Origin of the sequence: Arthrobacter sp. 260, assembly GCF_013116745.1 — a bacterium.
Lineage (GTDB): Bacteria > Actinomycetota > Actinomycetes > Actinomycetales > Micrococcaceae > Arthrobacter_D.
The window spans coordinates 114,830-171,179 of the sequence record NZ_JABFOE010000009.1 but is presented as its reverse complement, the minus strand read 5'-3'; the positions used below and the strand labels follow the sequence as shown (position 1 = coordinate 171,179).

Annotated in this window: 54 protein-coding genes, 1 tRNA gene and 1 other RNA gene (2 of these 56 cut by a window edge); 22 read left to right on the top strand and 34 right to left on the bottom strand. The window is 65.4% G+C overall.

Annotated elements, in window-relative coordinates:
- From acs to HMI57_RS11980, 6 genes are all read right to left on the bottom strand, one after another.
- Positions 1-1,568, bottom strand: partial view of an acetate--CoA ligase gene (acs, locus tag HMI57_RS12005; RefSeq protein WP_171586238.1) — the 5' portion only. Its footprint begins 409 nt before the window's first position; only the first 1,568 of its 1,977 coding nucleotides appear in the window; the start codon lies at positions 1,566-1,568; the stop codon falls past the left edge of the window.
- The gene (locus HMI57_RS12000; protein ID WP_171586237.1) at positions 1,559-2,473 is read right to left on the bottom strand and encodes an ABC transporter permease; all 915 of its coding nucleotides are present in this window, start codon (positions 2,471-2,473) and stop codon (positions 1,559-1,561) included. Before HMI57_RS12000 ends, acs begins: the two co-directional genes overlap by 10 nt.
- On the bottom strand, positions 2,470-3,513 hold the full coding sequence (locus tag HMI57_RS11995; RefSeq protein ID WP_171586236.1) for an aliphatic sulfonate ABC transporter substrate-binding protein: 1,044 nt from the start codon (positions 3,511-3,513) through the stop codon (positions 2,470-2,472). Before HMI57_RS11995 ends, HMI57_RS12000 begins: the two co-directional genes overlap by 4 nt.
- Positions 3,514-3,664: 151 nt before the next feature.
- Positions 3,665-4,477 (bottom strand): ABC transporter ATP-binding protein, encoded by an 813-nt coding sequence (locus HMI57_RS11990; protein WP_171586235.1) that lies wholly within the window; start codon positions 4,475-4,477, stop codon positions 3,665-3,667.
- A 210-nt stretch (positions 4,478-4,687) separates the two neighbouring features.
- A complete protein-coding gene (locus HMI57_RS11985; RefSeq protein ID WP_171586234.1) occupies positions 4,688-4,909 on the bottom strand; it encodes a hypothetical protein in 222 nt (73 codons plus the stop codon).
- Positions 4,909-5,088, bottom strand: a complete 180-nt coding sequence (locus HMI57_RS11980) for a hypothetical protein (RefSeq protein WP_171586107.1) — start codon at positions 5,086-5,088, stop codon at positions 4,909-4,911. Before HMI57_RS11980 ends, HMI57_RS11985 begins: the two co-directional genes overlap by 1 nt.
- A gap of 81 nt (positions 5,089-5,169) precedes the next feature.
- Here HMI57_RS11980 and HMI57_RS11975 point away from each other — a divergent pair, with 81 nt between their 5' ends.
- Both HMI57_RS11975 and HMI57_RS11970 read left to right on the top strand, forming a co-directional pair.
- Positions 5,170-6,180, top strand: a complete 1,011-nt coding sequence (locus HMI57_RS11975) for a helix-turn-helix domain-containing protein (RefSeq protein WP_171586233.1) — start codon at positions 5,170-5,172, stop codon at positions 6,178-6,180.
- Positions 6,177-6,593: a CoA-binding protein gene (locus HMI57_RS11970; protein ID WP_171586232.1), complete on the top strand. Its 417-nt coding sequence runs from the start codon at positions 6,177-6,179 to the stop codon at positions 6,591-6,593. The genes HMI57_RS11975 and HMI57_RS11970 overlap by 4 nt, the downstream gene beginning before the upstream one ends.
- A 17-nt stretch (positions 6,594-6,610) precedes the next feature.
- On the opposite strand, the gene HMI57_RS11965 is transcribed toward HMI57_RS11970, so the two are convergent.
- Entirely contained in the window at positions 6,611-7,438 is an 828-nt protein-coding gene (locus tag HMI57_RS11965) for a DUF1206 domain-containing protein (RefSeq protein WP_171586231.1), read from the bottom strand.
- 60 nt (positions 7,439-7,498) lie between these two features.
- On the opposite strand from HMI57_RS11965, the gene HMI57_RS11960 reads away from it, so the two are divergent.
- Positions 7,499-7,894 carry an MmcQ/YjbR family DNA-binding protein gene (locus HMI57_RS11960; RefSeq protein ID WP_171586230.1) on the top strand — a complete coding sequence of 132 codons (396 nt, stop codon included), beginning with the start codon at positions 7,499-7,501 and terminating at the stop codon, positions 7,892-7,894.
- Complete coding sequence (locus HMI57_RS11955; RefSeq protein ID WP_171586229.1) at positions 7,881-8,414, top strand: DUF1990 domain-containing protein; 534 nt, start codon at positions 7,881-7,883, stop codon at positions 8,412-8,414. Before HMI57_RS11960 ends, HMI57_RS11955 begins: the two co-directional genes overlap by 14 nt.
- Positions 8,415-8,552: 138 nt before the next feature.
- Here HMI57_RS11955 and purL read toward each other — a convergent pair whose 3' ends face one another.
- The 5 genes from purL to HMI57_RS11930 all read right to left on the bottom strand — a co-directional run bounded on the left by purL (position 8,553) and on the right by HMI57_RS11930 (position 13,661).
- A complete protein-coding gene (purL, locus tag HMI57_RS11950; protein WP_171586228.1) occupies positions 8,553-10,865 on the bottom strand; it encodes a phosphoribosylformylglycinamidine synthase subunit PurL in 2,313 nt (770 codons plus the stop codon).
- Positions 10,866-11,627, bottom strand: coding sequence for a phosphoribosylformylglycinamidine synthase subunit PurQ (gene purQ / locus HMI57_RS11945; RefSeq protein ID WP_318779094.1), 762 nt, complete (start codon positions 11,625-11,627; stop codon positions 10,866-10,868).
- On the bottom strand, positions 11,624-11,896 hold the full coding sequence (purS, locus tag HMI57_RS11940) for a phosphoribosylformylglycinamidine synthase subunit PurS (protein WP_171586227.1): 273 nt from the start codon (positions 11,894-11,896) through the stop codon (positions 11,624-11,626). The genes purQ and purS overlap by 4 nt, the downstream gene beginning before the upstream one ends.
- A 200-nt stretch (positions 11,897-12,096) precedes the next feature.
- Positions 12,097-12,657 carry a hypothetical protein gene (locus tag HMI57_RS11935; protein ID WP_171586226.1) on the bottom strand — a complete coding sequence of 187 codons (561 nt, stop codon included), beginning with the start codon at positions 12,655-12,657 and terminating at the stop codon, positions 12,097-12,099.
- Between the two features lie 77 nt (positions 12,658-12,734).
- Positions 12,735-13,661 carry a 3-methyladenine DNA glycosylase gene (locus HMI57_RS11930; protein ID WP_171586267.1) on the bottom strand — a complete coding sequence of 309 codons (927 nt, stop codon included), beginning with the start codon at positions 13,659-13,661 and terminating at the stop codon, positions 12,735-12,737.
- 185 nt (positions 13,662-13,846) lie between these two features.
- On the opposite strand from HMI57_RS11930, the gene HMI57_RS11925 reads away from it, so the two are divergent.
- Positions 13,847-14,050 carry a hypothetical protein gene (locus HMI57_RS11925; RefSeq protein ID WP_171586225.1) on the top strand — a complete coding sequence of 68 codons (204 nt, stop codon included), beginning with the start codon at positions 13,847-13,849 and terminating at the stop codon, positions 14,048-14,050.
- Here the strand turns inward: HMI57_RS11925 and HMI57_RS11920 are convergent.
- Positions 14,047-14,691, bottom strand: coding sequence for a maleylpyruvate isomerase family mycothiol-dependent enzyme (locus HMI57_RS11920; RefSeq protein ID WP_171586224.1), 645 nt, complete (start codon positions 14,689-14,691; stop codon positions 14,047-14,049). The genes HMI57_RS11925 and HMI57_RS11920 overlap by 4 nt on opposite strands.
- 216 nt (positions 14,692-14,907) lie before the next feature.
- Between HMI57_RS11920 and HMI57_RS11915 the strand changes: the two genes are divergently transcribed.
- Positions 14,908-15,129, top strand: a complete 222-nt coding sequence (locus tag HMI57_RS11915) for a hypothetical protein (protein ID WP_225667826.1) — start codon at positions 14,908-14,910, stop codon at positions 15,127-15,129.
- Here HMI57_RS11915 and HMI57_RS11910 read toward each other — a convergent pair.
- Positions 15,126-16,418, bottom strand: coding sequence for an aspartate kinase (locus HMI57_RS11910; RefSeq protein WP_171586223.1), 1,293 nt, complete (start codon positions 16,416-16,418; stop codon positions 15,126-15,128). The two genes, HMI57_RS11915 and HMI57_RS11910, sit on opposite strands and share 4 nt — an antisense overlap.
- Positions 16,419-16,580: 162 nt before the next feature.
- Between HMI57_RS11910 and HMI57_RS11905 the strand changes: the two genes are divergently transcribed.
- Both HMI57_RS11905 and HMI57_RS11900 read left to right on the top strand, forming a co-directional pair.
- Entirely contained in the window at positions 16,581-17,513 is a 933-nt protein-coding gene (locus HMI57_RS11905; protein ID WP_171586222.1) for an ABC transporter ATP-binding protein, read from the top strand.
- A complete protein-coding gene (locus HMI57_RS11900) occupies positions 17,510-18,646 on the top strand; it encodes an ABC transporter permease (RefSeq protein WP_171586221.1) in 1,137 nt (378 codons plus the stop codon). Before HMI57_RS11905 ends, HMI57_RS11900 begins: the two co-directional genes overlap by 4 nt.
- Before the next feature lie 121 nt (positions 18,647-18,767).
- Here HMI57_RS11900 and recR read toward each other — a convergent pair whose 3' ends face one another.
- The 5 genes from recR to HMI57_RS11875 all read right to left on the bottom strand — a co-directional run bounded on the left by recR (position 18,768) and on the right by HMI57_RS11875 (position 24,906).
- Positions 18,768-19,364, bottom strand: coding sequence for a recombination mediator RecR (gene recR, locus HMI57_RS11895; RefSeq protein ID WP_171586220.1), 597 nt, complete (start codon positions 19,362-19,364; stop codon positions 18,768-18,770).
- Between the two features lie 39 nt (positions 19,365-19,403).
- On the bottom strand, positions 19,404-22,313 hold the full coding sequence (locus tag HMI57_RS11890) for a DNA polymerase III subunit gamma and tau (RefSeq protein ID WP_171586219.1): 2,910 nt from the start codon (positions 22,311-22,313) through the stop codon (positions 19,404-19,406).
- A 44-nt stretch (positions 22,314-22,357) separates the two neighbouring features.
- Entirely contained in the window at positions 22,358-23,251 is an 894-nt protein-coding gene (gluQRS, locus tag HMI57_RS11885) for a tRNA glutamyl-Q(34) synthetase GluQRS (protein ID WP_171586218.1), read from the bottom strand.
- 24 nt (positions 23,252-23,275) lie between these two features.
- Positions 23,276-23,371: signal recognition particle sRNA small type (ffs, locus tag HMI57_RS11880), an RNA gene on the bottom strand.
- 47 nt (positions 23,372-23,418) lie between these two features.
- Positions 23,419-24,906, bottom strand: a complete 1,488-nt coding sequence (locus HMI57_RS11875; RefSeq protein WP_171586217.1) for a glycosyltransferase family 39 protein — start codon at positions 24,904-24,906, stop codon at positions 23,419-23,421.
- 124 nt (positions 24,907-25,030) lie between these two features.
- Between HMI57_RS11875 and HMI57_RS11870 the strand changes: the two genes are divergently transcribed.
- Together HMI57_RS11870 and HMI57_RS11865 are read left to right on the top strand one after the other, a co-directional pair.
- A tRNA-Ser gene (locus HMI57_RS11870) sits at positions 25,031-25,115 on the top strand.
- 588 nt (positions 25,116-25,703) lie between these two features.
- A complete protein-coding gene (locus tag HMI57_RS11865) occupies positions 25,704-26,126 on the top strand; it encodes a hypothetical protein (protein WP_171586216.1) in 423 nt (140 codons plus the stop codon).
- Between the two features lie 45 nt (positions 26,127-26,171).
- On the opposite strand, the gene HMI57_RS11860 is transcribed toward HMI57_RS11865, so the two are convergent.
- Positions 26,172-27,131 (bottom strand): oxygenase MpaB family protein, encoded by a 960-nt coding sequence (locus HMI57_RS11860; protein ID WP_171586215.1) that lies wholly within the window; start codon positions 27,129-27,131, stop codon positions 26,172-26,174.
- A 74-nt stretch (positions 27,132-27,205) separates the two neighbouring features.
- On the opposite strand from HMI57_RS11860, the gene HMI57_RS11855 reads away from it, so the two are divergent.
- Positions 27,206-27,706: a glutathione peroxidase gene (locus HMI57_RS11855; protein WP_171586214.1), complete on the top strand. Its 501-nt coding sequence runs from the start codon at positions 27,206-27,208 to the stop codon at positions 27,704-27,706.
- On the opposite strand, the gene HMI57_RS11850 is transcribed toward HMI57_RS11855, so the two are convergent.
- A complete protein-coding gene (locus tag HMI57_RS11850) occupies positions 27,703-28,596 on the bottom strand; it encodes a hypothetical protein (protein ID WP_171586213.1) in 894 nt (297 codons plus the stop codon). The genes HMI57_RS11855 and HMI57_RS11850 overlap by 4 nt on opposite strands.
- A gap of 757 nt (positions 28,597-29,353) precedes the next feature.
- On the opposite strand from HMI57_RS11850, the gene HMI57_RS11845 reads away from it, so the two are divergent.
- From HMI57_RS11845 to HMI57_RS11830, 4 genes are all read left to right on the top strand, one after another.
- Positions 29,354-30,799 (top strand): multicopper oxidase domain-containing protein, encoded by a 1,446-nt coding sequence (locus HMI57_RS11845; RefSeq protein ID WP_171586212.1) that lies wholly within the window; start codon positions 29,354-29,356, stop codon positions 30,797-30,799.
- A complete protein-coding gene (locus tag HMI57_RS11840; protein ID WP_346655198.1) occupies positions 30,796-31,905 on the top strand; it encodes a multicopper oxidase domain-containing protein in 1,110 nt (369 codons plus the stop codon). Before HMI57_RS11845 ends, HMI57_RS11840 begins: the two co-directional genes overlap by 4 nt.
- A gap of 85 nt (positions 31,906-31,990) precedes the next feature.
- Positions 31,991-32,290 (top strand): type II toxin-antitoxin system VapB family antitoxin, encoded by a 300-nt coding sequence (locus HMI57_RS11835; RefSeq protein ID WP_171586211.1) that lies wholly within the window; start codon positions 31,991-31,993, stop codon positions 32,288-32,290.
- Complete coding sequence (locus HMI57_RS11830; protein ID WP_171586210.1) at positions 32,283-32,990, top strand: LytR C-terminal domain-containing protein; 708 nt, start codon at positions 32,283-32,285, stop codon at positions 32,988-32,990. Before HMI57_RS11835 ends, HMI57_RS11830 begins: the two co-directional genes overlap by 8 nt.
- On the opposite strand, the gene HMI57_RS11825 is transcribed toward HMI57_RS11830, so the two are convergent.
- The 3 genes from HMI57_RS11825 to aceA form a co-directional block, all read right to left on the bottom strand.
- On the bottom strand, positions 32,987-33,703 hold the full coding sequence (locus HMI57_RS11825; protein WP_171586209.1) for a DsbA family oxidoreductase: 717 nt from the start codon (positions 33,701-33,703) through the stop codon (positions 32,987-32,989). The two genes, HMI57_RS11830 and HMI57_RS11825, sit on opposite strands and share 4 nt — an antisense overlap.
- A 64-nt stretch (positions 33,704-33,767) precedes the next feature.
- Positions 33,768-35,387, bottom strand: a complete 1,620-nt coding sequence (aceB, locus tag HMI57_RS11820) for a malate synthase A (RefSeq protein ID WP_171586208.1) — start codon at positions 35,385-35,387, stop codon at positions 33,768-33,770.
- A 109-nt stretch (positions 35,388-35,496) separates the two neighbouring features.
- Positions 35,497-36,813: an isocitrate lyase gene (gene aceA, locus HMI57_RS11815; protein ID WP_171586207.1), complete on the bottom strand. Its 1,317-nt coding sequence runs from the start codon at positions 36,811-36,813 to the stop codon at positions 35,497-35,499.
- 142 nt (positions 36,814-36,955) lie between these two features.
- Here aceA and HMI57_RS11810 point away from each other — a divergent pair, with 142 nt between their 5' ends.
- Positions 36,956-38,449, top strand: coding sequence for a helix-turn-helix domain-containing protein (locus tag HMI57_RS11810; RefSeq protein WP_171586265.1), 1,494 nt, complete (start codon positions 36,956-36,958; stop codon positions 38,447-38,449).
- Positions 38,450-38,483: 34 nt separating this feature from the next.
- Positions 38,484-38,960, top strand: a complete 477-nt coding sequence (gene rraA / locus HMI57_RS11805) for a ribonuclease E activity regulator RraA (RefSeq protein WP_171586206.1) — start codon at positions 38,484-38,486, stop codon at positions 38,958-38,960.
- Positions 38,961-39,067: 107 nt separating this feature from the next.
- Here rraA and HMI57_RS11800 read toward each other — a convergent pair whose 3' ends face one another.
- The 4 genes from HMI57_RS11800 to thiD form a co-directional block, all read right to left on the bottom strand.
- Positions 39,068-42,886: a S8 family serine peptidase gene (locus HMI57_RS11800; RefSeq protein ID WP_228721078.1), complete on the bottom strand. Its 3,819-nt coding sequence runs from the start codon at positions 42,884-42,886 to the stop codon at positions 39,068-39,070.
- A 374-nt stretch (positions 42,887-43,260) separates the two neighbouring features.
- The gene (locus tag HMI57_RS11795) at positions 43,261-44,250 is read right to left on the bottom strand and encodes a glycosyltransferase family 2 protein (RefSeq protein ID WP_171586204.1); all 990 of its coding nucleotides are present in this window, start codon (positions 44,248-44,250) and stop codon (positions 43,261-43,263) included.
- 9 nt (positions 44,251-44,259) lie between these two features.
- Positions 44,260-45,759 (bottom strand): polysaccharide pyruvyl transferase family protein, encoded by a 1,500-nt coding sequence (locus HMI57_RS11790; RefSeq protein ID WP_171586203.1) that lies wholly within the window; start codon positions 45,757-45,759, stop codon positions 44,260-44,262.
- Positions 45,756-46,580, bottom strand: a complete 825-nt coding sequence (thiD, locus tag HMI57_RS11785) for a bifunctional hydroxymethylpyrimidine kinase/phosphomethylpyrimidine kinase (RefSeq protein ID WP_171586202.1) — start codon at positions 46,578-46,580, stop codon at positions 45,756-45,758. The genes HMI57_RS11790 and thiD overlap by 4 nt, the downstream gene beginning before the upstream one ends.
- Before the next feature lie 147 nt (positions 46,581-46,727).
- Here thiD and HMI57_RS11780 point away from each other — a divergent pair, with 147 nt between their 5' ends.
- Positions 46,728-47,441 carry a queuosine precursor transporter gene (locus tag HMI57_RS11780; RefSeq protein ID WP_171586201.1) on the top strand — a complete coding sequence of 238 codons (714 nt, stop codon included), beginning with the start codon at positions 46,728-46,730 and terminating at the stop codon, positions 47,439-47,441.
- A 79-nt stretch (positions 47,442-47,520) separates the two neighbouring features.
- Here HMI57_RS11780 and HMI57_RS11775 read toward each other — a convergent pair whose 3' ends face one another.
- The 6 genes from HMI57_RS11775 to HMI57_RS11750 form a co-directional block, all read right to left on the bottom strand.
- Positions 47,521-47,892 (bottom strand): hypothetical protein, encoded by a 372-nt coding sequence (locus HMI57_RS11775; protein ID WP_216607416.1) that lies wholly within the window; start codon positions 47,890-47,892, stop codon positions 47,521-47,523.
- Positions 47,893-48,146: 254 nt separating this feature from the next.
- A complete protein-coding gene (gene tgt / locus HMI57_RS11770; RefSeq protein ID WP_171586200.1) occupies positions 48,147-49,385 on the bottom strand; it encodes a tRNA guanosine(34) transglycosylase Tgt in 1,239 nt (412 codons plus the stop codon).
- Between the two features lie 19 nt (positions 49,386-49,404).
- Positions 49,405-50,220 (bottom strand): SRPBCC domain-containing protein, encoded by an 816-nt coding sequence (locus tag HMI57_RS11765; RefSeq protein WP_171586199.1) that lies wholly within the window; start codon positions 50,218-50,220, stop codon positions 49,405-49,407.
- A gap of 48 nt (positions 50,221-50,268) precedes the next feature.
- Positions 50,269-51,120, bottom strand: coding sequence for a DUF6707 family protein (locus HMI57_RS11760; protein ID WP_171586198.1), 852 nt, complete (start codon positions 51,118-51,120; stop codon positions 50,269-50,271).
- Positions 51,121-51,123: 3 nt separating this feature from the next.
- Positions 51,124-51,663: an NUDIX hydrolase family protein gene (locus HMI57_RS11755; RefSeq protein ID WP_171586197.1), complete on the bottom strand. Its 540-nt coding sequence runs from the start codon at positions 51,661-51,663 to the stop codon at positions 51,124-51,126.
- A 202-nt stretch (positions 51,664-51,865) separates the two neighbouring features.
- A complete protein-coding gene (locus HMI57_RS11750) occupies positions 51,866-52,597 on the bottom strand; it encodes a VOC family protein (RefSeq protein ID WP_171586196.1) in 732 nt (243 codons plus the stop codon).
- Between the two features lie 19 nt (positions 52,598-52,616).
- On the opposite strand from HMI57_RS11750, the gene HMI57_RS11745 reads away from it, so the two are divergent.
- The 4 genes from HMI57_RS11745 to HMI57_RS11730 form a co-directional block, all read left to right on the top strand.
- Entirely contained in the window at positions 52,617-53,207 is a 591-nt protein-coding gene (locus HMI57_RS11745) for a YdeI/OmpD-associated family protein (RefSeq protein ID WP_171586195.1), read from the top strand.
- Between the two features lie 114 nt (positions 53,208-53,321).
- Positions 53,322-54,377, top strand: a complete 1,056-nt coding sequence (locus tag HMI57_RS11740) for an iron ABC transporter substrate-binding protein (protein WP_171586194.1) — start codon at positions 53,322-53,324, stop codon at positions 54,375-54,377.
- 34 nt (positions 54,378-54,411) lie between these two features.
- Positions 54,412-55,986, top strand: a complete 1,575-nt coding sequence (locus HMI57_RS11735; RefSeq protein WP_171586193.1) for an iron ABC transporter permease — start codon at positions 54,412-54,414, stop codon at positions 55,984-55,986.
- Positions 55,983-56,350 carry the beginning of an ATP-binding cassette domain-containing protein gene (locus tag HMI57_RS11730; protein ID WP_171586192.1) on the top strand. It continues 703 nt past the right edge of the window, so 368 of the gene's 1,071 nt are visible here — the first part of the coding sequence; its start codon is at positions 55,983-55,985; its stop codon lies beyond the right edge, outside the window. Before HMI57_RS11735 ends, HMI57_RS11730 begins: the two co-directional genes overlap by 4 nt.

Below are 56,350 nucleotides of genomic sequence, written 5' to 3'. Positions count from 1 at the left end.
TCATCCACCCGCCCGAGGATCCAGGTGTCGCCGTCGTCGTCGTACCTCGCGCCGTCTCCGGCGAGGAACCAGCCCTGCGCAGCGAACTTCCGCCAGTAGGAGTCGAGGTAGCGCTGCGGGTCACCCCACACGGTCCGGGCCATCGCCGGGCCGGTGCGGTCCACCACGATCAGGCCCTGCTCACCGACGGGCACGGGGTGGCCGGCGTCGTCGACAATCCTGGTGCTGACTCCAGGGAGGGCGCGAGAGGCGCAACCCGGTTTGAACGAAGCGTCGGTCGGACGCGGGGAGAGGATGGTGGCGCCGGTCTCGGACTGCCACCAGGTGTCCACGACTGGTGCGGTGCCCGCTCCGAGGTGTTCCCTGAACCAGCGCCACGCTTCGGGGTTGGTGGCTTCGCCGACCGTGCCGAGCAACCGGATCGAGGACAGGTCGTAGCTGGCTGGGGCGCCGTCCGGGAACCAGCCCATCAGGGACCGGATCAGTGTGGGTGCCGTGTAGTAGCTGGTCACGCCGTAACGTTCGATGATCTCGAAGTGCCGGCCCGGGTGTGGAGTGTTGGGAGTGCCCTCGAAGATCACCTGGGTGGCGCCGTTGGAGAGTGGTCCGTAAATCTCATAGGTGTGGGCGGTGACCCAGGCCAGGTCGGCGGTGCACCAGTGGACATCACGCTCCCGCAACTCGGGGTCGGGATGGCTGAACAGGTACTCGAAACTCCAGGACGCCTGGGTGAGGTAGCCGCCGGACGTGTGGACCAGGCCCTTGGGCTTTCCTGTGGTCCCGGAGGTGTACATGATGAACAGGGGTGTCTCGGCGTCGAACGCCTCAGGGGTGTGCTCCGGGGAGGCGGAGTCGACCACGTCGTGCCACCACACGTCGCGCCCCTCGGTCCACTCGACGTCGTCGCCGGTGCGGCGGATCACCAGGACATGTTCGATGGTGTCTGATCCGGCCACGGCCTGGTCGGCGTTGGCCTTCACGGGTACAGCAGCCCCGCGACGGTACTGCCCGTCGGTGGTCACCAGGAGCTTGGCGCCGGTGTCCTCGACCCGGAACCGGAGCGCCTCGGCCGAAAAGCCGCCGAACACCAGCGAGTGGACCGCCCCGATCCGGGCGCACGCCAGGGTGATCACCACAGTTTCCACGAGAACCGGAAGATAGATCACCACCCGGTCGCCCTTGCCTATCCCCAGTGCGAGCAACGCGTTGGCGGCCCGCGACACCTCGTCCTGCAGGTCCGCGTAGGTGACGGTGCGCCGGTCGCCGGGTTCGCCCTCGAAGTGCAGGGCCACTTTGGCCCCCAATCCGGCTCTGACCTGCCGGTCCACACAGTTGTGGGCCACATTCAGGCGGCCACCAGCAAACCATTCGATCACCGGAACTGTCAGTTCGACGTCGTCACCGTCATCGTTCCCACCGGCAATACGCCCGGGAACCGGGCGGGCCGGAGCGAAGCTGTGCACGGTCGACCATTCGGTGGCCCAGTCGAGCCGGCGTGCCTGCCGGTCCCAGAAGTTCAGATGCTCTGCCTCGGTGAGCGGGTCGGCGTCCTGCAGGCTTACGCCCATCGTCGTACCGCCCACTTCTCGGCGATCCCCAGCAGGGCGTCGGTGGTCTTGCCGATGATGGCCAACAGGATGATGGCCAGGAAGATTCTGTCCACCCGTCCATTGTTCTGTGAATCGCTGAGCAGATAGCCGAGCCCCAGGGAAGAGGCAATCAGTTCCGCGGCGACCAGAAACAGCCACGCCTGGGCGAGGCCCAGACGCAGGCCCGAGAAGACGGCGGGGATCACGGCCGGGAGCTGCACAGTGGTCAGCAGCTTGAAGCCGCTGAGCCCGAACGCCCGGCCAGCTTCGACCAGGTTCCGGTCCACGTGGCGTAGCGCAATGTAGACGGTGGTGAACACGGGGAAGAAGGCGCCGATGAGGATCAGGGTGATCTTCGAATCTTCACCAATTTTCATCCACAGGATCAGCAGGGGCACCCAGGCCAGCGACGGGACGGCACGCAACGCCCCGATGGTCGGGGCCAACAGGGCATCGGCGATCCGGGACAACCCCACCAGTGAACCAATCACCAGTCCCAGGGCCGCACCGAAGGTGAAGCCCAGCAGTACCCGCTGTGTGGAAATCCCGATGTGCGTCCACAATTCACCACGTTGGATCAGTTCCACGGCGGCGTTGAAGACCGCCGCGGGTGGCGGGACCTGCACGGAGCTGAACAGGCCGGTGACCGAGTTCAGCTGCCAGACGGTGATGATCAGTGATGGCAGGATCAGCCCGAGGAGCAGACGCACCCAGCCACGCCGCAGCGGGCCGGTCTGGGACCATCCATGTGCCGGCCCACCCCGTTCGGGCGGCGGCTGGGTGGCGTCTGCCGTTGTCACGGTGGAGCCTGAGGCCTCTAAACCGGCCTTGCTCACTGCCGTAACACTGTTCCCGGTCACGTACGGGTTCCCCTGATGGGTCATGAGGAGGCCTCAATCGCCGCGGGGTCCGCATTGCGCACCAGGGAGTCATCAAAGAGGGTGTCCAGCGCTTCATCGACCTGTTCCTGGCTGGAGACGTCACCGGATTCGACGAATACCGGCCCGATCTTCTCCAGCACGGCGCGCTGTGCGTCCCCCGGGGCGGGGTCGACGCTCAGGTTGGTGCGGTCGATGATGACGGCGTTGGCGATCTCGACGTCGATCCCCGCCACTTCGGCGAGGATTTCCGCCGTCTCTTCGGGGTTCTCGATAGCCCATTCGCGGGCTTTCTCGTAGGCATTCACTACGGTCTGGGCCAGTTCGGGGGACTCCTCAAGGAACTCCTCCGTGGCGTTGAGGAACCCGTAGGTGTTGAAGTCGATGTCCCTGAAGAAGAGGGTGGCGCCGTCCTGCTCGGCGGACGCCATGATCGGGTCGAGTCCGGACCACGCATCGACCGATCCGTTGGCCAGCGCGGCGCGGCCATCGGCGTGCTGCAGGTTCTGCACCGTCACCTCGGAGGGATCGACCCCGCCAGCCTCGAGCGCCTGCAACAGGAAGAAGTACGGGTCCGTTCCCTTGGTGGCGGCGATCGACTTGCCGCGCAGGTCGCTGATTTCCTCGATACCCGAATCCGCGTTGGTGACCAGGGCGGCCCATTCCGGCTGGGAGTAGATGTCGATCGTCTTGATGGGTGAGCCGTTGGAGCGGGCGAGCAGAGCGGCCGATCCGGCGGTGGACCCGACGTCGATCGCCCCGGCACGTAGCGCCTCATTGGCCTTATTGGACCCGGCGGACTGGATCCAGTTGACGGTGACGTTCTCCTCCGCCAGCTCATCCTCTAGCCAGCCCTGTTCCTTGATGACCAGCGACAGAGGATTGTAGGTGGCGAAGTCGATGTTCAGCTCGCCGCCCGCCGGACCGGCGGTTCCGACGGCGTCCTCACCAGCCATGCACCCGGTCAGGGCGAAGGAGGCGACGACGGCGAGGGAGGCTGCGCCCAGTGCGCTGCGGCGGGGGAGGTGAGATGGCTGGCGGTTCATGGTGGTCCTTTGGTGAGACAAGTCCTGGGGGACGGGGTGGATGGGACTGTAAACAGATCGGTAATTCTGGGTGCGGCACGGGTGCCGGGGGTGCGCGAAACGGCGGCGCCGGGAGGCCGGGGGCCGCAGAGGAAAGCCAGGAAGGCGCGGCCTAGTGGCCGGTCACTCCGAGGGAGGCCAGCAGGGAGCTGCGCATTCGGCCGAGGTCAGCCGAGTTGCGGTCGCGGGGTCGGTCTCCCGGTACCGTGAGGACCTCGGTGATAGTGGCACCGGGTTGATCCCCGTCGGAACCCAGGACGACAATCCGGTCGGCCAGTTGCAGCGCCTCATCGACGTCGTGGGTGACCAGCAATACCGTGGTCGGCTGGGCCTTATGGATGTCGAGCAGGAGGTCCTGCATCTTGATCCGGGTGAGAGCGTCCAGGGCGCCGAACGGTTCGTCGAGGAGGAGGACCCCTGGGTTACGGGCCAGCGCCCGGGCCAGGGAGGCCCGCTGAGCCATTCCGCCGGAGACTTCCCGCGGGCGGTGCTTGGCGAACTGGTCGAGCTCCACCAGCTGCAGGAGCTCGGCGACTTTGGCCTTGCCCTCGCTGGCGCTCGATGCTTTGGGTAGACCGATCGCCACATTGGCCTGAAGGGTGTGCCATGGCAGCAGGCGTGGCTCCTGGAAAGCGACCGCGCAGCGTTCGTCAATGCCGCGGACCTCGGTACCGTCGATCACCACTGAACCGGCGTTGAGGGCGTCCAGGCCTGCTGCGGCCCGCAGGAGGGTGGATTTCCCGCACCCGCTGGGCCCGAGAATGGCAAGGACTTCCCCCGCTGCGACGTCGAAGTTGATGTCCCGGAGGACGGTGCGCCGGTCAGCGGGGGGTCCGAAACTGCGGCCGAGGCCGGTGAACCTCACGTTGAGCGCCTGCTTGGCGGACACGGCGGAACGGGACTTAGGTGTTGCCAGAACGGTCATAGGATTAACTCCATCGATCCTGGCGGTAGCACCCTAATGTCACCGGATTACTTCTGCACTGCTGCTCTGCAAAAGGTCAGCCGGATGGCCAGGGTTGCTGCGGCTTCATCGATCCAGGTCTCTCGGCCGCTCGGGATGGTCAAGCACCACTAAACTCCTGTGCAGGGGTTCACCGCAAGTGTTGACGTAACATTCCGACTGATTGGCAGGCTAGTTCCGCCCGGCGGCGGCCCGCTGCCACCGGTTGATGTCTTCCAGTGCCCGGTCCACGGGGGTGTGCATGGAACAGACGGCCAATCCGCGCCAAACATTCGTTGCGAGTCCCCGGATTCCCCAGGACCGGACCGGCAGACGCTCGGCGGCTGGCATGCTCATCCTGCCGATGTAGGCAAACAGGGCTATCGTGCTGCCGACAATAATGAGAAGGGCCATCAGTGATCTCCCGGTTCCAGCATGTTGCGGTATCCGGTGCTGGGAAGGTAGTCCCCGGCCCAGGGTGCCTCTGACCGGACGGTTGGCGCGTGTCCGGCGCCGTCCCGTAGCACGGCCCGGAAGACCTGTACTGCGGCACCGAATACTGCTATCAAAGCGAGGGCTGCAATTAGTTCCATACCTCGATGGTCTGCCGATTGAACCGAAGAAAACAGTGGCTGAAAAGACCCTAATCGATAATTTTCTGCCATACTGGATGCATGCTGAAGAACGTGGCAGCGGTGGTCCTTCCAGGGGTGACACCCTTCGAGTTTGGCGTGGTGTGCGAGGTCTTCGGCGAAGACCGCACCGCTGACGGCGTGCCACCCTTTGACTTTCGAATCTGTGCCGAATCCCCTGGAATGGTGCCGACCAGCCTCGGCTTCGCCATGGAGGTTGGGGAAGGCCTCGGCCCGGTCGAAGTAGCGGATCTGGTGGTGGTCTGTCCGTACGACGGCGGTTCGCCCGTTCCGCCGGCCGTCATCAGCGCGCTGCGGCAGGCAAACGAAAGAGGCGCCTGGATCCTGTCGGTCTGCAGTGGTGCCTTCCTCCTGGCGGAGGCGGGCCTGCTCGACGGGCGGCGTGCAGCGACCCACTGGAAGCACTCCCAAAGACTCGCCCAGAGCTATCCGGACGTGATCGTCGATGAGGATGTGCTCTACGTCCATGACGGCAACATCATCACCAGCGCCGGATCAGCCGCCGGGGTGGATGCGTGTCTGCACCTGGTGCGTACCGAGTTGGGCAGCAAGGCCGCCAATACGATTGCCCGGGGAATGGTGGTCCCGCCCCACCGTGACGGTGGACAGGCGCAGTATATCGAGCGGCCCTTCCCGGCCGTCAGGTCCGACACGATGGAGCACCTGTTGGTCTGGCTGGCCGATCACCTGGAACAGGACTTACCTGTGAGCGCGCTCGCCGCCCGAATGCACATGTCGGAGCGCACCTTCGCCCGGAGATTCCGGGCCGAAACGGGTGCCACTCCTGCTGCCTGGGTAAATTCCCAACGGCTATTGCGCGCACAGGCGCTCCTGGAGGATACCGAGTTGAGCATTGACGCCGTGGCCACCAAATCCGGGTTCGGGCAGTCGGTCCTGTTGCGCCACCATTTCCACCGGGCCCTGGGGATCAGCCCTGCGGGTTACCGCAGAACCTTCAGAGGCAAGCGCGTCCCTCAGGCAGCCGTCTCAACCTCAGCCCGACAGATTACAGCGAAAGGCAAAACACCGTGACCCACACCAACGATCCCCAAGTGGTCCGCGAACTCCTCACTACGCCCGGCCGGTGGGCGGTGGTGGGGCTCTCCAACAACCCCCGGCGGGCAGCGGTCGGCGTCTCCCGGTTCCTGATTGACCACCTCGGAATGGAAGTGATCCCGGTCAGCCTCAAGGGCGACGACGTGCATGGCCGCAAGGGGTACCAGCGGCTTGCAGACATCCCCGGAGCGATCGACGTCGTCGACTGTTTTGTGAACTCGTCAAAGGTCGGAGCGGTGGTGGATCAAGCCATCGAGGTGGGTGCGAAGGCCGTGTGGCTGCAGCTCGGGGTCATCGACGAGGCGGCGGCGGAACGGGCCAAGGCGGCAGGACTCGACGTCGTCATGAATACCTGCCCGGCCATCGAGGCGCCGGGGCTGGGGCTCTAACTGATGCGGTGGTCCCGCTACATCCTCTGGTAGCGGGACCTGATCACCATGAACACGCCGTAAGCAATCAGGCCCAGCGCCACGGCGCCGAGGATCCAGGCGCCGTACGGCTGATCCTGCAGGGACTTCAGCGCGCCATCCAGGCCGGTCGATTCTTCAGGATTGTTGTTGATGGTCGCGACAATGAAGAGCAATCCCAGGACAAGCAGTGCCACGCCCTTGGCCACATACCCCGCCATTCCCAGGCGGACGATCGCCTGTCCGGCGCCCTTGCCCGGCAGGCTCCTCAGGTTCTCCTTGAATTTTTTGGTGACCCCGCTGTAAACGAAGTAGCCGCCCACCACCATGACCCCGGCACCGACCGCCATCAGCAGGACCGAACCTGCTGGGTTGGACATGAGGCTGGCGCTGACGCTCTGGGTGCTCTCGCTGCTGTCGCTGCTGCCGCCGGCCGCGTACCTGGCGAAGGTCCCGCCGATCACGCCGTAGGTCACCGCCTTGCCGCCGTTCTTGGCGCGGAACTTCAGCTTGTCGGAATCCTTCAGACCGCGTGCGCCAAAAAATACCTCGCTAAGCATGAACAGTGCCAGGGCGATGGACCCGATGGCACACGCCCACAGGAGGAGCGATCCGCCGGGGCCTTCACCCAGGGCGCTGATCGCTCCGCTCTGGTCGGCGCTCCCCGAGCCACCCATTGCCACCCGAAGAGCGATGACGCCGATCAGGATGTGCAGGAGCCCTGCGGCGATGTAGCCGGCCCTGGCCAGGACCTCAAAGGTTTTGGAGTCCGAGACGTCTTCCGCGGTGTCCTTCGCCTTGCCGGCCTGGCGTTTTGCCTCGCCCATGGTGTGCTCCTGCGGTTGGTTTTCTCCTATCCTGCCATTGATTGCCGGTACGCTCAGCGAATGGACGCCGATGAGCTGCGACAGTTTTGCCTGGGCCTACCAGGAACCTTCGAGGACTTTCCGTTTGGACCGGTCGTCTCGGTGTTCAAAGTCTCCGCGGCGGGCGGTACCGCGAAAATGTTTGCGTTGTCTGACCTGTCGGATCCCGACCTGTCGGTCAGCCTCAAATGTGAGCCCCTGATCGCTGAAGCGCTGAGGGCGGCGCATCCCGAGATCGTGGGCGCCTACCACCTGAACAAGACCCACTGGAATGGCGTCTCGTGCACCGGTGAGCTGTCGGCCGTGATGATCCGCGAGATGATTGAGGATTCGTACGACCTGGTGGTGGCATCCCTGCCGCTACGGGACCGCATAATGCTCGGCTGGAGCAGATGGGCAGCAGATGACGACTCCTGATTTCACCTATGAACCCCAGGGCCTGAGCCAACGCGGAGAGTCACCTGCCGGCTACCGCACGGTCAGCCGGCGGGTCCGGGTCGGGAACGGACATGCCGCCTACGCCCGGCTCGCCGAGGGGATCCTGTCCTGGGAACTGCACAGGGGGGCCGGGTTGAGGGTCTCCCCGGGGCAGGGCCGGGCCGTCGTCGGCCGTGAGGTGGTGCCAGCGTTTGGGATCGGTCCGGTGCGGTTGCCCGCTCCGTGCCGCGTGGTGTGGGTCGAGGATCCGGTCGACAACGACAACGACGGCGGACCGCAGCGCGCCGGGTTTGGGTACGGCACGCTGCCGGGTCACCCGGAACGGGGTGAGGAGGCGTTCATCGCCGTACTCGACTCGGATGGTGCAGTCTATTTCGAGGTGTTTGCCTTCAGCCGGCATGCCAACTGGTTCTTCACGCTCGGCGCCCCGGTGGCCCGCTTCTTCCAGGAGCTGGTCACCCGCCGGTACCTGTCCACGGCGCAGCGCCTCGCCGGTTAGTTCCTCACCCTGAAGGTGCCGGCCCGTGCAGGTTTCCCCACCTTCTGACCCCAACTCCGCGTGTCGCAGTGCAACACGCGGAGTTTCTGGGGATTCCGGACGACAAGGTGGGGAAACCTGCACGGTCACCCGGCCGGGTTAGGCGAAGTGCTCCGGCAGGGTCGCCTCGTGGGCTTTCCGTAGTTCCTCCAGCGGCAGGGTGAAGTGGCCCTGCACGTCCAGGGCGCCGTTCTCTACGTCAACCACACCGATCCGCAGGTGCGGGTAGTTGCGCGCCGTGCACATGTCGTTGAACCGCACCTCTTCGGAGCGGGCGACGCTGACGACGGCGCGACCCTGGCTCTCGGAGAACAGGGCAGTGAACGGGTCGATCCCGTCGCGCTCGCACAGTTCATCGATCCCAATCCGCGCGCCGACGCCGAAGCGCAGCGCCGCCTCGGAGAGTGCAGCCGCGAGGCCACCCTCGGAGAGGTCGTGGGCGGCGTCGATCATGCCGTCCCGGGATGCATTGATCAGGATCGCGGCCAGGGTCTTCTCGGCGGTCAGGTCGGCGGCCGGTGGCTGCCCACCAAGGTGCCCGCGCAGGTTGGCCCACTCCGAGCCGTCCAGCTCGTCCCGGGTGGTGCCCAGCAGGTAGATGGCTTGTCCGTCGTCGCGCCAGCCCGAGGGGGTGCGGCGGGCGACGTCGTCGAACACGCCGAGCACACCGACCACGGGGGTCGGGTGGATGGGCACACCACCCGTCTGGTTGTACAGCGACACGTTGCCGCCGGTAACCGGGACGCCGAGCTCCTGGCAGGCGTCGGCCAGGCCACGCACGGTCTCGGCGAACTGCCACATCACCTCGGGGTCCTCGGGGGAGCCGAAGTTCAGGCAATCGGTGACTGCCAGCGGCTTCGCGCCGGTGGTGGCAACGTTGCGGTAGGCCTCGGCGAGGGCCAGCCGGGCACCCTCGTAGGGGTTGAGGTAGGAGTAGCGGCCATTCGCGTCAGTGGAGATGGCAACGCCGAGACCGGTTTCCTCATCCACGCGGACCACGCCAGCGTCGTCGGGCATGGCGAGGGCGGTGTTGCCCTGCACAAACCTGTCGTACTGGTTGGTGATCCAGTCCTTGGAGCACATGTTCGGCGAAGCCATTAGCTCAAGGACAGCGGCGCGGAGGGCGTTGCCGTCGGCTGGCCGGTCGCCGTCGAAGGTGTTCTCCTGCAGAGCGTCGAGCCACTCGGGACGGTGGAACGGCCGGTGGTAGACGGGTCCGTCGTGTGCGACGGTGCGAGGGTCGACGTCGACAATCTTCTCGCCGTCCCACTCGATGATGAGCCGGCCCGTGTCGGTGACCTCACCCAGCCACGAGTATTCGACGTTCCACTTGTCCATAATCGCTTCGAACGCGGCGGCGTTGGCCGGGGTGACCACGGCCATCATGCGTTCCTGCGACTCGGACATCAGGATCTCGCCGGGGGTCAGCGACGGATCGCGGAGCAGCACGTCGGTCAGCTCGACGTGCATGCCGCCGTCGCCGTTGGACGCCAGCTCGGAGGTGGCGCAGGAGATTCCGGCGGCACCCAGGTCCTGGATACCTTCCACGACCGAGGCCTTGAACAGCTCGAGGCAGCACTCAATGAGGACCTTCTCGGCAAACGGATCGCCCACCTGGACGGCGGGACGCTTGGACGGCTTGTCGGCGTCGAAGGACTCGGAGGCCAGCACCGAGGCGCCGCCAATGCCGTCGCCACCGGTGCGGGCTCCGAAGAGCACCACCTTGTTGCCGACGCCGGAGGCGTTGGCAAGGCGGATGTCCTCGTGGCGCAGGACGCCGACGGCGAGTGCGTTGACCAGCGGGTTGCCCTGGTAGACGGAGTCGAACACCACTTCGCCGCCGATGTTGGGAAGGCCCAGCGAGTTGCCGTAGCCGCCGATGCCGGAGACGATCCCGTGCACCAGCCGCGGGGTGTCCGGGTGGTCGATGGCGCCGAAGCGGAGCGGATCCATGATCGCCACCGGGCGGGCGCCCATCGAGATGATGTCGCGGACGATGCCGCCGACGCCGGTCGCAGCGCCCTGGTACGGTTCCACGAAGGAGGGGTGGTTGTGGGACTCCACCTTGAACGTGACCGCCCAGCCGTCCCCGATGTCGACGACGCCGGCATTTTCGCCGATGCCCACCAGAAGGTGTTCCTTCATGGCGTCGGTGACTTTGTCGCCGAACTGCGCCAGGTGCACCTTCGAGGACTTGTAGGAGCAGTGTTCGCTCCACATCACCGAGTACATGGCCAACTCGGCGGCGGTAGGGCGGCGTCCCAGGATCTCGACGACCCGGTCGAACTCGTTTTCCTTCAGGCCGAGGGCGGCCCAGGGCAGTTCGACGTCGGGGGTCTCAGCGGCGTTGGCCACGGTGTCGATGTTGAACTTGCGGGCCTCGGTGGGCGCGGAGGAGCTATTGATCGTCACTTACTTAACCAGCTTCTTCAGTACAGAGGTGAATATTCCGAGCCCGTCGGTGCCGCCGCGGACACCGACTAACCCTGCGGCGGAGGAATCCGGGCCAAAACCCGCCTCGACCGCGTGCTCGGGGTGCGGCATCAGGCCCACCACGTTGCCTGCGGCGTTGGAGATTCCGGCAATGTCGCGGCGTGATCCGTTGGGGTTGGCGCCGACGTAGCGGAATACCACCCGGCCCTCACCCTCCAACTCGTCGAGGGTGCGCTCGTCGGCGACGAACTGTCCATCCTGGTTCTTCAGGGGGACCACAATCTCGTCTCCGGCGGCGTAGGAGGCGGTCCACGCCGTGTCGGCGTTCTCCACCCGGAGGCGCTGGTCACGGCACAGGAAGTGCAGGTGGTTGTTCTTGATCATCGAACCGGGCAACAGGTGGGCTTCGGTGAGGACCTGGAACCCGTTGCAGATGCCCAGGACGGGCAACGCCCGCTCGCCGCCGGACGCGGCAGCGGTGATCTGCTCCATCAGCGGCGCGAAACGCGAGATGGCGCCGGCGCGCAGGTAATCGCCATAGGAGAACCCACCGGGGACGACGACGGCGTCCACATCCTGCAGGTCGTGGTCCCCGTGCCAGAGGGGAACGGCGGTGCCGCCGGCGAGGCGGACTGCCCGTGCGGCGTCGCGGTCATCGAGCGAGCCCGGGAAGGTGACAATGCCGACCCGGACGGAGTCCAGGGCCGGAGCATCGAACGGTGCGTCGGTTTCCAGGGTCACTGCTGGCCCTCGGCGGTGTCGTCGGCGAGGACCTCCACACGGGTGACGTCCTCAATGACCGGGTTCGACAGCAGGGTGCTGGCAGCGGTTCGTGCCTGTTCCAGCAATTCTTCGGTGACCTCCCCGTCAACGGTGAGTTCGAAACGCTTGCCCTGCCGGACTCCGGAGAAACCGGTAAAGCCCAGCCGGGGCAGTGCGCCGGCAATGGCCTTGCCCTGCGGGTCAAGGATCTCGGGTTTGGGCATGACGTCGACAACTATCCGGGGCATCCGGTAACTCCTGGGCTCAAGGTGCGTTAAATGCAGTGGCTTCGGAGGTGCCGTCTCACGCTGAGAAGAGTGGTGAATCCAGCGCTCCGCGAGCTTGCGCTTCCAGTCTAACGGCGATCGCCCGTCACCCGTCATTCGCCGGCACCAGGGCGTGCGGCGCCCCGTTGCTACCGGGCTGCCACCGGACTGTTACTGGACTGTTACTGGACGCCGCCGGAGGTTCCGAGCAGCGGCTCGAACATGGCCCACCGGTCGATGGAGCACCCATTGTCACGGGAGAAGGAGGCGTCCACCGCATTCCCGTTAAGGGTGCCGGTCACGACTGCGGTCTCCGGCCCGCCGTACAGCTGGGTGCACATTGCCCCGGCAGCAGGCTCGTCCATGATCAGGTCACCGTTCGTCGCCAGCACGTCGCAGGCAGCCGACGGATCCGGGAGGGCAGAGTCCCCGACCGGCTCGCCAGCCTCGCACGCGAGTTCGTAGGTGACCGGTTCGGCGCCCTCCCCGGCGGTAAGGACGATCGAGAGTTGGGCATCGGCGGCAGCATTACCAGTGGCTGTGTCCGAGGGATCCGGCGTGGGCTGGCCGGAGGGGGCGGGCGTTTCGCTTTGGGTGGTGGCGGTCGGGGAACCGGTCGCGGTGCCCGGTGCCGTGCCGCCGCTCTCCGCGCCACACCCGGCGAGCACCAGCAGTACCAGGCCGGAACCCACCAGGAAACTGCTGCGTGAGAGCTGTCGACGTGTCAGGCGGTCGCTGATCATTGAAACTCCTTCACCAGCCGACGGCGACGCTGCCGCGGCTATCGGATGCTGCTCTGAAACTGGAAGCGTTCCTTCACCTAGCTCAACGCTGACTCGTTTGTTGCCAGTTCCACGTTTTCCAAAGCGGTACCCAATCGTTGCCGAAGCACCTGGGACTCTTCGGAAAAACCGCGCTGGAGCCGGGCGTACTCGGCACGTCCCTCAGGCGTTTCAATACGGATCGGCGCGTACCCCCAGGCTCCCAGGTCATACGGCGAAGCTCGCATGTCCATCGCACGGATCCGCCAGGCCAGTTCAAAGCAGTCCATCACCAGGTCGCTGGGAAGCAGGGGAGTGAGCTTGTACGCCCACTTGTACAGGTCCATGTTGGCGTGAAGGCAGCCGGGCTGTTCCAGGTCGCGCTGCGTCTCGCGGGTGGGCTGAAGCGTATTGAGGGGTGTCGCCTGCGGGGTGTAGAAGCGGAACGCATCGAAGTGGGTGCACGTGATTCTGCTGTCCTCCACCAGCTGGTCGGTACCAGCAGCACCCAGCCTCAGTTCAAGGTACTCATGGCGGATGCCGTTCATCTGCGACCGGTAGGCCATGGCCCACTCGTGCAACCCAAAGCAACCGAGCTGGGCCCGCCTGGCCTGGGTGCGACGGACGATGATCGCAGCGAAGTCCAGCGCCTCGGCCCGGTCTCGTCGGAACCCCTCGACATCCCCGGTGACGGCGTCGACGTCGTCGGGCAGGGCGAGGGCTGAGCGCTCCGCGGAAGTGATCAGTCGGTAGTGCTTCCAGCTGGCCCGCTCGGCGGCCTCGGGTCCGATCAGGACGACGCCGGCGCCCGGGTGCCAGCGTGCCAGCGGGCCCGGTTTCTGGGTGTAGTAGGTGAACAGGAAGTCCTCCACCGGGTGCTTCTTCCCCGCCGCGCGCCGCTCCAGGTAGGGCCGGGCAAACGGCTCCACCCGGTCCCGGTGTGCTGCCGCGGCAGCCAGCCAGTCCCCACGCTGGAGCACCGTCAAGGTGGGAGCGCGGGTGGGCGCCGTCGCGCTGATGGGTGGACTGATCACCCACCCAGTGTCTCACCGCGGCCTCGCATGGGTCCAAGGAGGCCACAGGAAGTGGGACGCGCTCCCGGGGGATCAATCGGGAGGACAATGGGAAGGACGGCACCACTTTGCCGATCAGGACGCGTGGAAGGAACGAGATGGCTAAGCCAAGTTTTGTGCAACGGTTCATGAAGGCGACCGGCCGCGCGCGGGCCGTTTTCGGTCCCGCGCAGAGCAGCTCGCTGGATCATCCGATGACCCGCGAGAACCAGGCGTTGCTGAAGGACCGGGAAGCTGACGCGTCGCGGTGGGAAACGGTGAAGCGCCCCGACGGCAGCACCTACATCGTGCCGAAGAGCTAGCCGGCCGCCGCAGGACCGCTGAGGCGTGGGGCCCCGTCACCCGTGAGGCGGGCTGCCTCCACCGATCGTCCAGAGACCGCGAGGAGCAGGTCGATACCGTCGGCCTCGACGGTGTCCCCCTCGCCCCACCAGGCGCCGGTGTCCCGATTAACCAGCCGAAGGTTCTGGACACGTTCCCGCCCTCCGCCGTAGGAGACACTGGTTTTCAGCTGGTAGGCGAGGGCGGTGGCGACAGCGTCGTGAGGATACGTTGCCGAGATGCCGAGGGGGCGGCGGATATCTTCACCGTGCACGAAGGCTTCGACCAGCCGGGTCGCCAGGTTCGCTGGCGGTGTCCGGGTGAGTGGTGCGTCGCGGCGGAGCGCCGCCAGCGTGTCCCTCGGGTCGGAGTGTTTAGCCCGGGCGATGCCGATCTCATTCAGCCGGTCAAAGTCCATTCTCGCCGCCAGCAGGCCCCTGATGAAGGACGCCCGTCCGGTGCGGGCTGTATCCACCAGGTGTGCCAGGACGTCGTGGACATCCCAGCCCGGACAAAGCGACGGGGTCAGCCATTTGGTGCCACTCACCAACGACAGGTCCTCGGCCAGTTGATGCCTCTCGGCGTGGACTGTCGGCCAGATGTCCGCCGCTGAGTTCCGCATGGGTGATCCTTTGGGTGGGTGCCGTTGTCCGTCCTCCCGATTCTGGCGCATTCGGGCCGGGAAGTGAAAGAAGGACCCCGCCAGCGGCGGCGCCTTTTCCGTGTTCCGGCAGTAAAATTATCCCCAGGCGCATCGCATAGGAAGAAGGCGGTTCGAATGAGTAATCCCACGAAGCGGTCCCCCCGGAAGTGGCTGAAAAACCCGGCCAAGGTGTTCATGGGTCCCGCGGAACGCAGTGATCCCACCCTCCCGGTAGTTCACCGGCACGACGAGTTTGAGCAGGCCTCGGAGGCCGACCTTGCCGGCTTTGAGGTGGAGGAGGATTCTGAGGGGCATCACTACGCGGTGCGGAAAGAGCACCCGCCGGTCCGCCCGCCGGAGCCCCCGATGAAATACACGGACTACACCGGCAAGAAGGTCCTACACACCGAGGACTAGCGCCCGGTCCCCGCATGGACCGTGGCTACCGACTCGCCGTCGAGGTCAAACGCGGCGTGCACCGCACGGACTGCGCGGTCCAGCAGGTCCGCGTCGGTCACCACCGAGATGCGGATCTCTGACGTCGAGATCATGTCGATGTTCACTCCCGCATCGGAGAGGGCTTTGAAGAACCGGTAGGAGACGCCCGGGTTGGAGCGCATGCCAGCGCCAATCAGCGAGAGCTTTCCGATCTTTTCGTTGTAGTCGACGCTCTCGTATCCCACCCGTTCCTGCGCGGCCTTCAGCGCGGCCAGGGCATCTGAGCCCTCAACGATCGGCAGGGTAAACGAGATGTCAGTGCGCCCGGAACCGTGAGTCGAAACGTTTTGCACGATCATGTCGATGTTGGAGTGGGCGCCCGCGACGATACCGAAAATCTCGGCGGCCTTGCCCGGGATGTCGGGGACACCCACCACTGTGACCTTCGCTTCCGAACGGTCATGGGCCACGCCCGAGATGATGGGTTGTTCCATGGGATCTCCCTCTTGAATTTTGATCTGGTCGTCAGGGCTGGGAAGCACCCAGGTGCCCACGTGGTCACTGAACGATGAGCGCACGTGCAGCCGAACCCCGAACCGCCGCGCATACTCAACGCTGCGCAGGTGCAGGATCTTCGCACCCGAGGCAGCCATTTCGAGCATCTCCTCGCTGGAGATCTCCTCGATTTTCTTTGCGCTCGGGACGACGCGCGGGTCTGCGGTGTAGACGCCGTCGACGTCGGTGTAGATCTCGCACACGTCAGCGCCCAGTGCCGCGGCGAGGGCAACCGCCGTCGTATCGGAACCGCCCCGCCCGAGTGTGGTGATGTCGTTGCTTTCCCGGCTCATGCCCTGGAACCCGGCGACAATCGCGACGTCGCCGCGGTCGATCGCTGTCCTGATCCGATGGGGTGAAACGGAGATGATGCGGGCACGGCCGTGGATCGCGTCGGTGATCATGCCCGCCTGGCTGCCGGTGAACGATTGGGCCGACGCACCCAGCCCGTGGATCCCCATCGCGAGCAGGGCCATCGAGATGCGTTCGCCAGCGCTCAGGAGCATGTCCATTTCGCGGGGATTCGCGACGGCATCGTTGGAAACCTGGGCAGCAAGGTCGAGGAGCTCATCGGTGCTGTCACCCATAGCCGATACCACCACCACTACCTGGTGGCCGGCGCGCTGGGTCTGGACAACACGTTGCGCGACACGCTTGATTCCGGCGGCATCCCCAACTGAGGAGCCACCAAACTTCTGGACGATCAGGCTCATGCACACGCTCGCTGACGGATGTTGGGGGTTAGCCGTGCGACATCACTGGCGCCTCGGTAGACGGTCCAAGTTTAGCCCCGCGGGTTTTGCGGCAGCCAATTGCGCGTCCGAATGTTCCGCCGATGTCCCCGGGGTGTGACGCAAGTCGCATAGGGTTCAACTATGAACAACGAGTATGGGGGAATCGTTGCCACGGGAATCGCACGGAGCTTCGGCACCGTCGCGGCGATCAGGCATATTGACTTTGCGGCGCCGCCCGGGGAGGTGACGGCACTGATCGGGCCCAACGGGTCGGGTAAAACCACCCTGCTTCTGATCCTGGCATCCCTGCTGGCGCCCGATACGGGAACCTTGACGGTCGGTGGGGTGGACCCCCTGCGAGATGCTGCGGCCGTGAGGCGCACCGTCGGTTGGATGCCGGACACCCTGGGGGTCTGGGAATCCCTGACTGCTACGGAAATCCTGACCACGATGGGCTCCCTCTACGGGATGCCGTCGGACCGGCGCCGGGAGCGGGCCGCCGAGCTGCTGGCCGCGGTCCGGCTGGAGGAGTTCGCTGACAAACCCGCACGGGTGCTCTCCCGGGGGCAACAGCAACGGCTGAGCCTTGCCCGTGCATTGATCCACGATCCGGCGGTGCTACTGCTGGACGAGCCCGCGTCAGGGCTGGACCCGGGATCGAGGGTGGAGCTCCGTGCCACCCTGCGCTCCCTGGCGGACCAGGGGAAGACGGTGGTGGTGTCCAGCCATGTGCTCTCCGAACTGGACGAGATCGCGGATCGTGCAGTGTTCATCAACCGGGGTGAATCGGTCAAGAACCAGACCCTTGATGAGGCCGGCACCCAAATTCGCCGCTACTACATCCAAGCTGACCCGATGGAGCCGCTGGCGGAGGCGCTCACCAGCCACGGCGTGACGTTCGAGGTGCGGGGGGACTCCCGCCGTGCCGAGTATCAGGTGATGATGAGCAGCACCGACCAGGCAGCCTGGCTGCTTCGCACGCTGATCCTGGCCGACGTCGCGATCACCGCCTTCGCTCCAGCTGGCGGCGCCCTCGAAGAAACCTATATGAGCCTTGATACGGACAGACAATGAGCACCTCAACGACTGAGCAGCCGGGCTCAACCGGCGCGTCGACCGACCTCACCCTCTCCTATTGGAACGGGGTGAAAGCAGTGTTCGGCCTTGAAATGCGTCAACGGTTGCGGGCCCGGGCCTGGTACATCATGCTCGTCATCTGGTTCTTCGTCATTGGGCTGGTGTTCCTGTTGGCGTCGGTCACCACCGCGGCCACCGAGGGCTCGGGCGCCATTCTCTTTGACCTGGTGGTGGGATTCGTCCTGTTCTTCGGGTTGCTGGTGGCGCCGGGCCTGTCAGCCAACGCCGTGAACGGTGACCGCGCTGCGGGGACCCTCGCCATCCTGCAGATCACACTCCTCACCCCGGGGCAGATCCTCTGGGGCAAATGGCTGGCCTCCTGGGTGGCGTCGCTGGCCTTCCTCCTGGTCAGCTCACCGTTCATCTTCTGGGCGCTGGCACTGGGTGGGGTGAACCCGGCGGAGGCCTTCACCTCGCTGCTGATGCTCAGCGTGGAATTGGGGATCGTGTCGGCGATCGGCATCGGCATCTCCGCCCTCGCCAACCGGCCGCTGTTCTCGATTGTCACCACCTACATGGTGGTGGCCCTGCTCGGCATCGGCACCCTGATCACCTTTGGACTTAGCTACGCTCTGGTCGACGAGGAGAATGTGGAGGTGACGTACTCCTATCTGGACTACCCACCGGGCACCGACTTTTCTGCACCGATCCCGGCGTCCGTCGAGTTGGAATGCGTCACCCGCACCCAACTCCAGACCGTGCACCACACCGATCGGACCACCTGGCTGCTGGCCGCCAACCCGTTCGTGATCGTGGCCGACTCGGTGCCGTACTCCCGCGGCGGTGACTTCGGGCAGGTGTCCCAACCGGCTAACCCGGACGTGTATGTCCAGCCCGGCATCATGGAAGGCATCAGTGTGGGGGTCCGCCTGTTGCAGGCGGGGCCTGACTACGAGACCACCTGTGAGGAAGCGCAGGGTTTTGGCCGGGACCTACCGGACGAAAGTTTCCCGATCTGGCCTCTCGGTCTCGTACTGCAGTCTGCGCTCGCCGGGGGTCTGCTGTGGTTGGGACGTGGAAAGCTTGCCACCCCGGCCAGACGGCTCGCCCAGGGAACCCGGATCGCCTGAGCGGTTCGCTGGGGTTCATCCCACGAATAGTACTGTTCCGGTGAGCAACCTGGACTGGAGGTGTGAATCTGGACATCCGTGAGCGGAAGGTTGCGCACCGATGTCCAGGTTCCTCACCGGATCAGGAAACGGTCCTGCGTCCTTCGAAGGCCCGGCCGAGCGTCACTTCATCGGCATACTCAAGGTCGCCGCCGACAGGTAGCCCCGAGGCAAGGCGGGTCACTTTGATCCCGATGGTTTTGAGCATCCGGGCGAGGTAGGTCGCGGTTGCCTCCCCCTCCAGATTGGGGTCGGTGGCGATGATAATCTCTTCGATCTTGTCATCGGAGAGCCTGCTGAGTAGTTCGCGGATGCGGAGCTGGTCCGGCCCAATCCCGGCGATGGGGTTGATGGCTCCGCCGAGCACGTGATAGCGACCCCTGAACGATCGGGTGCGTTCAACGGCGATCACATCCTTGGATTCCTCGACAACGCAGATTGCCGTCGGGTCACGGCGTGGGTCACGACAGATGCCGCAGGTGTCCTGCTCGGCGACGTTGCCGCAGACAGTGCAGAATTTGACGCGCTCCTTCACAGTGACGATGGCTGTGACAAGGCGTTTGATATCTTCGCTGTCGCCTTCGAGGATGTAGAACGCCAGTCGTTGCGCGGATTTGGGTCCTACTCCGGGGAGCCGGCCCAGTTCGTCGATGAGCTCCTGGACTGCGCCTTCGTACACTGAACCTTCTTCTGGTTGCTGGTTTGCTGAGGAGGAGAGCTAGGGGCTGTCGACGCCGCGTTCCTCAATCAGCCTGCCATTGAGGATGCGTTCGATTGCCGAACGGCCCACCAGCCCAGACTCTTCGATGGTGACATCGTCGGCGCTGGGCTCGTCCTCAATGTAGGTCAAGTCTACGGCGCCCTTTCGGGGATTTGCCGCTTCCTCTTCCTGCCGTTTTCGCTCGGCTTCATCGAGCAGCCGCTGGTAGCGGCTGAGCGGTTTGGCTGCGGACGGTGCAGCCTCCGGCGACGCGGACGGTGGCCGCTGCGCGGGCGGCGTGGCTTCCGGGCGCTGTCCCGGATCCGCTTGGCGTGGAGGTGCACTGCCCTGCGGCGCGGCGGCGGGCGTTCTGGCAGGTGCCGGCTGAGGCGATTCGGGCGCCCAGGTCTCGGCTTCGGACGGCTCTGGTGTCTGCCAGGCTGTGCTTTCCGGCCCAAGGTCGTACTCATCGGAGGGCGGTTCCACCGAGGCCCACGAATCGTCCGGCTGGGGAGCGGTCCGGGCAGGCCGGGTACCTCCACGCGCCCCCGATCCGTCGCGTGGACCCGGTGCGTTGTGTGCGGCTGGACTCGGGGCGGGGGACTGGTTCCCGGCGGCGGCGGGGCCCGTGTTCCACCGGGTGGTGGGGGCGTGCCCCGCAGTCGTCGACGCTGCGGACGGCCGCCGCGTCGGCTGCACGGTTTCCGGTACGGGTGCAGGGGAGACAGCTGCCGGGGTGGCAGGTGTTGCTGCTGACGGGACCTGGCTTACCGTGGCGGGCTCGGAAGTTGCCGGTGTCACGGTAGCGGGTGACGTGGCCGAGGGGGCTTGCCGCGCCGGGCTGGTCCCGGGTCGTGCCGTCGCCGCAGCGACGGGCGCCGGGTTCGCCGGGGACGCGTCCGGTGAGGTCAGCGGAGCCGTGACCGAGGGTGGCTCGGTTGAACGCGTGTCCGGGGACACCGCTGCGGGTCGCGGGGTCGCGGCGACGGGCTCGACGCGACGCGTTTCGGGCGTTGAGCTGCTGTGTGGCTCCGCCGGCGTCTGCCGACTAGTGGGTACTTTTGGGTTTGGCTCACCCGCTGCCGCCGCGCCGTCGTGCACCACTTCAATGGTGACGTCGAGAGCCAGGATCTTGTGGATGGCCTGCTTCACGTTATCCATGTGGGGGCCGCGCTGGAAGGCGATGGCGTTCCCCTGGGTGGCGAAGGCAAGCACCAGCTGGTTGCCGTTCATGGTGCGTGGCTTGGCGTCGGGGTTGACGTTGAGCCAGGTGGTGCGTTTGATCCTGGCCAGCTCGTCCATGATTTCGGGCCAGGCCCGCCTGATCATCTCCACCTGAGGCGCACCCGCGGTGGTGGGCGCGGGAGCTGGCTCCGCCTGGGCTGGCATCGATGTCTCCGGCGAGGGAGTGGCCGGGCCAGCTGGTGCTGACACTGCGGAAACGGGTGCGGACTCTGTGAAGGTGGACTCGTCGGGCCACGCGGCGTCGTCCGGAACCGGACGCGCCGTGTTCTGGGCCGGGGCGGCGTCGACCGCGTCCGCTGCGGGGGGTGCGATACGCTCCTGGGGCGCTGCGCCAGCATCCGGGGCAGCTGCCGCTGGGGCAACCTGCGCAGAACCAAACTGACCAGAACGAGGCTGGGTAGGAACACCTTTCTCAGGGGTGCCACGCTCGGGAGTGGCCTGATCACCCGTACCACGGCCCTGCCCTTGTGCGGGCGCTGTCGGCGCGACGGGTGCCGCTGCGGGCACGGCGTCGGACCCGGCGTACTGCAGGCGACGCTCAATCCGGTCCACCCTGGCCAGTGTTCCCCGTTCGGTTTCATCGGCGGCTGGCAGCAGGATCCGCGCGCAGAGCAGTTCAAGGTGAAGGCGCGGCGAGGTGGCGCCGGTCATTTCAGTCAGCGCCGTGTTGGTGATGTCAGCGGCGCGGGACAGTTCACCGCGTCCCATCTGGTTGGCCTGGGTCCGCATGCGGTTCAGCTGGTCATCCGGGGTGCCGCGGAGGATCGCGGCGGCACTGTCTGGAACCGCGTTCACGATGATCAGGTCACGGAACCGTTCCAGCAGGTCCTCGACGAACCGGCGGGGGTCGTGTCCGGTCTGGATGACCCGGTCGACGGCGCTGAACACGGTGCCGGCGTCTCCTGCGGCGAAGGCGTCGACGACGTCGTCGAGCAGCGAAGCGTGGGTGTATCCGAGGAGGGACACGGCCAGTTCGTAGTCGAGACCATCGGGGCCGGCGCCGGCCATCAGCTGGTCCAGGACCGATAGGGAATCACGCACTGATCCGCCGCCAGCGCGAATCACCAGCGAGAGGACCCCTGGGGCAACCGGGATTCCTTCCTGGGTGCAGAGCAGATCCAGGTATCCCATCAACGGCTCGGGGGGCACCAGGCGGAACGGGTAGTGGTGGGTGCGGGACCGGATGGTGCCGATCACCTTGTCGGGCTCGGTGGTGGCGAAGATGAACTTGATGTGCTCGGGCGGCTCCTCGACGATCTTCAGGAGCGCGTTGAAGCCCGCCGAGGTGACCATGTGGGCCTCGTCAATAATGAAGATTTTGTAGCGGTCACGGACGGGAGCGAACGTGGCACGCTCGCGGAGATCCCTGGCGTCGTCGACACCACCGTGGCTGGCGGCATCAATCTCGATGACATCGAGGCTGCCGGATCCGCCCCGGGCCAACTCCACGCAACTGTCGCAGACACCGCACGGGACGGGGGTGGGGCCCTGCGCACAGTTCAGGCAGCGGGCGAGAATGCGGGCGGAGGTGGTCTTTCCGCAGCCGCGGGGGCCGGAGAACAGGTAGGCGTGATTGACCCGGCCCTTCTCGATGGCAGCCATGAGGGGCTCGGTGACGTGCTCCTGGCCGATAACATCCGCGAAGGCTTCCGGGCGGTATCGGCGGTAAAGGGCTGTGCTCACAGAAGAACCCTATCGGTTGGTGGTGACGTAGTGCAGTGGCGGAATCAGGACAGCTCGCCGGGTTGGACCACCCAGGCTTCCCGCGGCAACCCTGCGGGATCAAACGCCTCAAGCGCTCCTGCCAGCGTACCCTCAGGGAGGCCCGCCGAGCGAAGGATCAGGTCCCTCACCCGGTCCGGACCCAGACCCTTCCCGGCGAGTGATTCAAGGGTGACGGCACCGTCCCGTTTGGCCAGGCGCTGTCCGTCCTGGTTCAGGGCGAGCGGAACGTGGGCATACCGGGGTGGGGCCAACCCCAGCAGACCCGCCAGATAGGCCTGCCGCGGGGTGGAACTCAACAGGTCATCGCCGCGGACCACCTGGTCGACACCCTGCGCGGCGTCGTCGACGACCACCGCCAGGTTGTAGGCGGGCACCCCGTCGCTGCGAACGATGACGAGGTCATCCACCGGACCGGTGTACGTACCGTGCAGCTGATCCTCGACCGTCCAGCTGGTGACCCCTGATCGCAGCCGCAGTGCCGGCGGGCGGTCGCGCGGCAGGTCCCGGTCCGCCTTCGACAGGGTGCGGCAGGTGCCCGGGTAAGAGCCCGGGAGGGAATGGGGTGCGGAGGCGGCCTCGGCAATGTCGCGGCGGGTGCAGTAGCACTCGTACAGCAGGCCAGCCTCCCGAAGCGAGTCAATCGCCTGCTGGTAGAGGGGGAGACGGTCGCTCTGACGGGTAGGTTCGTGGTCCCAGTCGATCCCGACGGCGGCAAGCTCGGCGAGCTGGGCGGCCTCGGCTCCGGCGCGGGAGCGGTCCAGGTCTTCGATCCTCACCAGGAACTCCCGGGAGGTGCTGCGCGCAAACAGCCAGGCCAGCATGGCGGTGCGGAGGTTTCCCACATGCAGTTCGCCGGAGGGGCTCGGGGCGAAGCGGCCGGCGCCGGGGCTGTTCATCGGTGCTCCTGCTGCGTCAGGGAATGAGAAGACCCCCCATGCACCTGCCAGAGCCCGCTTACCCTTGCTACCTTCCGGTCCTGGGGGAGTTCACAGGGTGACACCACATGAGGGGCCGGGAAATAGTCTACAGGAATCCCGGGACCGGTTTCGAACCGCTGGAATCGTCAGTCATAATGCTGGAAGACAGGCCAGATGGCGGCCCAGGAACCGAGCGGGGAGCGGCAGAGGGCGAGCGGCTGGGCCTGTTCCTCGGAGTCGACGCCCAACCCGTGATCGAGTGACCCCACGTGCTCGCAGGAGGCAAAGTAGGCGGATACCCGCTCCACCTGACCGCCCACGATCACCGCCGTGTCGGCGATTTCGGGCGGTATCCGGTCGAAATACAGCTGGTTGTGGCCGCTGTAGGGGCCGGGGAGGCCCAGGTCCAGGCCGTACCGGGCCACGGCGCCCGCCTCGCCATAATTGCTGGCGATGATCACGGCGCGTTCCCTCTCCCCGGCGGGCAGGGAGAGATAGGCGGAGGCCACCTGCTGCGTGTACTCCGGCCACCCCACCTGATCGGCCGCGAGCTGGTTGAGCGCCGGAATGGGGCTGGCCCCCAGCGTCCGGACGGGCAGGAGCGGGAGCGCGATCACCGCCGACACCACCGCATTTAGTGCGACGGCGCCCGCCAGGGCCGGTCGCAGTTTCCGACCCGACCGGTCAACGTACTCCACCACTGGAATACATCCGGCGGCGAACAACACCGCCAGCAGTCCGAAGGGGTAGTAGACCTGCGACCCGGCCAGAAAGGTCAGCACCAGGAGCACGGGGAGGGCCGCTGCCAGAAACCGGACGGCCCGCCACTGCGGGCGGCGGACCAGCGCCACCACCCCGGCCACCCAGACCAGCACCAGCGGCGGCCCGAGCAGCAGCAGTAGGAATGGCCACATAAGGATTCTCACTTCTCCGGCGTTGTTCCCCGCCAGAGCGGCACCCATGGCCAGCTGCGGCCAACCGTTCGCCGCCTGATAGATCAGGTTGGGTGCGCCAATCGCCAGCGCGATCACCGCGGCCGCGATGACGGCGCGGGAGACCAGCACCCCGCGCGGTCCCACCAGCAACAGGCCGACGACCAGCGAGGCCAGCAACCCGGCCACTAGCAACTTGTTGTACATGCTGAGCCCGACGACGACGCCGGTGAGCAGCCACCAGCGTTTTTCGTCCCGGAGGACGGCCATGATCACCAGCAGGCACACGGCGGGCCAGACCAGCAGGTCGAGTGACGAGGTCAGCATCACGTGCCCCATCAGCAGTGGGGTGGCGGCGAAGGCGTAGGCCCAGGCAGACAGCGTCTGAGCGGCGCGGTCCCCGCCGAGTTCCCTGGTGATGCCAGCGATCACAAGCACCGAGGCGCTCGCCGCCACGGTCGCAGGGATCCGGATAGCCCAGGGTTCGTCGGCCACGACCGAGCTGAAGAACTGCACCAGCAGCGGGGTCAGGGGTGGCTGGTCCACATACCCCCAGGCGGGCTCCAGCATCCGGAAATAGAGTTCGTCCCGGTGAAAACCGTAGGGGGCACTGAAGAGGGTGAGGGCGACGGCGAGGGCTGCCGCCGCTGACCAGACCGGCCCCAGCGCCAACCGGTGCCGGCCCGGACGCGTGTCATCCATGCACAGAGTATGGGGCTCCTGCACTCCCTGGGCCAAGGGCTAGTGAGGGGGTTTCGACAGGGTCACAGGGCCGCGATTCGTTAGATCGTTCCCCAGTGGGTATTCTGGTATCTGCTCCAAACTAGGAGGATTCGCCTAGCGGCCTATGGCGCACGCCTGGAACGCGTGTTGGGTTAACGCCCTCGGGGGTTCAAATCCCCCATCCTCCGCACATGTGAGTTGCACCAAAGAAACACCCCCAGCTTCGGCCGGGGGTGTTTTTTGTTGTTCACCCATCGAGTTTCCCACCGGTGGGCGGCGATCGGTGGGCATGTCTAGACAATCCCACTCATGGCGGGTGTTCGGTGGGAAAAAGCGCAGCCTCACGCCCCTGGCTGGGGCGGATTCGCCTCGATTGGCCCAAACGTCAGATGAACCGAGCTGATCACCGGGACTCTCATTGAGGCGCGGACGGCGTGCACGGGCACGTACGATCTAGGGACCGCATTTACGCACCCGGGGGAACCATGAAAAGTCATTTTGTGCCGTTAGTCGGCATTGCTCTTGTCCTTACCGGTTGTTCGGCCGGAGGATCGGGTGAAGCCGCGCCCATCGACGCGGTCACTGATAGTGCGAGCCCGTCTCAGGAACCAGTACCCACCCAGTCTTCGGCCCCGCCCATCGCGACATCTACATCGCAACCCCCAACGTCTGAACCCGACCCGGCTCCTAGTCCAACCGCAACCCAGGTGCCGCGGCCTACAGCGGCCCCGCCTGCCAGCCCACAAACGTCTGGTCGCGGTAACCTCATCAAACAGGTGGGCGAGCTGGCCGGCATCAGGGACGCAAACGGCGAGTACCTCGTAACGTTTGTTGTCAACGACATTGTTGTCGACATCCCATGCACCGAACAGTTTGCAGAACCTCCAGAGAACGGGCACTTCGTCGCGTTAGATGTCTCAGTCGAGACCAGTCCCAACATGCTCGATTCCGACCTGATTCAGCAATTCAGCATGTCTTCCTATACTTTCCAGGCGATCGGGCCAGACGGGGTTACTTCGAACGCCGGAGCTGACAGTGTGGCTACGCTCTTCTGCCTTGAAGATTCTCTTCTGCTGCCAACGGATATCGGTCCGGGAGAGAAAGCGAATGGTTTGGTGCTGCTTGACGTTGCTAGCCCGTCGGGAATTCTCATTTACCAGGACTTCTGGACTGGCAGCGCATGGGAGTATGCCTACTAAGGACACATCTGCAGATCCGCACTATTAGCGTGGGACGGCGCGGCCTCACGCCCCTGGCTGGGGCGGATTCGCCTCGGCCGCTGTGCCCCGCAGCCGGTCCAGGCGGCGCTTGGCGGCGGCCTCGCTTGGACCTTCGGGGCCGAGCCCTAGCCGTACAACGAACATCACCAGCCGGGTCGCGGTGCGTACCGGGAGGGGAATGGGACCCAGCGAGGGGACACGGAGGCCCAGCAGCTCCCGATGCCTGGGCTCAAGCGTGGCCACCGCGCCGGCAAACAGCACCTGGTACCCGAACCGCTGCGACATCGGCAACGGCGGGCGCTTGATGTAGCGGAGGGCTTCGGTGACCTGTGGGCCGCAGACCAGCTGGTCGTCGAAGGCTGCCAGCTGGGCGGCGAGTTCCGCCGCCGAGCTGGGAGGATCGGTCACGCCCATCAGCCGGCCCGCCTGGGCCCACTCGGCCACATACCCGTCGGCTCCGCCCGGGATCGGCGGACCATACGCCAGATGGGAGGCGAGGAACGCATCGGTGAAGGCCAGGTGCACCCAGCGCAGCAGATCGGGGGAACCCGCGGAGTAGGGCTGGGTAGCCCCCTGGCTGTCGATATAGGTTCCGGTAACCCGCTGGTGCAGGCGCTGCACCCAGGCCGAGCCGCCCTTGGCTGCCTCCGCGGACCCGTACGTGACGGTGAAGATCCACTGGATGGTCCCCGCCAACCGGCCGAGCGGGTCCTCGCGGTACCGGGAGAAGTCGTGGACTCCCGCCATGGCCCCGGGGTGAAGGGCCTGCAGCAGCAGCGCCCGGATCCCGCCGACCAGCGGGGTCATCGAACCGTGCACCGCCCAGGCCGCCGACGACGGCGGAAAGTACCCGACGTCGTCGCCCTCGTCCAGTTTCTCCGCCCAGGACGGAGGCACCTCGGAGTTGCCGGTGAACGTCTTGCGGAGCTGCGTCCGCCAGCTGTCGAGGGAACGGTTGAGCCAGGTGTTCTTCAGTGAGGCCACCCCTCATTATCGCCCAGGCCCATCCGCCGGCTGTTACTGTACGAATGCTTTGCAGACGCCTACCGGGAGTAACCATGCCTTCAACTAATCTTCACTCAATCCCTCTGACCATGAACGACGGCACCGAGAAGTCGTTCGGCGACTTTTCGGGGAAGACGGTCATGGTGGTCAACGTCGCGTCGAAGTGCGGCTACACCCCGCAGTACGGTGGCCTGGAGAACCTGTACCAGAAGTACCGGGACCAGGGATTTGTGGTGGTCGGGGTGCCCTGCAACCAGTTCATGGGCCAGGAGCCCGGCACCGACGAGGACATTCAGGCTTTCTGCTCCACCACCTACGACGTCACGTTCCCGCTGACCAAAAAGGCCGACGTGCGCGGGAAGAACCAGCACCCCCTGTACTCGGAGCTGACCAAGTTCAAGAACGGTGTGCTGCCCGGGCTGGTGAAGTGGAACTTCGAGAAGTTCCTGGTGAACGGTCAGGGCTCGGTGGTGGCGCGCTTCGCTCCCACAGTGGAACCCGAATCGGCCGAGGTGGTCGCAGCCATCGAAGAGACCCTCGCCAAGACTGCCTAACGACCGGTTGGCTCGCCGCTGACGGCCCGCAGGGACTGCACGCAGCCGGCGAGGAAAGCGGCGCCGGCGTCGTCGTTGGTCAACTGCCCCTCGGTGAGCACTGGGTACGGCTTGTCCGGGACGCCGTCGGCCGGGCGGACATCCACGTGAGCGACGTCGTAGCCGTGCTCGTGGAGGTAGTCCGCCATCGCATAGTCGGTACGCGAATCGCCGACGGTCCGCCAGCGGGCCGGGATGGCGGTGCCCAGCAGGCCCAGGGCACGCTCGGCGCCGAGATCCTTCCCCAGCCGGACGGACTCGATGTCGGTGGAGATGATGGTCGGGTCGATCCGGAAGTCGATGTTGTCGTCGCTGTCCGGGGCGTGGTGGGCCAGCCGGCAGACACCCATCCCGAACGAGCGCATCAGGGCCAGCGCGTCGGCGTCGAACCCGGCCTGTTCCGCCAGATAGTCGGTGTTGTCCACCTCGATGTGCTGCTCCACGGACACCATCGCGTACTTGGTCTCATCGAAGAACATGTGGCCCGAGTACTTCTCGGCCACCAAGTCGCGGATCCCTGCGCCGAACTCCCGCGGCAGGGCAAGCGTCTCATCCACGTGCAGTTCCCCCGCCCCGGACTGGTCGAAGCTGAACCAGACGCCACCCTTTTCACAGATGGCGTGGAACACCACACCCTCGGGGATGCCGGCCGCGAGCATGGGGGCCATGACCTCGCTGCGAATGAACGTGTCGGAGCGGCCGGTGTTGAAGATGACCGGCCATCCGGCGGCGGCAAGGGTCAGGAGATCGTCGATGATGGCGGGCCGCACGGTCCGCGACACGGGGCTCGCGACAGGTCCGTCAACATCGAGCAGGAGTCCGGTGGGTCGGTGAGCATCTCTATCGAACATAGGTCAATTCTCCATGTTTTTTACAAGGTGTCGAAGCCAGAATCGTTCGGTGACACGCATTACCCAGATCGATCCACACCGAGTGAGCGGACATCACCAATGACCACATTATTGGGGGACGTTGAGCGACCCATTGTCGAAACAGACGTAATGGTTGACGAAGGCATCACATCCGAGGACAGGACCGGCCTAACGCGTAGGGTTTTTGGGGTCTTGGTCGGTGTCACCGTGGCTGGCACAGCGGCGGCCGGCTCTCTACTGGCAGCCGGTAGTTCGGCCGGCCCGCCAGCAGTCAAGACTTCCTTCGGCAGCGTCCGGCTGACGGAGGCTGAGCGGCAGATGAGGTTCCTGCCACAGCCCGGTCAGGGCAGAGCTGGCTCAAGTGAACTGTCCAGGCCCGCCCACGGTGGCCACGGAGCGATCAGCAACACGGTTCAGTCTGCCAACAGTACCTGGGGGGAACACCTGGCCCTCCGATTAGAGGTCCGCAACGACTCTGATCAGCCGCTACTCTTCGCGCCCGGTCAACTGCGGCTGCAGATCGGGGCGGACGGGCCGACCGTGACGAACCGGGACGCGGAAGCTGTCACCGGCCCGCTACTGGCGGGAACGGCGACTTCTTTATGGATCAGTTTTCTGGTGCCGTCCGGGGAGACGGGACTCACCGCTGATTTCACCGATTCGGGGGGCGGAGGAACCCATCTGACTCTTGAACTGCCATCGGTGCTCAACCGGCCTGGTTCGTTGGCGGTGGATCATGTCTGATCATCAGGATAACCGGGAAACTGGCTTCGCTAGCGGGGAGAAGTCTACCGAGCTTGCGGCGGCTCCCGGCCACCTCGGGCGCTGGGACTTCCTTCGATACGGGGCAGCAGCAGGTCTTGGCGCAATCGCACTGCTTAACTCCCAGCCCGCCAAAGCCACGCAGGTCAACAGGGTAGTGACGGCTCAGCCCTTCGCCGTCAGCCCGATCCCCGGTGTGCTCGACCTTTATATCAACGAAGGCTATCTGAGAATGGTTGATAGGTCATTGGTGTACCACCGTGGATTTGGAGACCGTCCTTCTAATCTGAACGACTTCAGCCCCAGCCTTGCAGTAACGCCGAAGGTGTTCACGGCTGACGGACGACTCGTGGAAAGTCGGAGCTATCCTTTGGGAGCCCCGCTTCCGCCTCACGGAACGCCACAGCCCTTCGGTCCGGATCCTGCTAATCCTGGACAGTATTACATTCGCCGGAACTATTGGGCGAGTTATTACCCGCAGCGGACCATCATCGCCGAGGTGGGAGGCCGGATACGGATTCGTATCCAGAATCGTCTGTCAAAACCGCATCAGTTCGTCCTCCATGGAGCCGGCCCTGATCGAAGCGACGTTGGTACCGGTTCAATCGACCCAGGTGGAACCGCTCTGCTGGAATTGGATACCCCGGCGCCGGGGACGTATATCTATGCTGACCCGACCAATGCCCCGGTCGAACGGGTGTTAGGTCTCTTTGGAGTGCTGCTGGTTGTCCACCCTGAACATCAGTGGGCTATTGGGGAGGATCTCGCATCCTTCGAACGCCAATGGCTCTGGATCTGTCACGATGTTGACTCAGTCTGGGCAGGGATTGAGGCTTCGGGGGGGACCGTTGACCCGCGCATCACCAAGGCAGTGCCTCGGTTCTTTCTCCTGAACGGGCGCAGCGGCTTCGAATCCTTGGGTATCACCACTGACGACGCGCTGAATTTGGCAAGCGAGGAAGAGACGCTCATTTCGGGCTATCCGCGGCAACTGGACGTCCGGCAATTCGGTGAGGGCTCCGAACTGGGGACGGTACGTGGCGGGCAGCTCGTCCGGATGGTCAACCCCGGCATCGTGTTCCATCAAATGCACTTCCACGGCAATCACCTGTGGACTGTGGGGCGCAACAACTATAACTGGCCTCGCAGAAACGGCTTTGTGGACCCCGAGGGGCACGTGGTTATTCAACAGTGGGAGGACGTGGTCGAACTCGAACCCATGGACCGCAAGGACTGCATCATCCCCATCAAACGGCCGCCTGACGCCATCAACCCCGTCTGGGACGCGCGAACCACAGACTGGGAATATCCGATGCACTGCCACGCAGAACCATCGCAGACAGCTGCTGGCGGGTTGTACCCCGGCGGGCTGGTTGCACACTGGACGCTTAAGGCCCCGATTAAAGGAGCGGCATTGTGAGCACCCCAAGTCATCGCTTCCGCAGCCAAGTGGATTTCAGCTCAGAACAGCTGGATCTCGACAATCCCGTCACGGAGTTTCGCCAGATCCCACAGCGGTCGGTGGCGCTGGAGTTCTTTTCCCGGGATCTCAAATTCAGTGACGGAAAGATATTCACTGTCTGGAGTTTCGAATCCAATAGTTCTGGACGTAGCCTGCCGGGACCGACGCTCCGGCCCAAAGAAGGCGAAATCTTCCATGCCAAGTTCACCCCGAGCAAGGGGGCGCACACCATACATTGGCACGGCATGGAGCCTGACCCCCGCAACGACGGGGTGGGACACACCTCCTTTGAAATCGGAGGAACCTACACCTATCAATGGCAGGCCGAGCCAGGTAGGCCCGGTGACCCGAACTACGGAGCGGCGGGCACCTATTTCTATCACTGCCACGTCAATACCGTTCTGCACGCCCAGATGGGCATGTTTGGCGCGTTGGTTGTGGACCCCGTGGTGCACCCCAGCTATCCAGTGAGCCTTGGCGCTCGGCGGCCCTTCGTCGATGGGCCCGAGTACGACATTGCGACGGAGAGCATTCTCATTCCATACTCAGTTGACCCTCGCTGGCACAAAATGCACCATGCCGCTGGCTTGTCTGGTGAAGATGCGGGCCTGAACCGGTTTGAGCCGAAGCACTTTTACCTGCTGGGAGGCAATCTGGCCAAGAGGGGCAACACCGATGGCCGGACCTGGAGCCTCTCCTCCATTCCAGCCAACGTAGTACCGGGCGTTCGCAAGCCGACCCTCCTGCGGATTCTCAACGCCAACTATCTGCCCAACCGGATGTACTTCACTGATCCGGCGGGGAAACCGGCGAAGATCGCCGAAATCATCGCGCACGATGGACGGCCCTTTAGAGACACGTCGGTGCCCGGAGCCCCATCTCTTCCCAGTGGGGCCTCAGGGAATCCACTCTTTACCAGTGTGCTGTGTTTCGGAGCAGCTGAACGTTACGACGTGATTCTGCGGCCCCCGACGGCCGGCCGGTACCAGCTCAGGGTCGAATGGGAAGATTGGATCACCGGTAAGATCCTCGCGGCGCGGACTGTACCGATCATCGCTGGCTGACCGCCCGGCGTAACCTTTTGGCCACTAAACCCCGTGTGGTCCGGCCCGTGTTCCATTGCCCGGTGATCTTCTCTAGTCTGTATTGGTGATCTTCAAAGCTGTAAGCGCAGGACGTCCCTACCCTGACCATGGTTACGTGACCCCCAAGGACTGGGCCGGCGTCGCCCCCCGCCAGGTGCGCCTGGATGAGCTGGTGACCACCAAGACCACCCTTGACCTCGAGGCGCTGTTGGCCGAGGATTCCACCTTTTTCGGTGATCTCTTCCCGCACGTGGTCCAGTGGAACGAGACCCTCTATCTGGAGGACGGTCTCCACCGCGCGGTACGGACCGCGCTGCATCAGCGGACCATCCTGCACGCCCGCGTCCTGGTGATCGATGACTGACCAGCCCCCGCACCGGCATGTGACCAAGAAGTCCAAGAAGAACCCGATCGAGTGGCACGGCCACCGGATTGTCACCGAGAACGACCTGGACAATGTGTTCGCCGACACCGGCGACGTCGAACGCCCGCACATCTACATGCGGCGGCTCCGGCACGGTGTGGTGCTCGTACTCCTGGTTGCACTGGTGGCAGCGGCAGTGTTCGTGGCGATCGGCATCAACCGTGGCGATATCCGCATCGCCGCGCTGGAACCGGATCCTGAACCCACCTACACGTGCCCCGCCGGGCCGTTCGAGGTGCAGTCGCCCTCGGCGGTCACCGTGAACCTGTACAACAGCACCACCATTTCCGGGCTGGCTGGCACGGTCGGGGAGAGCCTGCGGGAGCGGGCCTTCGTCCTCGGCGAGATCGGCAACCGGTCGGTAAACAGGGAGGGCATGACGGCGATCGTGGTGGCGGGCCCCAACGGCTACGCGAACGCGTTCACAGTGCAACGGCAGATCCCGGGGACCGTCTTCGTCGAGGACGAACGGGTCGATGCGACAGTCGACGTCGTGGTCGGCTCGGGCTACGAGGCCCTCATTCCCGAGGAGGAACTCGACGCGACAGCCGCCGGTCTGGTTTGCACCGACCCGACGACGGCTTCCGCCGAGGCGGAAGCCACGTCGGGCGCTCCAGCGTCAACCCCGGCGGCTCCCTAGCTGCAGCCGTCCGGTCCGCACGCTTCGCCGTCAGCCGACGGCGCGCCTGAACGGGAGGGGCTCACCAGGGTCAACGGGTTCGCTTCCTTCCAGGCGGTGTCGAGTGCCTCGGCGAACAGGTCGGTCGGCTGCGCGCCGGAGATCCCGTACTTCCGGTCAATCACGAAGAACGGGACGCCACTGATGCCGAGGGTCTGCGCCTCGGCGATGTCGTGCCGGACGTCGTCGGCGAACCGGTCGGAGCCCAGGGTGTCACGCACGTCCTGCTCGGCGAGGCCGATCCCGGCTCCCAGCTGCACCAGGAACTCGGTGTCAGAGGTGTCCTTGCCCTGCTCGAAGTGGGCGGACAGGATGGCTTCCTTCGCCTCATCCCCCAGGCCCTGGGACTTGGCCAGGTGCAGGAACCGGTGTGCTGTGAAGCTATTGCCGACCACCACGTCCTCGAAGCGGAAGTCCAACCCCTCACCGGCTGCTGACGCGGACAGGCTGTCCCACATCGCGCGAACCTGGTCCTCGGGGATGCCCTTGCGCTCGGCAAGATACTGCTGCTCGGTACCGTCATAGTGGTCCGGGAGGTTCGGGTCCAGCTGGAAGCTCTTCCAGGTCACGGTGACCTGGTCCTTGTGCTCAAACCCTTCAAGGGCTTTCTCGAACCGGCGTTTCCCAACGAAACACCACGGGCACTTCACGTCTGACCAAATTTCAATCTGCATATCCGGCACAACGCGGGGGTGGCTCCGGGGTATTCCCGGGACCACCCCCGCGGTGGGCTGGCGGCTAGACGGCAGCCAGCTCCTGGCTCTCGTGCAGGTAGCGGGCGTAGGCCGGAACAGTGAGGAAAGTGGGGAACTCCTCGCCGAGCGCCACCTCTTCGAAGATGGCCCGGGCGTCATTAAACCGGTCACCGTCGAAGCGCTCCACCGCTTCGAATTCCTCCTCCAGCAGTTCAGCGACCCAGCTGTGGGTGATCAACTCGGCCTCGTCGGTGACGGCACCCGAGTAGATCCACTGCCAGATCTGCGACCGGGAGATCTCGGCCGTCGCCGCGTCCTCCATCAGGGAATTGATGGCCGCCGCCCCGTTGCCGCGCAGCCACGACTCGATGTAACGGACCCCCACCGCCAGGTTCTCGCGGATCCCGGCTTCGGTGATGACCCCCGGGGTTCCGGCGATGTGCAGCAGCGCCTTGTCATCGGGTACGACGTCGTCGCGCAGCTTCGTCAGCTGGTTCGGCTGGTCGCCGAGAACGGCGTCGAACACCTCCATGGCCACCGGAACCAGGTCAGGGTGCGCCACCCAGGAGCCGTCGAACCCGTCGTTGGCCTCCCGGGTCTTGTCTGCCCGCACCTTCTCCAGCGCGACGGCGTTGGCGGCCTCGTCGCGGCGGTTCGGAATGTTCGCTGCCATACCGCCGATCGCGTGGGCACCCCGGCGGTGGCAGATCCGGACCAGTTGCTCGGTGTAGGACCGCATAAACGGGGCGGTCATGGTCACCATTGACCGGTCCGGCAGGACAAAGCGGGGTCCTCTGGTCCTGAAGTTCTTGATTACCGAGAAGATGTAGTCCCAGCGGCCGGCGTTCAGGCCCGCGGCGTGTTCGCGCAGCTCGTAGAGGATCTCCTCCATTTCGAACGCCGCGGTGATGGTTTCGATCAGGACCGTCGCGCGGATGGTGCCCTGGGGGAGTCCCAGGAGTTGCTGGGCCTGAACGAAGATGTCGTTCCACAGCCGCGCCTCCAGATGGTTCTCGATCTTCGGCAGGTAGAAGTACGGTCCCCGCCCCTGGCTGATCAGAGTGCGCGCGTTGTGGAAAAAGTACAGGCCGAAGTCCACCAGCCCGCCGGCGATCGGCGTGTTATTGATCAGGAGGTGCTTTTCGGGCAGGTGCCAGCCGCGGGGGCGGACGACGATGGTGGGCCGGTCGGCGCCCAGCCGGTACTCCTTGCCTTCCGGGGACGTGAAGTCGATCCGTCCGGCCAGCGCGTCACGCAGGTTGAGCTGCCCGTTGATGACGTTGGACCAGCTGGGGGTGGACGAGTCCTCCATGTCGGCGAGCCACACCCTGGCGCCCGAGTTCAGGGCGTTGATGGTCATCTTGCGGTCCACCGGCCCCGTAATTTCCACCCGGCGGTCCTCCAGGCCGGGGGCGATCGGCGCTACTTTCCAGCCGTCGTCGTCCCTGATGTGTTTGGTCTCCGGCAGGAAGCGCGGGTCCATGCCGTTGGAGATCCGGGCGCGGGACTGTTGCCGCAGCTGCAGCAGCTCCTGCCGCCGACTGGCGGTCGCCTGGTGCAGCCGGCGCAGGAACTCGAGGGCCTCCGGGGTGAGGATTTCGTCCTGGCGGCGCACGGCCGGCGCCGTCAGGGTAACGCCGTTGAGGGTGATCAGTTCGTTCATGGTGTGCCTCCTGGAAAAGTGGGGCCCATGACCGGGCCAACAGAACTGGCGGGCTTCCGGGTGGAAGGTGGCTATTTCTGTTGACTCGGTCAAGGGTGGGGTCAAACGGTTAGTGGAACTGCTGTGCCTCGGTGGAGCCGGCCAGGGCAAGGGTGCTGCCGGTCGGGTTGAGGGCGGTGGCCACCTGGTCGAAGTAGCCGGTTCCCACTTCACGCTGGTGCTTCGTGGCGGTGTACCCGCGGGACTCGGCAGCGAATTCCCGCTCCTGCAGTTCGACGTAAGCGCTCATGCCATTGCGGGCGTAGCCTTCGGCGAGATCGAACATCGAGTAGTTCAGGGCGTGGAAGCCCGCCAGGGTGATGAACTGGAAGGTGAAGCCCATCGCGCCGAGCTCCCGCTGGAACTTGGCGATCGTCGAATCGTCGAGGTGCTTCTTCCAGTTGAACGACGGCGAGCAGTTGTACGCCAGCATCTGGTCGGGGTGTTCCGATTTGATGCCCTCAGCGAACTTTCGCGCCAGGTCGAGGTCCGGGGTGCCGGTCTCCATCCACAGCAGGTCCGCATAGGGTGCGTAGGCCCGGCCACGGGCGATGCAGGCCTCAAGGCCATTGCGGACCTTGTAGAAACCCTCAGGGGTGCGCTCACCGGTGATGAACGGCTGGTCACGTTCGTCCACGTCCGAGGTGATCAGGGTCGCGGCTTCCGCATCGGTGCGGGCCACTACCACCGACGGTGTCCCGGCGACGTCGGCGGCCAGCCGGGCAGCGTTGAGAGTGCGGACGTGCTGCTGCGTCGGAATGAGCACCTTCCCGCCGAGGTGCCCGCACTTCTTCTCGGAGGCCAGCTGATCCTCCCAGTGAACGCCCGCGGCGCCAGCCTGGATCATCGACTTCATCAGCTCGTAGGCGTTCAGCGGGCCACCGAAACCGGCTTCAGCGTCAGCGATGATGGGAACCAGGTAGTCCTCCACCGTCTGGACGCCCTCAGCAAAGTCGATTTGGTCGGCGCGGAGCAGTGCGTTGTTGATGCGGCGCACCACCGTTGGGACTGAGTTGGCAGGGTAGAGGGACTGATCCGGGTAGGTGTGACCGGAGTTGTTGGCATCCGCCGCTACCTGCCACCCGGACAGGTAGATGGCTTTGAGGCCCGCCTTGACCTGCTGCACCGCCTGGTTGCCGGTGAGTGCGCCCAGCGAGTGAGTGTACTCACCAGTGCGCGCCTGGTCCGTGAGCTGAGTCCAGAGCTTCTCGGCGCCGCGCCGGGCCAGCGTGTGCTCTTCCTGGACACGGCCGCGGAGGCGGACGACGTCGGCCGCCGAGTAATCCCGACGGACTGACTCCCAGCGCGGGTTGGCTGCCCATTCGAGTTCCAGTTCCCGCTCCGTCGAACCCTCGGTGGCGGATGGTGTGCTCTGGTCCTGTGTCATTGCATTCTCCTTTGAATTCCCGGTGCCGCTAGTGTCTTGGGCTTCGTAAAACCAACCTTTCTCGCATTTCAAGGGGCTTTCTAGAGAAAACCCCTGGCAAGAAATGCGATTCTTGGCGTAACCTCAACAAATGACGAAGATAATGCCCACTTCCACCTGGAACCGCCCCGGACCGGACCCGTCCGGCGCGGGATCGTCGGCAGCGCCCGCGGAACTGGACGTGATCAGTCTCGGGCGCCGGATCCGCCACCTCCGCAAAGCCCAGAGCATGACCCTCGATGACCTTGGGGCGCTGGTCGGGACGGTGGCCTCCCAGTTGTCGCTGATCGAGAACGGCAAACGGGAGCCCAAGCTGGGCATGTTGCAGGGGCTGGCTGCCGCCCTCGGCGTGGGGATCGACCAGCTGCTCGGTGCTGAACCGCCGACCCGCCGGGCCGCCCTGGAGATCGAGTTGGAGAGGGCCCAGCGGGGGCCGTTGTACGGGTCCCTGGGGTTGCCGAAGGTGCGCATCTCGTCCCGGCTGCCCATGGAGGTGCTCGAATCACTGGTGGGCCTCCAGGGCGAACTGGAGCGGCGCCTGAACGAGCAAGTCGCCACCCCGGAGGAGGCCAGGCGGGCCAACGCCGAGTTGCGGCGGGAAATGCGCCGGCAGAACAACTACTTTCCCGAGCTCGAGGCTGAAGCGCAGAAGGTCCTCGATTCGGTGGGACACACCACCGGACCCATGTCGCAGCACCTGATCGCTGACATCGCCGCCCACCTGGGGTTCACCCTGCACCACGTGGGGGACCTGCCGCACTCCACCCGGTCAGTCACCGATCTGAAGAACCGCCGGATTTACCTGACCCAGTCGCAGCGGACCGATCATGACCCGCGCTCCGTCCTGTTGCAGGCCCTGGGCCACTACGTGCTGGACCACCAGACACCCGAAAACTATCGCGAATTTCTGCGGCAGCGGGTCGCGACCAACTACTTCGCTGCGGCCCTGCTGCTCCCGGAGAAGCCAGCCGTCGAGTTCCTGCAGCGGTCCAAGGCGGCCAAGGAGATCGCCGTCGAGGACATCAGGGACGCCTTCGCGGTGTCCTACGAGACCGCCGCGCACCGGTTCACCAACCTGGCCACCGAGCATCTGGGCATTCCCACCCATTTTCAGAAGACCCATGAGAGCGGGATCATCTACAAGGCGTACGAGAACGACGGCGTCACCTTCCCCCAGGATCACACCGGGGCCATCGAGGGCCAACCGTCCTGTAAACGGTGGACCTCACGGGTGGTGTTCGAGGTTGCCGACAAGTTCCGTGCCTATAACCAGTACACCGACACCCCAAGCGGCACCTACTGGTGCACGGCGCGCACCGAGCGGTCAGCGGCCGGCGAGTTCTCGCTGAGCATCGGGGTGCCTTACGCGCATGTGAAGTGGTTTAGGGGCAGGGACACCCCCATCCGGGAGAAGTCCTTCTGCCCCGACGAGTCGTGCTGTCGGCGGCCGCCGTTGTCGTTGGCAGAGAACTGGGCGGGCCACGCGTGGCCCAGCGCCCGTGCACATTCGCATCTGTTGGCTGCAATGCCGCCCGGGGCGTTCCCCGGCGTCGACGAAACCGAGGTCTACACATTTCTCGAGGCCCACTCGGGCTGAGAAGGCACTATCCCCATCTAGCTCAGGAGGCACCATGGAAACCGCTACCGCAGACCTGTACGACGAGTTTGGAGAGTCAGTTCAATCCGTCCCCACCCAGTTTCAGGACCTGGGCCTGACGAGGGCCTTCAGTGGGAGGGTCAGGACCGTGAAGTGTCATCACGACAACGTGGTGCTCAAGGCGGTCCTCTCGACCCCCGGTACGGGTGACGTCCTCGTCGTCGATGGCGGTGGCTCACTGGAGCGTGCGCTGATGGGCGACATGATCGCCAAGATTGCGCTGGAGAACGGGTGGCACGGGGTGATCATCAACGGTGCCATCAGGGACCGGGCGGTGTTGGCGAACCTCCCCCTCGGGATCAAGGCGCTCGGCAGCAACCCCCGCAAAAGCACCAAGGAGGGGGCGGGGGACGTGGATGTGCCAGTCACCATCGGCGGAGTCGTTTTCACCCCCGGCGCCACCGTCTACGCCGATGAGGACGGCATCCTCGTCCAGGAACCGGCGCCGTAGCGCACCGCCTGCCGCTGGCGCTGCGTGCGGCCTGAAGACAAAAAAGTGGTGGCCACCCGTTTCCGGGTGGCCACCACTTTTTGGTGTCTAGCGTTTGCTAACCGTGGTTACGGGTTGCAGCCGCCGTTGTTCTCGGTGTAGCCATCGAGACGCTGGATGAAGGCTGCCATGGCGTCACGGGCGACTGGCTGAAGGCGCTTGTACTCGCCATCAGGGAAGCCGGTCGTGATGTTGTTCTCAGCCATCCAGGAGATCTCCCGGTGGAACTGATCGTTCACTGGAACATCCGGGAACGGTGCAACCTGGGGTGCATCGTAATCGGCTGCGTCCGCTATGCTGCAGTACTCGCCAGCGAAGCGGTTCATGAACGCGGCCATCGCGTCACGGTTGACGGGAGCCAACGGACGGAAGGTGCCGTCGCTGTAGCCCGTCGACAGACCGGTCTCGGCCATCCACGCCATCTCCTTGTAGAACTGGGTCTCAGGGGTGATGTCGGAGAATGGGGAGGTGGTGGGCTCTGCGAACGCAGGCTCACCGGCCAGGCGGTAGAGGAACGCCGCCATGGCATCGCGGTTGATCGAGGCGAGCGGACGGTAGGTGCCGTCCGGGTAGCCGGTGGTCAGACCCTGATCGGCGAGCCAGTTGATGGCCTCCTCGTGGAGGTTGCCCGCAACATCCGGGAACCGGAGCTCGTCAACCTGAATGTCGAGGATTTCATCCTTCAGACCCGTCGCGTTCTGGTGGTGAATGAACAGCGCGCGGGCATCGGTGACGCCTTCCTGACGGACGGCGCCGATGGCTGCACCCTCGGCGGCAATGTACACCGTGTCGGGGGTGACGCCAGTGAACCACAGCTCGGGCTCGGTGACGTTGAAGTCAATCCACTCGGTCTCATCGACCGGTCCGGCGGTGTTGCCATCCTCGTCCACGTTGAACGGGCTGGCGGTGGAGACGCGGTACTGGATCGGAGCGGAAGCGCTCAGGTCCAGGCCGAGGTCAGCTACCGGAACCGGCAGGGTGACGACGTTGGTGTCGAAGGTGTTGGTGTCCACGCTGCCGTCAACGCCGTTGGCGAAGTACAGGCTGTCGCCCTGGCCCAGTGAACCATCTTCGAGAACCGGTGCCACCTCGAACAGGATCATGTCCAGGTCGTCGATGCGCAGGGTGAGGACCACCATGTCAGCTTCGGTGTCGCCGTCGAGATCCAGTTCAACTGCTACCTGGCTGTTGCCGGCCAGCTGGGCCCAGTTCTGCCAGGTACTGATACCGAGGTTCAGGTAACCATCTTCTGCCTCGCCACCGGCTGCTACAACGGCGGGGACCGTTGATGCGGCACCGACGGAGCGCAGGTCGAGGGAGTACAGGGACTCCAGCGGACGCTCCTCAGCCCGGGGGCTTTCGGCGCCAAGAACCAGCGGGGTCACCAGCGAGGCGTAGAGGGAATCCTCGCCACCCTGCAGCAGTCCGCGTCCTTCGAGAGTGATCAGGCTCTCAAGGGTTGAAGCGTTCTCGAACAGGATCTGCGATCCAGCAGAGATCTCCGAGGTGGGCTTCGGTGCCGAGTAGACGGGAACACGCAGGGTGTTCACTTCACTCGCGAACTGCACGCGGCCCGAAACGTCGGCCAGGTACTGACGGGCGACACCGAGCTGGGTTTCCTCAGCGGCGGGGTCGATCGTCTTTGCCAGCGCGGCAGGATCATCGATGGTCAGCGTGACGTCGACGGTCGCCGTGCCGTTGGCTGGAACATCGAAGGCGTTGGTGAGCGTGCCCGGGGCGAGCACCTGTGGGGTCACAGTGATCTCGGCGCCTGGCATCGTTGACGCTTCCAGGTAGGAAGCGCTGTAGCGAATCACGTCATCCGACTTGTTCTCGACGGTGATCTGCTTGGTCATGGTCATGGCTTCGCTGCCCAGTTCCAGAACACCGAAGTTCACCGAAGTCAGTGACGGCTGTTCTGTTGCGTAGGCGAGGACCGGGGTGTCGAGTGCCAATACAGCGTCGACACGTCCGGAACCCACGCGGTTCGGGGCGTACTCGACGCCATCGGCTGTCACCAGATCGGCGATGGCCGTGTTCATGATCATCGACTTGATCTCGTACGGGTTGAAGTTGGTTTCCGCGAAGAGCAGTGCTGCGATGCCAGCCACGTGCGGGGCTGCCATCGAGGTGCCGCTCTTGACCGATGCACCGGTTCCCGTGCCCACCTGGACCGAGCCAGTGGATACGCCGGGAGCTGCTACGTCGGGCTTGACGACTCCGTTGGAGCCGTGCAGGCCGCGTGAGGAGAAAGCTGCCAGCGTGTCGAGTGCGTCGGAGCTGCCACCGGCAGTTGCTTGGTACTCGGAAGCGAGGCGGACCTCAAGGGTGCCGGCTTCTGCGGCTGGTTCGAGCTGCTCGGAGAACTCGGCGTTGAACTGAACGCCTGGGATGGTGGCGTTGCCGCCGATGCCTGCGTCGAAGACCGAGCGAGGCGAGTCGAGGACGATGCCTGCTCCGCCTGCGGCTTCAACGTTGTTGAAGCGAACGGTTGATCCGCAAGGGAACGCGCCGTCCTCTTCCCACTGCAGCCAGACCCATTCACCGTCAAAGGTGCCCGGGGCGAAGGGATCGCAACCGAACGCGTTGGCGGGGTCGGCCTTTACGACGGTACCGGTGAGCTCTTCCTCGGATGCGGTGGAGTAGTCGAAGTTGACACTGTACTGGCCGGCGGCCTGCCCGACGACGTCGTCCGGAGCGAGCACGTCGGCCCGGTCCAGGGTGATCTGCGAGCCGACGCTTGCAGCGACGGTCAGGGCTGACTCGGAGCTGCCGGGGGAGCCGCCGATGTCGTAGACGTCGCCGCTGTTGCCGGAGGAGACGACCGACAGGACGCCCTGGGCGGTCAGTGCGTTGACGATGTCGTTTTCAGGATCGTCATAGGCGGGGAATGCTGCGCCGAGTGACATGTTGACGACCTGTGCGCGGTCATCGAAGTTGCCGTCGCCGTTGGGGTCGAGCACGAAGTCGAGAGCTGATCCGACGACTGAACTGGAGCCCGTGCAGCCGAAGACGCGGAGTGCGACCAGCTGGGATTCGGGAGCCGAGCCTGGGCCGATCCGCATGGCGTTGACGGCGTCGGCATCGAGGGTGCCGTAGTCGCCGTCGAAGGTGGTTCCGTCGTCGTTCACACCGTAGCCGGAAGAGGTGCCAGCAACGTGGGAGCCGTGGCTCTGGCAGTCGAGGGGGTTGAGGTCCGGCTGAGGAATGTCATTGTTGGGGTCGTCGGCGTTGTAGTCGTCGCCCACCAGGTCATAGCCGCCCACGTACTTGGCAGCGTCGAAGAGAGCGGGATCAGGAACCAGGTCCGCCTGTGCCTGCTCGAAGGCCTCGATGGTTCCCGGTCCGCCGAAGCCGGAGTGGGTGTAGTCGAGTCCGGTGTCGAGGACGGCGATGGTGATGCCGTCGCCGGTCTGGTCGCGTGCCGTCCACGCATCAAGTGCGCGCGTGTCGATGTCCGCACCCTTGTTGGTGGTGGTCTTCGGCACGATACCGGTGATTTTCACAACGTCGGGGCGGGCAGCAAGTGCCTTGATTGCCTCGGCGTCACCCTGGATGGCAACACCCGGGATGGTGTTGGTGGTGGTGTAGAGCTGGGAGGCTGACGCCTCGGCTGCTACCTCATCTGCCTGAGCCTGGATGCCAGCCCTGATGTTCAGCACATCGCTGGTCCGATCAACCGGGGACTGGATGCCGTTGCGCACCTCTGCAGGCTGCGTCTGTTCGAAGGCGCCTTTTCCAGCGAACTGGACGTAGGCCGCTGTCGGTCCCGTCCGCTCCGCCAGGTCCCTGCTGACCTTGAGGTCGGGTACTGCCTGGAGCTCGATTCCTTCGGCTGTGGCCTCACCCGATGATGGTGATTCCAGTGCCGAAGCAGGCGCCCACATGCTGGAAGCCAGGACTAGGCCGGTTAGCGAAGCCAACACAGCCTTTCCTGTATTCCGGTGGTATGACTTGCTCATACTTCTCCTTAGTGAGGCTCAGTCATGGCCACCCGCTGAGACCTTTGATTAGCTCCCCGCAAGTACTGCTGACACGGCCGTGACAGATGTGAGTGACATTCCTGGTGTGAACAAGTTGCGTCAGCAGTAGTTGAACTGTGGATGCCGGACACCCGGCCCCCTCCACCCACACCACTTTTCTGTGTAGTGGGTCACAAGTCAACGGGTAGCACACAAAAAACTTAGTTAAGTTAGGCAATTTCCTGATAATTGCCTGAGAACAGCATCACGTCACATATTTGGTGACTAAAACCGCCGGGCTAGCGGCGCAGCGCGCGGTCTTTCAACCGACGATAACGACGCCGGAGCAGGGCGACGAGGCTGGCGTCGCTGACCGACTGCTCCAGAACCTGCACGCGGTCGGCGAGGTGACGATTCGTCTCGAGGATCTGCCGCAGCAGGTCCTCCGAGTAGTTCTGCCGTTGATGCAGATGATCGAATTCCCGCTGCTGGTAGGCCGTCTGATAGAGCACCGCACCCAGGCCTGACTGGCTGACGTGCTCCTTGAGGTGGTGTTCGCGGACACTCTGGTCCAGACGTTTGTGCTCGGAGTCCTCGACGATGACACTGTTACCCAGATCCCCGATGGCCTCCCGGCGCTGATTCCAGTAGGCCAGCGGATCCCCGTCGATAAATCCGAGGGTGTGTTGCTGGAGGAGGCGGAGCTGGAATTCCCAATCACCGACCACCGACAGGGATTCGTTGTAATAGCCGATCTGGTGGTGAATGGCGCGGCGGTACAACACCGAAATGGGAACGCAGCGGTTGTGCCGGATGGTGTCGAAAAGAGTGACCGCCTTCAGATCGGGCTGGAAAATCTCCCGGCTGACCTCCTCGATGGTCCCGTCGGTGATCCGCTCGAACACGATCTCGGTGCGCACTGCGACGCCCGCGTCATCGTGCCGGGCCAGGTAGGCGAGGGTGCGCTCAAGGAACGTCGGGTGCCACTCGTCGTCGTCGTCGTGAATGGCGATGTACTCGGAGTCCGACGCCCGGATACCGGCGTTGGAGGCAGCCTCCATCCCCAGGGACGTGTCGTGGTGGATGACCTGCACCCGGTCGCCGAGCCGTGCGCGGTACCGTTCCACGACCGGGTCCACTTCGGAGCGGTCCCCGCCGTCATTGACGACGACGACGGTCCAGTCAGTGACCGTCTGCTGGAGGACGTCCCGCAGGGCTCGGTCCAGCAGCAGCGAACGGTTGCGGGACCGCATGATGATGGCTACTGATGGCGGGGGTGAAGTCGGCACTGACGGTCCTTAGGGGTTCCGGCGCGGGCGCAGCCGCGTTCGTAATGAGGCGAGCTTGCGGACCAGGGCGAAGCTGCTGGAGTTGAACCAACCCTGCAGTTCGGCCCGGGCGGCGGATGCTTGGCCCTCGAGGTCCTCGGTGGCCTTCCGCAGTTCTCCGAGCTCGGCGGACATGGGGAGGAAGACCACCCGGGCGGCGTCGGCGTCAGCCGCCCAGGACCCGTCCGCCAGCAGTCGGGGCGCTGGGGCTGGCGTCGGGGCTTCGACTGGCGTTCCCTGCAGGGCCCGGACAACCAGATCCCACCAGGCGGCGGAGTCCGCTACCTTCCGGGGACGGAGGGAATGCACGTGGGTGGCGGTCTCGTCGCGGCGGTCCCACACCTCGTGGATGGCTGCCCCGAGAGATCCGGCCAGGAGGGATGGCAACGGCAGCGTGAAGTCGCCCAGACCCCAGTTGGCCATCGCCCCGCGCAGCCGGACATCGCTGTACTCGTCGAGCGACAGGGCGACTGTCGGAACGCCGCCGTCGAGCGCAAATACCACCGGGTGGTAGCGGGAGGTGATGACCAGCGCCGCCCGAGCGGTCAGGGCTGCCGTGTCGCGGGCGGACGCGATGTGCCTCGACTCGACCCGGGCGGTCATTGCCGCCGCGATCTCGGCGTGCAGGGTTTCGTCGACACCGCCCTCGCCCTCCACTGCCATATGGGGCAGCAGCAGGACGGGCAACCCGGAAAGCTCAGCGGCATCGTCAAGGGTCTTCGCCGCCGCGGCCACGAACTGATCGCGTGGGCAAGCTCCGGTGCTTCCCGAAAAGGTCCCCACCAGGTAGGAGCCAGCTGCCGGCACGGAGTCAGCTGTGGCTGGGGCTGAAGTCCCAGGGGCTGGTGCGGCGTCGGCCGTGGTGTCCAAGGACGTGCTGGCGAGGAATGACGCGTCATCGAGGCAGGGGACCACCGCAGGGCCCGCGAGGGTGCGGCCCAGAGTCAGCGAACTGTCCTCCCGTGCACCCACCAGCGCGGCGCGGGAAAGCATGCGTGCCGCGACGTCGCGGTCGGCACCGTAGAGGAGGGGACCGATGGTCTGGCCAGCAATCACCACGGTCTTTCCCAGGTGGTGGGCAATCTCGACGACCGCCGCCCGCTCGTACAGCAGCCAGCCGTACACCGAGTTCATGTTGCCCCCGCCAGCGATCAGCACGGCATCGCAGCCGCGGAGCGTCTCGATGAGGGGGTGCACCTGGTCGTCAGGGGCGAGACCGTGCGCCTCGCCCGCCAGGAAGGACCGGATGTCGGCCAGGTATCGCTGGTAGTCCGCGTACGGCCACGGGAATTCGATCGTCGGGGCGGCGTCAGTACCGAACCGCGCGGTGGTGTCCTCGACGTTCCGGCTCAGCAGCACAACGTCGTTGACGCCCCGGGCGGCGAGTTCGTCGACGGCGGCATGGGTCATCGCGTCATCGCCTACATGGTAGACGTGCTGTCCGATGTCGCCCAGGATGGCAACCCTCATGCGGAGGTCCCGGCGGCGCCGCCCTGCCAGACGGCGTCGAATGGTGCGTGCGAGGAGAGCCGGTTCTGGATGGCCCTGGTGACAAACGCTTTGGCGGTGCGGGCGGCGTCCAGCGGGGTGGCGCCCTTGGACAGTTCTGCGGCGATGGCCGCAGCGAGGGTGCAGCCCGCGCCGCTCACCGCCACCTCGCCCACCTTCGGGGCGCTCAGCAGTTCGAGGGTGGTGCCGTCGTAGAACACGTCGACGGCGTTCTCGCCTTCCAACCGGATGCCGCCCTTGGCGACAACGACCGCGCCGCTGAGCTGGTGAATCCGTTTGGCCGCCTCTTGCAGATCCTCAATGCTGTTGATGGACATGCCGGAGAGCGATTCGGCTTCGAAGTGGTTGGGGGTGACAACACTCGCCAGGGGGAGGATGTGTGCCTTCAGCGCCTGATCAGTGTCGAGTGCGGCACCCGGCTCCTGCCCTTTGCAGATCAGCACCGGGTCCAGCACGATGTTCCGCCACGGCTGCGACTTCAGCGCCGTGGCGACGGTGTCGATGGTGGCCGGGGTGCCGAGCATCCCGATCTTGACGGTCTCCAGCGGGTAACAGGTCTGCACCGCTTCCAGCTGGTCGGCGATGACCTGTGGCTCCACCGGGACGAACCGGTGATTCCAGTTGTCCTTGGGATCGAACGACACAATGCAGGTCAGGGCTGCGACGCCGTACACCCCCAGCTCCTGGAAGGTCTTCAGATCTGCCTGGGCTCCGGCGCCGCCGGTGGCTTCGGATCCGGCGATGGTGAGCGTCACGGCTGGGGCAGGGAAAGTTTTGGACATTTGTACAGTCTGCCCATTTTCTGTCGGGGCGGCCAGTTCGGGGCGCTTCAGCAGACCGTGGCAGAATTGAACTGTCCGGGGGCAGCCGGGCATCAGTGCTAATACAGCGGACCTATAAAGCGTCCGCGAACCACTTCGATGAATGAGATGACGTTGACTCAACTGCAGGAAAAAACCCGCGCCAAATTTGCCTCCTCCGGGAGTACCTACTTCGCCATCATGCTGGCAGCGCTCGCCGTCCTCGTGATTCTGTCCAACATCGGAGCGTCCAAGGGCGTGGTGATCGGTCCGATCGTGGGTGATTTCAGCATCATCACCGATGGCGGGTTCTTCCTCTTCCCGTTGGCCTACATTCTGGGCGATGTGATCAGCGAGGTGTACGGGTTCAAGGCCGCACGCCTGGCAATCATCGTGACGTTCGTCCTGTCGGCCTTCGCGTCGCTCTGCTACCTGATCATCATCGCGCTTCCCGGATTTGACGACGACTTCGGCACTTCGAAGCAGGCCGCCCTTGAGGGTGCGCTCGGACCGGTGCCGCTGATTGTCCTGGCCTCACTACTTGCGTTCGCTGTGGGGCAAACCCTCAACGCCTGGGTGCTGGTCCGGATGAAAGCCCGGTTCGGGGAGCGGGGTCTGGTGGGCCGCCTGCTCGGTTCGACGGTGGTCGGCGAGTTCGCCGACACCCTGATTTTCTGCGCCATTGCCGCGTCGGTCATCGGCATCACCACCTTCGGCGGGTTCCTGAACTACCTGCTGTTCGGCTTCCTTTACAAGACCCTGATTGAGGTCCTGTTTGTTCCAGTCACCGCGATGGTGATCCGCTGGATCAAACGGCGCGAACCGAGCTACGCCGCGTCCTGACCCGCTGCCCACCTGGGCAGCACCGCCGGAAAAGTGCCGGAGCCGCAGACGAGTGGTGGGGCGGCCACTCGTCTGCGGGTCAAGCACTTTTCCGGTGGAGCTGGCTGGCCCGCTGCAAGGCGGAGGCAATCCGTCGCCGGAGCTCGGCCTCCCGAAACAGGTCGCCCCATTCAATGCGAATGAACTGCCAGCCGCCCTCCATCAGCGCCTTCTCCCGGCGGCGCTCCTCGAAGAGCTCCTGGTTGGTCGGCGCGTACGCGAAGTATTTGATCCGGCCGTCGAACTCGAGGGCCAGGAGTAACTGGCGCCAGGCAAAGTCCAGCCGATGGTTGCCATGCCTGGTTCGGACCAGCCGCGCCACCTGCCGACCGCTGATCAACCGGTCACCAAGTTCCGCGGCGGTCCAGGGAGTCTCGGATTCCGTTAGCCAGAGTGGGCGCTGGGTGTTCATGCAGCCAGCATGCGCCGGTCCTGATCCGAGTGGTCCGACGGGTCCCGGAATGTGGACAACTCTGCGCGGTGGGAGGCTGTGGAGGACCAGTGGGGCCGCGTCCGTGCCGTCGGAAGGCTCACGGCGGGGCGGTTGTCAGGGAGGAAAGTGCTGCCCGGGCAGGATTGCCGTTGCCTGCCCACTTATCTGCACGCCGACCACTTTCCTGTGACGGAGCCTGCACGCCGACCACTTTCCTGGGGCGGAGCCTGCAGCTAGGCGTAGTAGCGGCCCAGCACCTCCGCCTTGAAGTCGAAGAAGGTGCCGTCCTCGATGGCGTCGCGGGCGTCGTCGACCAGCTTCACGATGAAGCGTTCGTTGTGGATAGAGATGAGGGTGGCCGAGACCATTTCCTTGGCCTTGAACAGGTGGTGGATGTAGGCACGGGTGTAGCTGGTGCAGGTGTAGCAATCGCACCCGTCCACCAGTGGGGTGAAGTCCTTCTTGAAGCGGGCATTGGACAGGTTCCACCGTCCGTCGGGGGTGTAGAACGCCGAGTTGCGGGCGACGCGGGTGGGGGAGACGCAGTCGAAGGTGTCGGCCCCGTTCTCAATCCCCGTGAAAAGGTCATCCGGCTCCGATATCCCGAGCAGGTGCCGCGGCTTGTCTTCCGGCAGTTCGTCAGCGCACCAGCCCAGGATCGTCCCCAGGTTTTCCTTCTCCAGTGCTCCGCCGATGCCGAACCCGTCGAAGTTCATGCCACCAAGGTCGCGGGAGGCCTTCCGGCGAAGATCCTCATACTGGGCGCCCTGGATGACGCCGAACAGCGCCTGGTATGGCTTCCCGACACGCTCTTCGGTCAACCGGTCGTGTTCGGCCAGGCAGCGCTCGGCCCACAGGCGGGTGCGCTCCAGGGATTCCTCCTGGTAGCCACGGGAGTTCATCAGGGTGGTGAGCTCATCGAACGCGAACATGATGTCGGCGCCGAGCTGGTGTTGTACCCGCATCGAAATCTCGGGGGTAAACCGGTGCCGGTCTCCGTTGAGGTGGGACTTGAACCACACGCCGTCGTCGTCAATGTGGGCGAGCCGCTCCTTCCCGGCGGCCACCGCATGGTCGGAACTGCCGGCGTCGGCGACGTTCATGGTGATCACCTTCTTGAACCCCGAGCCCAGGCTCATCACCTGGAAACCACCGGAGTCGGTGAACGTGGGCCCGTCCCAGTTCATGAAGCGGCCCAGCCCGCCCGCCTCGTCAAGGACTTCCGGACCGGGCTGCAGGTACAGATGGTAGGCGTTCGCCAGCAGGGCCTGCGCGCCGAGGTCCTTCATGGACTCGGGGAGTACCGCCTTGACTGAAGCCTTTGTGCCAACGGCGATGAACGCGGGTGTGCGTATTTCCCCGTGAGGGGTGGTGATGGTGCCCGTGCGTCCGTGCAGCGGTCCGCCGGTGGGGTCGCTCAGGCGCTGGTCGACGGTGAAGGAGAACGAGGATTGCTGCGTATCAGTTGGCACCAACCCATTTTGCCAGCATTTACGGGGCCGCCTTGCCCCTGCGGACGAGGGTGGAGGTGACCAGCGGGTCGGCGTTGGGGTAGTGGTCGCGACGCACGGCTTCCCATCCGTCCCAAACCTCGTGCAGGGCCCTGGCGCCCAGCTCGTAGGTCGAAGCGATCACCATGGCCGAAGGTTCGTCACGGACGCCGTCGGTCAGCGGCTGCTCGGCAAGGATCAGGAGCCCGTCACCGTGCTCGGCGTACTGCGCGACGGTGAGCCCGAGCTGGCGTTCTGTCCTGAACCACACCCTGCCGGTGAGTTCCTGCCCGCCGGGCAGGGTCAGGGCGTAGGAGTCGCCGGGGTCACCCACAGCGGCGGCCCCCACCCGATCCGCGATGGCCAGCCCGTCAGCGGGGCTTCCGGAGAAGAAGGCGGTGTGACGGTTGGTGTTGGGGTGGCGTTCCAACGCGAACCGCAGCTGCTGAAGGAAGGAGATCCAGCCCTCGGTGATGTCCTCGTACCAGTCCGACAGGTCCGACCCGGGTTCTGGCCGGCCCCGTTCAAGGGTCACCTCGGTGCCGTCCGGGCCGGGCGTCAACCGGAAGGTGTCGCCGTCCTCAAGGGTCAGCGAGAGGTGGTCGGGGCCCTCAGCGACACCGGGGGAGAAGTAGATGAGCCGGATTTCCTCCGCCAGGCCGTCGTAGTCCCAGCCGTGCCATTGCGCGACTTTCGCCGGTTCGCGGAGCATTACCCAGACCTGGCGGGCATCCGCGTTGATGTGGACACTCAGCGGATTGGCGCCGCCACCGGAATCGGTGTCGACGCCCGCTGCGGGGGCTGATGAGTGATTCATGGCGTCACTCTACTCCCGCGGGTGTTACCGCTCCAGAGCGAAAAAAGCCTACAGTGCGCGGATTGCGACCAGTTCGTTGTGGATCCGTCGGGCCAGCTCATCGGCAGTCAACGTCTCCGACCCGCCGTGCGAGCGCAGGTACAGGAGGACGGTGAGGCGAACCACCCGCCAGTCCTTCTCGGCCCTCGTGTCACCGGCCGCAGCGGCCCGGTTGATCTCCGGATCGTAGAGGTTCGGCGCGTTGAGCTGGCGCTGCCGGACGGCGGCCGCGAGCTTGGCCTTCAGCGGATCGGTTTCGGCGTCGTCGGCGGTCCGCAGCGACGCCGAGTAGGCGTCCGCGCGGTCCGCGTCGCCGTCGTCGAAGGCCAGATACGACGCAAGCGCGAGCGCTCCCTCAATCCACTTCCAGCGGCCGAAGTTGCCGTCGAAGGGCAGCTCGGTGAGCAGGTCGCAGACCCGCCGGGCGTTGGCGGCGTCAGCGAAATCCACCAGGAGGCTCAACGCGAGGTCGTGCACGTCCTGAAGGTTGCTCCCCGACTTGAAGTTCATTCCGCGGGTGAGGCGTTCAGCAATGCCCTGCAGGTGCTCGCTTTCGGGATGCACCGACACGACATGCGCGATAACGGCCTCGGGTGTGCCGTCCTGGGCAGGGATGGACCCAGCGGCGACCTCACGCTCGTCGACGGCAACCTGCACCTGCGACCCCGTGGCTATCCGCAGGGTCTGTCCTGAATCGAGCGTCGCGACGACGACAGCGGGAGTCCCGTAGTCATCAGTCTCGATGACGGTTTCGACCACTTCGGCCGCCTCAGTGCCAGCGGGACCAATGATGTGGTGACCGGCGGCGACGGCCTCGGCGTTGAGCCGACGCACCCGCGTCGGTTTCCGGGATTCGATCACCGCCTAGCGTCCCCAACCGGCGTAGGCCAGTGCCTGCCGGAGCAGCCCGCCGCGTCCGCCGGAGAACTCGGCTTGCACCCCGGGGCTTAACGCCTCATCGGGGGTCATCCAGGAGAGCTCGAGTGCGTCCTGCCGTGGCTGACATTCGCCGGTGACGGGAATCAGGTAGGCGAGGGCGACGGCGTGCTGTCGGTCGTCGGTCATCCCGGTTTCGGACGGCGACGGGAAATACTCGGCGACAGTGAAAGGGACCGGGCACGGCGGCAGCTGCGGGAGGGCAAACGGGCCCAGGTCCTTCTCCAGATGGCGGACCAGGGCGGCGCGAATGGTCTCCCGATACATGACCCGGCCGGAGACGAACGTCCTGACCATCTCGCCCTGGTCGTTGGCCTGCAGCAGCAGGCCCACCTCGGTCACATAGCCGAGTGAGTCGCAGCGCACCGGAATGGCCTCCACGTACACCATGGGCAGGCGGCGGCGGGCTTCGTAGAGGTCATCTTCCGAAAGCCACCCGGGATTGGGGTCTGGGGTGCGAACGTTCATACCTTTGTTTTATAGCAGACACGGGCGCGACGGCGGACGGCGCGCTGCGCTTCGGCCATTGGCTGAATCTGGTGACACGTCCGCAACCTCCCGCAGCAGGGTGCCTCGGGGTGCTGGCGGGGCCATCGCCGGGTTAGCCCGGCGAGCATCGCTTCAGCCCCGTGACCTTGGCTGCGACCCCGCCATAACCTCGGGTATTGCCTCAGCGCCAGGCCTCGACACCGTGGTCATCCATTGGGCGTTCGACCACACGGACCTGCTGGCCGGCGCCGAGCTCAACGGTCAGCTGGCGGTCGCCGCCGGTGACTCGCCCGGTTACGTCGGCCGCCGCGACCCTCTCGCCCAGCACTGCCAGATCCCCCGCGTACTCAAAGACCACCTCGAACCCCTGACGCGGTCCCTGCCGAACGGCCACCACACCGCCATTTTTCGCCAGGAAGTCCACGGCCCCGGCGGCAGGGGTGCCGGCCCGCACCCGCGCCCCGATATTGCCGAGTACCTCGGCGGCGCCAGCGGTGTCCGGCGTACGCCAGATTGTCACCACGGTCAGCGCCGGGTCGGGGCCGGCGGGAAGTTGCCGCTCGCCCAGCCCGGCATGGAAGGAAAGCGAGGGCGCTGACACCTGGACTTTCGCGACGCCGTCGGGATCGTTGACTACCTCCGCCGGGGTGCCGCTCGCGCGGGTGCGCTGGGCGAAGACGTTGAGGTCCCCCACTTCGAATTCCAGGGTCACCGGTTCCCCGCCAGACCCGGATGGGCAGAGGGTGATCCGCCCGCCGCCGGCATCGAGCACCAGTCGCCCGCCCACTTGGGAGGCCGGGGCCAGCCCGAGAGCGACAAGACCGGCGCCCAGCTGCCCTGGATCAGGGGTATGGAGGAGGGGGTGGACCCGCAGCATCAGTTGTTCTCCAGGTTCGTGGGTAGGGATGAGCACAGGGGTTTACAGTAGCCCCATGAAGGCCGAACTGCCCGAACTGCTGGTGCCCAATACTGACGCGTGGAAGGCCTGGCTGGACGCCAACCACTCCACCTCGGGCGGTGTCTGGCTGATCCTGCACAAGAAGGGCGGGTCGGTCACCGAGCTCACTTACGCAGCCGCCCTCGATGAGGCGCTCTGCGTGGGCTGGATTGACGGTCAGGCCCGCCGGCGCGACGACGAAAGCACCTTCCAGCGGTTCACGCCCCGGGGTCCGCGCAGTATCTGGTCGCTGCGCAACATTGGGTACATCGAACGGCTGACCGCTGAGGGACGGATGAGGGAGGCCGGGCTCGACGCCGTCGCCGCGGCGAAAGCGGACGGGCGGTGGGAACGGGCCTACGCCGGTCCGGCGTCGGCGGAGGTTCCCGCCGACCTGGCGGAGGCAATTGCCGCTGACCCTGACGCGCAGGCGATGTTCAACGTCCTGACCTCCCAGAACCGGTACGCGATGATTTTCCGGCTCGGCCAGCTCAAGACCGAGGCGGCGAGAGAGCGGAACATTGCGAAGTTCGTGGCGATGCTGGCCCGTCACGAGACGCTCTACCCGCAGCGGAAGGCGCCCTGAATCCTCCACAACGCTTCAGAATAATTACGTCACATTTCCGTGACTAATTCGACATCTCAGCGGTGTAAGGTGATCCTTAGTTCCCATCTAAGTTCACCCCTGGAGACCAACCCCATGACCAACAGATTTGCCGCCGTCGCGGCCGGTGCCACCATCCTCGCCCTCGTCGGCTGCGGATCGACCACCGAACCTGCCGCCGAATCCGACACCTCGCCCGCCGCCACCGAGCTGGAGAGCGACAACACGTTCACCCTCTACTCGGGGCGGGACGAGGCGCTGATTCAGCCACTCATCGATCAGTTCGAAGCCAGCAGCGGCATCGAGGTCGACGTGCGCTACGGGAACACCGCCGAACTGGGTGCACTCCTGCTGGAGGAAGGGGAACAGACCCCCGCCCAGGTGTTCCTCTCCCAGGACGCCGGAGCGCTCGGCGCGCTCAGCAGCGCGGGCCTGTTCACCACCCTGCCCGAGGACGTGACCGCTGCCGTCCCCGCCGGATTCACCTCCACCGACGACAGCTGGGTGGGAGTCACGGGCCGCGCCCGCGTCATCGTGTACGACGGCGAGGCACTGGGGGCCGACGACGTCCCGGTCACCGTGGATGAGCTGACCGATCCCGAATGGTCCGGCAGGGTAGGCTTCGCACCCTCCAATGCGAGCTTCCAGGCCTTCATCACCGCTTACCGGGTGTTGAAGGGCGAGGAAGCCGCCGATGAGTGGGTAGCGGCGTTGGCCGCGAACGACCCGCAAATCTTCGAGAACAACGGCGCCGTCCTGACCGCAGTAAACGAGGGAGTAGTCGAGACCGGGCTGATCAACCACTACTACTGGTTCCGCCAGGCCGCCGAAACCGGGGAAGAGAACATGCGCGCGCAGCTGTCCTACCCTGAGGCTGGCGACCCCGGATCGATCGTCAACGTGACCGGAGCGGGGATCCTCTCCAACGCCGGGCAGGACGCCGACGCCCTGGAGTTCGTCGAATTCCTCGTCTCCGCCGACGCCCAGCAGTACTTCGTGGAGGAGACCTTCGAGTACCCGCTGGCCGAAGGAGCCGAAGCACCCGAGGGGCTGCCCGCACTGGATTCGCTGGTCAACCCGGACCTGGACCTGTCGGACCTCGAATCGCTTGAGCAGACCCAGGAGCTGCTCAGCAAGCATGGACTGATCTGATCCTGATCAGTACCCGGCAGCAGGCGACCCACGAATGACCCTCACCCGAACGGAACGTGCCAGCGAGGAGCAGGCACGTTCCGTTCGTGCGCCCCGGCCCGCTCCTCCGGCCTGGCTAGTGGTGTTGGCGGGACTGTGCGCTGCGACGGCTGCCATTCCCCTGGTCTACCTGGTGGCACGGACCACCGACGCCGGGTTCGCTGAACTAGCCGACACCCTCCTGCGGGCGCGGGTCCTGCAACTGGCCCTGAACTCAGTGCTGTTGGCGGCGGCGGTCACGCTGACCTGCCTAGTGGTGGGAACGGCGTCGGCCTGGATACTCACCCGGGTGCGCATTCCGGCGCCGCGCGCCATGCTCCTGATTTCAGCGCTGCCACTCGCCGTCCCGTCCTACCTCGCGGCGTACGGGTGGCTGGTCTGGGTCCCGACCCTAGACGGGTTCTTCGCGAGCTGGCTGATCATGGCCGCAGTCTGCACACCCTACGTCACCCTGCCGGTCGCCGCCGCGCTCCGCGGGACGTCGGGGGACCTCGAAGCGGTGGCCCGCACCCTGGGGTGTGGACCCTGGGGCGCCTTCCGAGCTGCCACGTGGCCGCGGGTCAGACCCGCCGCTGCCGCCGGTGCCCTGCTGGTCGCCCTGTACACCCTTTCCGACTTCGGGTTGGTCTCCATGCTGAGGTATCAGACCCTGACCTGGGGGATCAACTCGGCCTACGGCGCGAGCTTCGACCGCAACCAGGCAGCACTGCTCGCCCTGATGTTGGTGGTCCTGGCTCTCACGGTGGTCGCCGGGGAGAAGAGGTTCCGTGGCCAGGTTGCGACGGGAACCGGGCGGGGCAGGATAGCGCTGGTCCGTCCCGGCCGGTGGCTGGCCGTCGCCCTGGCACTGGTGCTCAGCGCTGCGGTGGTGAGCGTCGTCGTTCCCGTCGCCGGGCTGATGAGCCGCCTCCTGGAAGCCCAGACGCTGCGCGAGATCGACGTCGTCCGCCTCGTCGAGGCCATCGGGGCCACCCTGAGCCTCGCGGTCGCCGGTGCACTCGCCGCAGTGGTGCTGGCCCTGCCGATCGCTGTACTGGCAGCCCGCTACCGGGGACGGCTGGTCGCGGCGGTCGAGGCGGTGGGGTTCCTTGGGCACGCACTGCCCGGAATCGTGGTGGGACTGTCCCTGGTGTTCTTCGCGCTCGCAGCCGTCCCCGCCCTCTACCAGACGGTGGTGGTGCTCGTCTTTGGCTACGCCGTCCTGTTCATGCCGAAGGCAATCGGCACCATGCGCAGCGGGATCGCCGCAGTCCCCGGAAACCTGGTGGACGTGTCCCGGATGCTGGGGCTGTCGCCCTTGCAGTCGTGGTGGCGGGTGACCGCCCGGCTGGCGCTGCCCGGGATCGGCGTCAGTGCGCTGCTGGTGGCCATCTCGGTCATGAAAGAATTGCCTGCGACGCTGTTACTGAGGCCCACGGGCACCGCAACCCTCGCCACCGAGCTCTGGTCCCGCACCACAGTGTTCGAATTCGGGGCGGCCGCACCCTACGCGGCCACCCTGGTGCTGCTCGCCGCCGTCCCCGCGGTGGTGCTGTCCGGGTTTCGGGGCGTCGCGAAGGAGGATCTGTGAGCTGGGTAGCGATCGAAGGGCTGAGCGTGACCTATGGGAGCGCCGCCGTGCTCGACGGCGTGAACCTGCAGATCCCGCGGGGTGCGCTGACCGCCGTGCTGGGTCCGAGCGGCTGCGGCAAGACCACCCTGCTGCGGGCGATCGCCGGACTGCTTCCGGCCGCCGGCGGCACTATCCGGGTTGGGGAGAAGTTGCTCTCCTCCGCGACCGTCCAGCTGGCTCCCGAGAAGCGCGGCGTCGGCTGGGTCCCGCAGGACGCATCCCTGTTCCCTCACCTGTCGGTGGGGGAAAACATCGGGTTCGGCCTTCGACGGAGCCCTGACCGGGCGGGCCGGATCACCGATCTCGCCGCACTGGTGGGCCT

Bases quoted from the DNA above. Each gene is read 5' to 3' on its own strand.
- HMI57_RS12000 (WP_171586237.1), bottom strand. From the start codon at position 2,473: ATGACCCATCAGGGGAACCCGTACGTGACCGGGAACAGTGTTACGGCA.
- HMI57_RS11995 (WP_171586236.1), bottom strand. From the start codon at position 3,513: ATGAACCGCCAGCCATCTCACCTCCCCCGCCGCAGCGCACTGGGCGCA.
- HMI57_RS11990 (WP_171586235.1), bottom strand. From the start codon at position 4,477: ATGACCGTTCTGGCAACACCTAAGTCCCGTTCCGCCGTGTCCGCCAAG.
- HMI57_RS11985 (WP_171586234.1), bottom strand. From the start codon at position 4,909: ATGGCCCTTCTCATTATTGTCGGCAGCACGATAGCCCTGTTTGCCTAC.
- HMI57_RS11980 (WP_171586107.1), bottom strand. From the start codon at position 5,088: ATGGAACTAATTGCAGCCCTCGCTTTGATAGCAGTATTCGGTGCCGCA.
- HMI57_RS11975 (WP_171586233.1), top strand. From the start codon at position 5,170: ATGCTGAAGAACGTGGCAGCGGTGGTCCTTCCAGGGGTGACACCCTTC.
- HMI57_RS11965 (WP_171586231.1), bottom strand. From the start codon at position 7,438: ATGGGCGAGGCAAAACGCCAGGCCGGCAAGGCGAAGGACACCGCGGAA.
- HMI57_RS11960 (WP_171586230.1), top strand. From the start codon at position 7,499: ATGGACGCCGATGAGCTGCGACAGTTTTGCCTGGGCCTACCAGGAACC.
- HMI57_RS11955 (WP_171586229.1), top strand. From the start codon at position 7,881: ATGACGACTCCTGATTTCACCTATGAACCCCAGGGCCTGAGCCAACGC.
- purS (WP_171586227.1), bottom strand. From the start codon at position 11,896: ATGCCCCGGATAGTTGTCGACGTCATGCCCAAACCCGAGATCCTTGAC.
- HMI57_RS11935 (WP_171586226.1), bottom strand. From the start codon at position 12,657: ATGATCAGCGACCGCCTGACACGTCGACAGCTCTCACGCAGCAGTTTC.
- HMI57_RS11925 (WP_171586225.1), top strand. From the start codon at position 13,847: ATGGCTAAGCCAAGTTTTGTGCAACGGTTCATGAAGGCGACCGGCCGC.
- HMI57_RS11920 (WP_171586224.1), bottom strand. From the start codon at position 14,691: ATGCGGAACTCAGCGGCGGACATCTGGCCGACAGTCCACGCCGAGAGG.
- HMI57_RS11915 (WP_225667826.1), top strand. From the start codon at position 14,908: ATGGGTCCCGCGGAACGCAGTGATCCCACCCTCCCGGTAGTTCACCGG.
- HMI57_RS11910 (WP_171586223.1), bottom strand. From the start codon at position 16,418: ATGAGCCTGATCGTCCAGAAGTTTGGTGGCTCCTCAGTTGGGGATGCC.
- HMI57_RS11905 (WP_171586222.1), top strand. From the start codon at position 16,581: ATGAACAACGAGTATGGGGGAATCGTTGCCACGGGAATCGCACGGAGC.
- HMI57_RS11900 (WP_171586221.1), top strand. From the start codon at position 17,510: ATGAGCACCTCAACGACTGAGCAGCCGGGCTCAACCGGCGCGTCGACC.
- gluQRS (WP_171586218.1), bottom strand. From the start codon at position 23,251: ATGAACAGCCCCGGCGCCGGCCGCTTCGCCCCGAGCCCCTCCGGCGAA.
- HMI57_RS11875 (WP_171586217.1), bottom strand. From the start codon at position 24,906: ATGGATGACACGCGTCCGGGCCGGCACCGGTTGGCGCTGGGGCCGGTC.
- HMI57_RS11855 (WP_171586214.1), top strand. From the start codon at position 27,206: ATGCCTTCAACTAATCTTCACTCAATCCCTCTGACCATGAACGACGGC.
- HMI57_RS11850 (WP_171586213.1), bottom strand. From the start codon at position 28,596: ATGTTCGATAGAGATGCTCACCGACCCACCGGACTCCTGCTCGATGTT.
- HMI57_RS11845 (WP_171586212.1), top strand. From the start codon at position 29,354: ATGTCTGATCATCAGGATAACCGGGAAACTGGCTTCGCTAGCGGGGAG.
- HMI57_RS11830 (WP_171586210.1), top strand. From the start codon at position 32,283: ATGACTGACCAGCCCCCGCACCGGCATGTGACCAAGAAGTCCAAGAAG.
- HMI57_RS11825 (WP_171586209.1), bottom strand. From the start codon at position 33,703: ATGCAGATTGAAATTTGGTCAGACGTGAAGTGCCCGTGGTGTTTCGTT.
- aceB (WP_171586208.1), bottom strand. From the start codon at position 35,387: ATGAACGAACTGATCACCCTCAACGGCGTTACCCTGACGGCGCCGGCC.
- aceA (WP_171586207.1), bottom strand. From the start codon at position 36,813: ATGACACAGGACCAGAGCACACCATCCGCCACCGAGGGTTCGACGGAG.
- HMI57_RS11810 (WP_171586265.1), top strand. From the start codon at position 36,956: ATGCCCACTTCCACCTGGAACCGCCCCGGACCGGACCCGTCCGGCGCG.
- rraA (WP_171586206.1), top strand. From the start codon at position 38,484: ATGGAAACCGCTACCGCAGACCTGTACGACGAGTTTGGAGAGTCAGTT.
- HMI57_RS11800 (WP_228721078.1), bottom strand. From the start codon at position 42,886: ATGTGGGCGCCTGCTTCGGCACTGGAATCACCATCATCGGGTGAGGCC.
- HMI57_RS11790 (WP_171586203.1), bottom strand. From the start codon at position 45,759: ATGAGGGTTGCCATCCTGGGCGACATCGGACAGCACGTCTACCATGTA.
- thiD (WP_171586202.1), bottom strand. From the start codon at position 46,580: ATGTCCAAAACTTTCCCTGCCCCAGCCGTGACGCTCACCATCGCCGGA.
- HMI57_RS11780 (WP_171586201.1), top strand. From the start codon at position 46,728: ATGACGTTGACTCAACTGCAGGAAAAAACCCGCGCCAAATTTGCCTCC.
- HMI57_RS11775 (WP_216607416.1), bottom strand. From the start codon at position 47,892: ATGAACACCCAGCGCCCACTCTGGCTAACGGAATCCGAGACTCCCTGG.
- HMI57_RS11765 (WP_171586199.1), bottom strand. From the start codon at position 50,220: ATGAATCACTCATCAGCCCCCGCAGCGGGCGTCGACACCGATTCCGGT.
- HMI57_RS11755 (WP_171586197.1), bottom strand. From the start codon at position 51,663: ATGAACGTTCGCACCCCAGACCCCAATCCCGGGTGGCTTTCGGAAGAT.
- HMI57_RS11745 (WP_171586195.1), top strand. From the start codon at position 52,617: ATGAAGGCCGAACTGCCCGAACTGCTGGTGCCCAATACTGACGCGTGG.
- HMI57_RS11740 (WP_171586194.1), top strand. From the start codon at position 53,322: ATGACCAACAGATTTGCCGCCGTCGCGGCCGGTGCCACCATCCTCGCC.
- HMI57_RS11735 (WP_171586193.1), top strand. From the start codon at position 54,412: ATGACCCTCACCCGAACGGAACGTGCCAGCGAGGAGCAGGCACGTTCC.